Source organism: Oceanobacillus profundus, assembly GCF_003515705.1.
GTDB lineage: Bacteria > Bacillota > Bacilli > Bacillales > Amphibacillaceae > Oceanobacillus > Oceanobacillus profundus.
Window position 1 is genome coordinate 1 of sequence record NZ_QWEH01000020.1, and the last position, 57,671, is coordinate 57,671.

Here is a 57,671-nt window from a genome sequence, read left to right on the forward strand (position 1 = left end):
CCCTGCATCCTCCACCATATTTCATCTTAATACTTTATTTCATACCGCGGGGTGGAGCAGTCTGGTAGCTCGTTGGGCTCATAACCCAAAGGTCGTAGGTTCAAATCCTGCCCCCGCAACCAAAAATATAAAATTAAATTAACTTGAAATAAGCTAAAGCTAGAAATACTGGATAAATGTATCCGCTAGTTTTAACATATATTATTATTATTGGTCCGGTAGTTCAGTTGGTTAGAATGCCTGCCTGTCACGCAGGAGGTCGCGGGTTCGAGTCCCGTCCGGACCGCCAGATGCCGGCCTAGCTCAATTGGTAGAGCAACTGACTTGTAATCAGTAGGTTGGGGGTTCAAGTCCTCTGGCCGGCACCATTTATTACAGTAGGAGCCATTAGCTCAGTTGGTAGAGCATTTGACTTTTAATCAAAGGGTCGAAGGTTCGAATCCTTCATGGCTCATCTCATATGCGGGTGTGGCGGAATTGGCAGACGCGCTAGACTTAGGATCTAGTGTCTTCGGACGTGGGGGTTCAAGTCCCTTCACCCGCATTTTATTACTTGTCAAGCGTATAAGTAATTCAGCGGTAGAGCATTATCTTGCCGTTTCAATTTTCTTACTCAGCACTATAGGCGCCCGTAGCTCAATTGGATAGAGCGTTTGACTACGGATCAAGAGGTTAGGGGTTCGACTCCTCTCGGGCGCGTTATTCCGGGAACTTTAGCTTGGTAGAGCTCTTGGTTCAGGACCAAGGTATTGCAGTTTGAACCTTGTTTTCCCGATTATCTTTCTACATGGGGCCTTAGCTCAGCTGGGAGAGCGCCTGCCTTGCACGCAGGAGGTCAGCGGTTCGATCCCGCTAGGCTCCATTTGAATATTGGCGGCGTAGCTCAGCTGGCGAGAGCGTACGGTTCATACCCGTGAGGTCGTGGGTTCGATCCCCTCCGCCGCTACCATTCAAAATTAAATAATTGCATAATGGCGGTCGTGGCGAAGTGGTTAACGCACCGGATTGTGGCTCCGGCATACGTGGGTTCAATCCCCACCGGTCGCCCCATTATATTATGAAGAAAATATTAGGACCCTTAGCTCAGTTGGTTAGAGCTATCGGCTCATAACCGATCGGTCGCAGGTTCGAATCCTGCAGGGTCCATTATAAGTTCACCGTAATGTGGAGGTATACCCAAGTCTGGCTGAAGGGATCGGTCTTGAAAACCGACAGGCGGGTCAAACCGCGCGGGGGTTCGAATCCCTCTACCTCCTCCATAAATAAATAGTTAATTAAATAATTGGCTCGGTAGCTCAGTCGGTAGAGCAACGGACTGAAAATCCGTGTGTCGGCGGTTCGATTCCGTCCCGAGCCACCATTATAATGTGGAGGGATAGCGAAGTTGGCCAAACGCGGCGGACTGTAAATCCGCTCCCATCGGGTTCGTAGGTTCGAGTCCTACTCCCTCCACCATATTATATATTACAATGCGGGTGTAGTTTAGTGGTAAAACCTCAGCCTTCCAAGCTGATGATGAGGGTTCGATTCCCTTCACCCGCTCCAATTACCCTTTTCTTTGGGCCTGTAGCTCAGCTGGTTAGAGCGCACGCCTGATAAGCGTGAGGTCGGTGGTTCGAGTCCACTCAGGCCCATTCCTATACATTCTTACATTGGATTAAATTCCATACAATTGTATGTTATTATATACTTTTACATTTGCGCCCTTAGCTCAGTAGGATAGAGCAACAGCCTTCTAAGCTGTGGGTCAGAGGTTCGAATCCTCTAGGGCGCGTATAAACTATTCCACAGTAGCTCAGTGGTAGAGCAATCGGCTGTTAACCGATCGGTCGTAGGTTCGAATCCTACCTGTGGAGCCATTTGGGGAAGTACTCAAGAGGCTGAAGAGGCGCCCCTGCTAAGGGTGTAGGTCGTGTAAGCGACGCGAGGGTTCAAATCCCTCCTTCTCCGCCAGTATTTGGTTCACCAAGTGATAAGGATTTTGGTTTGTTTTTTTATCATAGGTTTAAATTCTGTTATCCCCTTAACTATATAATGAAATATCACTCCACAATTATGTAGGTCCACTACTTTTAAATCTTTTCCAAACTGATTGAAGTAATTCATACACAATTACATATAAAATGAGGAAAAGAGCATAACTCCATTCCTCATCCATCACCATTTAATCTAACTCTATTTCAACTATTTCTCCAGTATTCATATTTATTGCTATTTCATATTTTACTCCTTGGGCAGTTATAACATCCACCTCATAAACCCTTACACCTTGTTTTGTGTCTAATTCTGCCTTTACAGCTTGACCAGGTACTTGTGCAAGTGCAATATCTATTGCTTCTTGAATAGTGATTTGACGTTGAAACTGTGGGGATTGGTTGTAATTTATTTGGTCATTCCATCCTTGATTTTGCCAGTGGTGTTGAGGCTGGTTATATAGATTTTGGTAATTCCAATTTCGATGCATCATGTATCATGCTCCTTCTTTGAATTCATTCAGTCACATTTTATGCATATGTCCCGAGTCTGTGTTGATGCCCGAATAAAATAGTGAAGAAGCCTATTTTAGTTTAACCGAACTATTGCGTTACATTTGATCAATAATGGAATATATCCAGCGCTTCTCCTGTCTTTTATAATATAGTATGATAGTAATGGAGGTCGATAGCATGGATACGATTATTTTTGATGTAGATGATACATTGTACGATCAAGCAGCATCATTTAAAAATACATGTAAGAAAATGATTGATGTATCTTTTACAGATGAGGAATTAAATAATTTTTATATCATAAGTCGCAAATACAGCGATGCATTATTTGACGATCAAGTAGCTGGGAAACTAACCGTTCAGGAAATGCATATCCGCCGGATTAAGGATGCATGTACGGAGATTGGTATTGAAATGACGGAGCAACAAGCAATAGATTTTCAAGAAGCCTATGTAGCTGAACAGCGACAGATAGCGTTATTTGATGAAGTTATGGAACTGATGGATATTCTCATAGCGAATAATAAGCAAGTTGCTGTCTTAACAAATGGAGCAGAAGGGCATCAATCGATGAAAATTAAACAATTAAGGTTAGATAGGTGGATCTCTAAAGAAAATATGTTTATTTCAAGTGGCATTGGTCACGCGAAGCCATCCAAAGAAGCGTTCGAAGTTCTTGAGCATAAACTTGGGTTGGACAAGAATAGAACGGTTTATATTGGGGACTCGTTTGCAAATGATATTGTTGGTGCAAAACAAGCGGGCTGGCATGCTGTGTGGATGAACCATCGAAAGCGAGATATGCCGGAGGGTACTGTTAAACCAGATAAGGTAGTGTATAGTGCGAGAGAGTTATTGGACTTATTTTCAGATGAGTTGTTATGTAATGATGCAATAGTTAACTAAATATTTCGCTCACATCTCTAATAGAGTTTGTGGGCTTTTTTATTTGAAAACATCTATTTCTTTAAAGATTATATTCATGTACCAAAACCTTTCTATCTGCTATAGTATAAATTATATTCAGATTATATTAAATAATTAGAAAAGGGGTAATTACGTTGGACAATAGATTGCAGAGTATTCTTCAATTGCTAATTTCCTCGGATGAGCCCATGAGTAGTTCGCAACTTTCGCTTAATCTGCAAGTGAGTTCAAAAACAGTTCGAAATGATATTAAAGAATTAAATCACTTTTTGCAGAAAATTGATATGCAGATAGTCGGTTTCCGAGGAAAAGGATACAAGCTGAAGGTTGAGAATGAAGAAAAACTAAATAAATTTTTAGATGAAAACATGAGAAAAGAAGGTGAAGCAATTCCTTCTCATCCTGGAGATCGTGTGAAATATTTAGTTGAAAGTTTATTATTGAGTTCCGATTATATTAAGATAGAGGAACTTGAGCAAAAACTATTTATAAGTCGTTCAACTTTACAAGGCGACTTGAAAAACGTTCGTAAAATACTAGAAGTTTATAACTTAAAACTGATTAATCGCCCATATTATGGATTAAAAGTTATTGGTGACGAAACCAAAATCAGATATTGTAGTTCTCAATATATCTTTAATCAAAACCAAGAATTAATAGAGGAATCTCCTGCCTGGCATATAATTCTACCAGAGGAAGATTTGAAAGTTATTAAGAATAGTATCTTAAAAAATATAAGACAACACAAAATTATCATTTCGGATATTAGTTTGCACAATTTAATAATGCATGTTGCTATAGCATGCAGACGAATAAGAGAAAATCATGCGATGGAAAACTTCCTTGAAGAATCGCAGGAAATAAGGTCTAAGAAAGAATTTATAGTTGCGAAACAGATTTTAAAGCAAGTTGAAGAAATTGGGGTATGTTTTAATGAGAAGGAAATCATGTACTTAGCTATCCATCTTCTCGGGACACGAATGGAAAGTTCAGATGAAAAAGCAAAAGCTCTATCCGTTATAGACGAAGAGATCTTTGGATTATCAAAAGAAATAGTGAAACGGATTGATAAGAACTACAATTTTAATCTTTCTGAAGACCAAGATTTGCTTTTAGCATTAAGCCTCCATTTAAAACCAGTAATTAATCGTTATAAATATCAAATGAACCTTCGAAATCCATTGTTGGAAGATATAAAGACAAAGTATCCGCTATCATTTGAAGCTGCATTAGCAGCTAAGGATATTTTATATGAGAAATATGAGTTGATTATTGATGAGAATGAAATTGGTTATTTAGCTCTTCATATAGAAGCAGCTCAGGAGAGGCTTAAAAACAAGACGAGGAATGTGAGGAAATGTTTAATAGTGTGTGGATCAGGCTTAGGAAGTGCACAGTTACTGTTATACAAACTAAAAGACAAATTTAGGGACGATCTTGAAGTTATTGGAACAACGGAATATTATAATTTAAATCAACAATCACTTAAAGAAGTCGACTTTATTGTTTCAACGATTCCAATTGAGGAAGCATTAGATGTCCCGGTAATTTATGTAAATACCATATTGAGTAGGAAGGATATTAACAAAATTGAAAGTGTATTATCAAAAGATGCATCCATTATTAATAATTACCTTTTAGAGCGTTATACGTTTTTAAATGTGGATTTTGAGACACCAAAAGAAGTAATTCGGTATCTATGTGATAAATTATTAGAAGATTATAAGATAGATGAAGATTATGTTGATTCGGTTTTACAAAGGGAACGGTATGCCCCTACAAGCTTTGGGAATTTGATCGCAATTCCACATCCGCTCGAACCAAAAACAAAAAGTACATTTTGGTCGATTGCAACTTTAAATAAACCTATCTTATGGGGAGATAAGCAAGTTCAGATAGTCATTTTAATAAATATTAAAAAAGGCAATCAGGACTTATGTGAAATGTATCAAATCTTGGTTAGGTTACTGGATAATATGAAACTTCTTTTACAACTTTTGGAATGTACGTCCTTTGAACAGTTTAGGACTTTAATGGACACTGTTTAAAAACTAGGGGAACAAACGGTTCACTTTTTTTGCCTGAAATGAAACTTAGTTTTTCCACTGTCAAAGGAAAATATCCCTCTACTAATGAAGGCGTTTACCATTTAAAATAAAGTATACAGAATTGATTAAAAGAAGGGGATGAAAGGTAATGAGCCCAATTAAATTAACGGTGATTGGAGGGGGCTCTTCCTATACACCAGAGTTATTAGAAGGAATTATTAACAATCAGGTGTTACTGAATATATCGGAGGTTTGGCTAGTCGACATTCCAGAGGGTCAACAAAAATTATCTATTATAGAAAGCTTATCCAAGAGAATGGTAGACAAAGCGGAAAGCCCGATTAAGATCGTAGCGACTTTCGATCGAAGAGAAGCTATTAAAGAATCGGATTACATTATTACCCAAATACGAGTGGGTCAACTAGAGATGAGAAAAAAAGATGAATATATTTCTATTAAACATGGTGTCATTGGGCAAGAAACAACTGGTGCAGGCGGTTTTATGAAGGCATTAAGAACGATTCCAGAAATTCTAGATATATGTAGAGAGATTGAAGAACTTGCTCCTAAAGCATGGTTATTAAATTTTACAAATCCTGCTGGCATTGTTACGGAAGCCATATTAAAACACAGCAATGTAAAAGTAATTGGGCTTTGCAATAATCCGATTAATTATTATAAAAAATTCGCTAAAACTTATGGTGTGGATATACGTGATGTGAGTATTAATTTTATCGGAATAAACCATTTAATATGGATTACAGAATTGTATATAAAAGGGCAGTCAAGATTAGAAGATATTTTAACTGGAAAATCCGATGTTTATGAGGCAAAAAATATTCCATCTTTTGGCTGGGATTTAGATTTCCTTCAATCACTCGGGTCCTTACCGTGTGGTTATCATAAATATTATTATCTAACAGACCAAATTCTTGAAAAGCAGTTAGAAGAATATCAACAAAATAAAACTCGTGCAGACGAAGTACAACGAATTGAAAAGGAATTATTTGATCTATATAAAAACAAAAACCTGAAAGAAAAACCAAAAGCATTGGAGCAAAGAGGTGGTGCCTATTATTCAGAGGCAGCCATAAATCTAATCAAATCGATTCATTTGAATACGAGGGAGATTCACACTTTAAATGTGAGGAATAATGGAGCCATATCTTGTTTACCTGATGATGTGAGCGTTGAAACAAATTGTGTCGTAGAAAAACATCAAATTACACCAATTCAAATAGGGGCTGTTCCACCGCAAATACGGGGACTTCTTCAAGTTGTTAAGGCATATGAAGAACTTACGGTAGAAGCTGCAGTTACTGGTAACAAAACAATTGCATTACAAGCATTAACACTACATCCATTAATTCCATCAGCAAATCGTTCAAAAGAAATTTTACAAGAGATGTTAACTGCGAATAAACATTATTTACCCCAGTTTAGTTAGCAACTATATTGATTGAAGAAAGGATGGACTCTATGAAAATTACTTTACTATGTGCTTTAGGGATGAGTACGAGTTTATTAGTAGAAAAAATGAAAAAAGCTGCAACTGAAAAGGAGATTGAGGTGAAAATAGAAGCACATTCTGTGGATTATTTGGAAGATCATTTGAAAACTGCAGATGTTATTTTACTTGGCCCGCAAATTCGCTACAAAAAAAATGAACTTTTTCGTAAGGCTGAAGCAGCAAATGTACCAATAGGCATTATAGATATGAGAGCATATGGCACAATCAACGGAGACAAAGTATTGGAACAAGCAATGGAATTAATGAAGTAGTTTCTAAAAAAAGGGGGAAAATCAATGAATGGGTTCAATGCGTTTATGGAAAAATATTTCATGCCCGTTGCCGGAAAGTTGGCGGAACAGCGACATTTAAAGGCAATACGAGATGGAATCATTTCAACTATGCCACTATTGATTATTGGTAGTCTTTTTTTGATTATTTCTTCTCCACCAGTACCTGCATGGTCCGAGTTTATGTCACCATATGCCCCTGCATTAAATATTCCAGTAAATGCAACATTCGGGTTATTAGGGCTCGTAGCAGTATTTTCAATCGCATATAGTCTTGCAAAAAGTTACGGAATGGATGAGCTGTCTTCAGGTGTACTTAGTTTAGCTGCCTTCTTTGTTGCCACTCCACTTACAGAAGACGGTAATATTCCATTAAGCTTAATGGGAAGTCAGGGATTGTTTATTGCTATTCTTATCGCATTATTTACAGTGGAAGTCTATCGTTTCTTTGAAGTAAGAAATATTATTATACGAATGCCAGAGGGGGTTCCGCCATCTGTATGGCGTGCTTTTTCTGCTCTTATACCGGGGGCTGCGATAATTTCCATTGTCTGGGGCCTCGATCTTCTATTGAAATCTACGTCTGATCTATCGTTACATGGTGTGGTTGGTGCTGTACTAAGGGAACCTTTAGAAATGGTGGGTAGTAGCATATGGGGAGCGATTATTGCTATTTTACTCATTCATTTATTGTGGGCTTTTGGTATACATGGTATATCCGTTGTTGCTAGTATTATGGCTCCAATCTGGTACAGTCTAACGGAACAAAACGTGGCAGCACAACAAGCTGGCGAAGAACTACCCTACATTATTGGTCAGCCATTTATGGCAATTTGGTGGGCTGTTGGTGGTTGTGGTATGGTGCTTTCTCTAACGATATTGTTTGTATGGCGTGCACGCTCTAAACATCTGAAAAGCTTAGGAAAAGGTTCTATTTGGTCAAGTGTTTTTAATATTAGTGAACCCGTCGTATTCGGTGCGCCAATTGTAATGAACCCAATTCTTGTGATTCCTTTTATTCTAGCTCCATTAGTTGTTGGTCTCTTAACGTATTTTGCAATGTCGATAGGACTTGTTGGTAAGCCCTATATTATTGTGCCATGGACCACACCACCTCCTATTTCTGGAATCCTTACAACAGGTGATTGGCGTGGTGGAGTATTAATGCTTGTCAATATTATAGTGGCTTTGTTTATTTATTATCCGTTCTTTCGATTATATGATAAACAGCTGTTACAGGAAGAATCTACTTTAGACGTAGCTGCTGCTACAAAAGAAGAAGCAGGAAACAAGAAATAATGAAGAAATCTTTGATATTAAATGCCGACGATTTTGGTCTTACTCCAGGAGTTACCGCAGGAATTCTTTATGCATATCAACATGGTATTCTTACAAGTACAACCGTAATGGTAAATACTGAATTTGCTAAAGAGAGTTTAGCAGAGGCAAAGCATTTTCCGAATCTTGGTATTGGCCTACATTTTGTTTTAGATTTTGGTAAACCTATTTCTGCTAACGTAAATAGTTTGGTCGATCAAAATGGTGACTTTTTAAAAGGAGAAGAACTTATACAATCTGCAAAAAGACAAGATATTAAAAAGGAACTTCAGGCACAGCTTGATTTGCTTTATAAATGGAATGGCCAGGTGACGCATATTGACAGTCATCATCACATGCATCTTCATATCCCTGAAGCTTGGGAAGCAGTAATGGAAATTGGACAAAAGTACAAATTACCTGTTCGGACATTTACTGAGAAGGAACTACCGGGGAGTAAGGTAACTACTAGTGATTATTTTCATTATGATTTTTACGGAGAGGAACATGTTTCATTGAAATATATGATGGAAATTATTTCTGAAATGAAGCTCGGTGTTACTGAAGTTATGTGTCACCCTGCATTCTTGGATCCATGGCTAATGAAAACAAGTAGCTACAATCTTACTAGAATGAAAGAATTGGGGATACTTGTTGATAACAGATTAAAACAGTGTTTACAGAAGCATGCCATTGCATTAATCAATTATGGGGGGCTGCAAAATGAAAATTGAAGAATTTTCTATGTATATTATCTTACACGCGGGTGATGCCAAATCACTTATGCATGAGGCATTACAGAATGCAAGAAATGGAGCATTTGAGCAAACGGAATCAAAAATGAATCAAGCCACCTTAGAACTACTGAAAGCTCATAAATTCCAAACAAAATTTATCCATGAGGATGCCAAATTTAATCTAGAGCGTTTGCCTGTCTTATTGATACATGCACAGGACCATTTGATGACGGTAATGGCAGAAAAAAATCTTATAGAAGAGTTAATCATGATGTATCGGAAACAACATCAATTAGAAGAAAAAATAGAGCTTGTCGTGGAAAAGATCGGAGGCTTATAGAACAAACTCAATTTTAAAAATAAAGGGGTGTTTCTGATGAAGAATATTAAAAGTTTTATTACAGTTGTTGCATTTATGTTAGTTACGACATCCTTGATAACTATATCTAGCGCAGAGGAAAATAATAATGTTACAAAAAAGAAATCGAGAGTGACGCCTGGAATTGAAATTTTTTTAGAAGATCATATCAATTGGGTCAAAGATAAAAAGGTTGGATTAATAACAAATCCGACTGGAGTTGATCGTAATCTTGTAAGTGATATTGACCTATTGTATAACCATTCAGAGATTAATTTAACTGCATTGTTCGGACCAGAGCATGGAATACGTGGTGACCAAGAAGCTGGGGAGTATGTTGATTCCTATGTTGATGAGAAGACGGGGCTGCCAGTTTATAGTTTATATGGTCCAACATGGAAACCTACGGAAGAGATGCTAGAAAACGTTGACGTATTGTTGTTTGACATTCAGGATATTGGTTCCAATGTGTACACCTATATTTATACACTAGGCTTTGCAATGGAAGCAGCAGCAGAATTTGATAAAGAACTCATCGTTCTTGATCGTCCAAATCCAATTGGTGGAGAAAAGGTCGAAGGGCCACTACGATCTGAATCCACGGTAAGTTTTATGGGAAGGTTTCTCTTACCGGTTAGACATGGAATGACTGTTGGTGAACTAGCTACAATGTGGAATCATGAATACAGCATGGGCCTGAACTTAAAAGTAGCCAAAATGAAGGGGTGGAAACGGTCGATGCATTTTGAGGATACTGGTCTACCGTGGGTTATGACATCCCCTAATATTCCCACAAAGGAAACCGCATATCTTTATACAGGAACAGAATTATTGGATGATACTTCTTTGTCAACGGGACTTGGCACTACGAAACCCTTTGAGTTGGTGGGAGCACCATGGATCAATGGTGAAGCATTGGCAGAAGAAATGTATAGTAGAGGCCTTGCCGGGGTTACCTTCAGACCAGCCTACTTTACTCCGATGTTTGGAAAATATGAAGGTGAACTAGTAGGTGGTGTGCAAATTCATATAGATGAACCTTCAGCAATTAATCTCGTATCTCTGGGACTGAATTTAGTAGACGCTATGCGCGACCAGAACCCGGAGGAATTTGAAATGACTCCCAGTTATGCAAATCTAATTGGTGACCCAGATGTTCCTGAAATGATTTTGGATAATGAACCAGTTAATCGTATTATAAGTTCCTGGGAGGACGAACTCAATAATTGGATTGTAGATGTCCGCAACAACTATTTATTGTATAATCCATACCCAGAGGATGCAGAGCCATATAAAGAGCGGGAAGCTCTAGGCATTTTTCCATTGGATTTGGCAGCTTCACCAGGCGAAATGGTAGAATTAACAATAAAAGGATTTGATAAAAATGGCGAAAGGCTGGATATTAAACCAAAAGATATTGAATGGGAAGTCACAAATGATATTGGATATGTAGAAGATGGAAATTTTTACGCTACATCTGGAGGTATAGGTGAGGTAGTGGCTACCTATGATGATTTTACTGCATCACGCACGGTAGAAGTATCGGCTACACGTGTTGAAAATATTCGGTATGGTATTCATTCAAATTATTCTCGAATTGTTGTCGATTTAAATAAAACTGTTAATCATTATGAAGTAGAGGAAGTCACCGGTAAATTACTTTTAAAGATCCCTTATGCAGAGATCGGTAAGGAATTGAATGATGAAGGTGGAACTATTTTAGTAGAAAATAGCCCAGTGATTAACCATATTGATTATTATTTGAAGGACGGAATGTTTATTAGTGAATTTAATCTAAAGGTTGACAAAGTTGACTATGAACGACCTGGTTATGCAGGGAGAATTGTATTTGATTTAAGGCATTAACATCTTGAAAAGTTTTAATTATAAAAACTTAGTAGCCTTGACTAATAAGGCTACTTTTTTGCAATTAAATAATATGTATAGAGAGCTTAGAGAATGCAGAGTTTCCAATTGTGATAGAGTAGACAAACTGGAGCTAAGGATATTGGATACCCCCTCTTCCGCTTGCGAAATAAAACTAAAACGTTTACAATATAAATATACGAAATTTAGTATATTGTGTGTTGAAAAACAATCTAAAAGTCTACCAAACAGAGGAGGATTTAAATGCACTTGCGAGATATCATAACTGATAAAGAACGTCTTTTTATAGATAAAGACGTGCCTGAAGTATACAAAACGGATTTCTCTTATAAAGAAGTTGCAGCTGTACATGCGGTTGCGCTCCCAAATACAACACAAGAAGTAATCGACTTAGTCAAGTTTGCTAATAAGGAAAATATCCCAATTATTGCTCGTGGAGCTGGTACAGGTGTAGCAGGCTCTCAAGTTCCAATAAGCGGAGGAGAATTAATTATTGATGTTCATCAAATGAATCGTATTCTAGCACTAGATGAAGAGACGATGACATTAACTGTAGAACCAGGGGTTCAGTTAAATGAAATTCAAGCATTTGTTGAAAATAGAGGTTATTTTTACCCACCAGATCCGGGCTCAAAAAACTCTACTATTGGAGGTAATATTGCTACAAACGCAGGCGGTATGCGAGCAGTAAAATATGGTACAACGAAAGACTATGTTCGTGAATTGGAAGTTGTCTTGCCAGAAGGAGAAAAGGTTACACTGGGAAGTTTAAACATAAAAAGTAGTTCTGGATACGATTTGAAGAACTTATTTATAGGTTCAGAGGGGACATTAGGAATAACAACGAAAATCAAATTAAAAGTGTTACCGCTGCCAAAATATAAAGAATCGGTTCTATTGGCTTTTCATACATTAAAAGATGCGACAAATGGTGTATTAACTATTCTTCAAAATGGCATCGAGCCAACAGCATTAGAATTATTTGAAAGAGGAACGATTGAATATAGTGAAAAATATACAAAGGTTTTATTACAAAGTCAAAAGGGTGAAGCATATGTCTTAATGACAATCGATAGTAATGAACAGGAGACTGTATTTCGCAAGATTAATACTGTGAATAATATTTTAAAAGGTCAAGCAGCAGAAATTATTCCTTTACTTACCCAAGAAGAAGAGGAAAAGGCTTGGTTACTTCGGGATAATATATTGGTTGCGCTTATGCAGTTTACAGAATATGAAATGCTAGATGAAGTTGTGCCGATTAATAAATTTAGTGAGATGATTGATTATACAAAAGAATTACAAACAAAGCATGGCTTGAAAGTAATCAATTTTGGGCATGCGGGGGATGGAAATATCCATACTGTTTTAATGAAGGAAGGTTTAGATGAAGCAACTTGGCAAGTAAGACGACAAGCTCTATTAGAAGATCTTTATAAAAAAGTTAATGAGTTGGGTGGATTACCTTCAGCTGAACATGGGATAGGCATTATAAAGAAACCTTATCTAGAAAAAATGCGTAATCCTGTAGAATTGGATTTGATGCGTAAAATTAAAAATGCGATTGATCCAAATACCAGATTAAATCCAGGGAAGTTATTTTAATATAGGAACTTTTTAATTCGATAACCCCATTGATTTACCTGTTGTAAACGCTTATAATTATAATATACAAAAAATAGTATATTGATTTGAGGTAATGATATGTGGGAAAAATTATATTCAAAAAATGGGTTAACGGCCAAAAATATTGCAAAAGAATTATTAGACGTGGAGATTGGTAATAAGATTCCTAGAGTTACTGACTATAGTGTGAAGTTATCCATCGGTAGAGGAACCGTACAAATTGCGCTAGGTTTATTAGAAGAATTAAAAGCAATTCGACTGGAGGCAAGAGGGCATCTAGGAACATATCTAGTAGATAAAGATATAGAGCTATTGCAGGAAATCGCTGGTATAGCACCATTGATTGGTTCCATGCCGCTGCCATATTCAAGAAAATATGAAGGGCTCGCCACTGGCATGGTGGAAGCCTTTGAATTATCTGGCAAAAGAATTAATTTATCTTACATGCGTGGAGGTTTAAACCGTATTGAATCTATCCGCACAAAGCGAAGTGATTTTTCAATTGTTTCGAAAATGACAGCAGTTAATAGCTTATCGAATTATCCCAACTTAAAAATCATGAAGGAATTTGGCATTAATAGCTATGTATCAGCACATAAAATCTTTTTGGCTGATCAACATGAAAATTCGATTCAAAATGGAATGCGAGTAGGAGTCGATATGGATTCACCTGACCAGAAAGAATTAACGTTCAATGAATTCAAGGGGCTGGACGTAGAGTATGTGCATATTAATTATATGCAACTTTTAGATATGCTAGATTCGAAGCAATTAGATGCTGCTATCTGGAGTATAGATGACAAACGAATAACAAAATCTTTTAAAGCAATAGATTTCCAATTGCCGGAAGCCAAGAAAATAGCAGAAGAAACATCAGAAGCAGTTATTATAATCGATGGTGATAGAGAGCAAGAAATTGCTGAAAAGTGGGGGACTGTTGAAATAAAAAGCATTTTAGAAATTCAAAAGCAAGTTGAGTCAGGGGATAAAATTCCACGGTATTAACAATGTGCAGACAGGAACAGAGAAATCAGGAATCTATCCCCTGTCCCACTTAAGGGAGAGTGATCCAGTTGTTAGTAGATGGAATTACCTATATGCACGAGCATACAACGATTGATCTATCGGAAATTAAAAATAATGAAGATTGTCAGCTGGATGTATTTTCGGAAACAGTTCGAGAATATACGAAGCTATATGATAAAGGTGTTCGTAACATTATTGATGTAACGAACTTTGGAATGGGGAGAAATATTCCCTATGTCCAAAAAGTAGCCGAAGAAAGTGGTATAAATATAATTTCTTCAACTGGCTTTTACCAGGAGAAGTTTTATCCGATTCAAGTATTCAGGGAAACAAGGGAAGAGCTTGCGTTAAGAATGATTAAAGACATAAATGAGGGTATAAAAGGAACGTCTGTAAAGGCTGAAATCATTGGAGAAATTGGCACGAGCCATCATAAATGGACGGAGACAGAAAAAAAGGTATTTGAAGCGGTTGTTATTGCACATAAAGAAACAGGAAAGCCGATTACAACGCATACGACTTTAGGAACACTAGGTCATGAACAGGTAGCATTTTTCAAAGAAAATGGGATTGATTTAAGCAGAGTTATTATCGGACATGTCGATTTAACCGGGGATAGAGACTATATTCTCCACATGTTGCGAGAAGGAGCATATGTTGAATTTGATACAATCGGCAAAGAGAATTATATGCCGGATCAAGTGCGAGCAGATATATTAAAGGAAATACAAGAAAGAGGCTACATGGATCAAGTCGTTTTATCAATGGATATAACAAGAAAGTCACATTTAGAGTATCAAGGTGGACTTGGCTATGCATATTTATTAGATGCATTTATTCCGATGCTGGAACGTTCTGGAATTACAGAAGCTTCCATTGATAAATTGCTGGTAAAAAATCCAATCACGTTTATGAAAGGCTAAGGTGATTTTAATGCAAACAAGTCCACTAAAAAGTATTTCCTTAGAGGAAGCACAGCAAAGACAATTTTTATTAATCGATGTGATTACAAAGCACTTTAGAGGTGACGAGATACTTTCGCTTGGTGATTTGGGTGTGGTAAAGGGCTTGAATAAACCGACTTATACCAAAAAGGTAGAGGAAGTATTAGCAGCGTTCTTTGGTGTTGAGCGGGCGAAACTAGTACGTGGAGCTGGAACCGGTGCATTACGCTATGGTTTTATGAGTTTCTTAAAACCGAATGATAAAATTTTAGTGCATGACGCTCCTATCTATCCAACTAGTAAAACAACCTTAGAATCAATGGGGATAATTCCGATTGCAGTTGATTTCCATAAACATGAGGAAATCAAAGCAGGGATTGCTGCACATCCTGATCTAAAAGGTGTACTGATCCAACACACGCGTCAGCAAATAAATGATCATTATGATTTTGCCGAAATAATTGAAGTTATTCAATCGGTTGAGCCATCTCTGACTATTATTACGGATGATAACTATGCTGCGATGAAAGTTGGTCAGATTGGAGCACAAATCGGAGCTGATTTATCTACCTTTTCTCTGTTTAAGTTATTAGGGCCAGAAGGTGTAGGTCTAATCGCAGGGAAAGCAGATTTGATCGAAAAGATAGAAGCATTTAACTATTCTGGTGGAAGTCAAATTCAAGGATATGAAGCATTAGAAGCATTAAGAGGTCTTATTTATGCACCTGTCATGTTAGCAATTCAAGCTGGAGTTAATGAGCAATTAGTCAAACAGCTTAACCATGGAGCTATCCCTGGTGTGAAAAGCGCCTTTCTCGCAAATGCTCAATCGAAGGTACTACTGGTGGAATTCGACGAACCAATTGCAGATCAAGTACTTCATCATGCTAATGAACTTGGGGCTGCACCGAATCCAGTAGGAGCAGAATCGAAATATGAATTTGTACCAATGTTCTATAAGGTGTCTGGTACGTTTTTAGCTTCTGATCCATCATTAGAGAAAACGATGATTCGGATAAATCCTTTACGAAGTGGAGTTGATACCGTTCTTAGAATCCTTACCTTATCCATTGAGCAAGCAAAGCAGCGAAGTAAATAGGGAGGAATTAGCTTGAAGAAAAGAGTTATAATAATCATCCTAGATAGCTTAGGTGTTGGGTATATGGAGGACGCCAAATACTACCACCCACAGGATATAGGAGCGAATACATTCTATCATATTATGGATGCGGTTCCATCCATACAAATCCCTGCCCTGGAGAAACTAGGGATTAACAAGATTGTGAATCATCCAGCCTTAAAGATAGGTGAGAATCAACTTGCCAGCTATGGTTGCTTAAATTTGATGCATAACGGAGCGGATAGCTTTGAGGGTCATAATGAAATCATGGGCTCTAAACCGAAGAAAACATATTTAGCACCCTTTATTGACAATATGGAAGAGGTAAAGCGAGCATTGGAAAAAGAAGGATATAATGTGAGAATACCAGATGCTAATCTAGCTTATTTATTAGTAGATGATTTAGTTATTGTTGCGGACAATATCGAAACGGACTTTGGTCAAATTTATAATGTAACCGCACCACTTGATTATATATCCTTTGAAGAGGTATTAAGAATTGGCCAATGTGTACGTAAACAGGTGAAGGTTAATCGTGTTATTGCACTCGGTGGAGAAAATGTAACACCCCAGCATTTACGAAAATCAGTAGAGAGAAGAGAAGATGGCCTAGTAGGAGTAAACTCACCAAAATCAAATGTCTATAAACAAGGGTATCAGGTACGTCATTTAGGATACGGTATATCACCTGAATATCAACTACCTACTCTGGCAAAAAAAGCTGGTCTGGATGTATCGCTAGTTGGGAAAATGCAGGATGTCATTTATTGTGAAGGTGCTACAAAATTACCCGGAGTTGATACAGAACAAGTCATGAAGGAAATTATAAACGAAATGGACCATGTGCAGCATGGTGTAATTGCAGCCACGATTCAGGAAACAGATTTAGCAGGGCATGCTCAAAACCCTGAACGGTATGCAGATCGGATTGAGTTAGTCGATCGCTATTTACCAGAAATTATCGAAAAAATGACGGAACAAGATCTTTTAATATTGAGTGCTGATCATGGAAATGACCCAACGATTGGCCATAATCAGCATACCCGAGAAAAAACGTATTTATTAGCGTATCAGAAGCAAAAGGAGTCTAAATATCTTGGGGAAAGAGAGACATTATCTGATATTGCAGCTACAGGTGCAGCCTATTTAGGGTTGGATAGGACAGAAAATGGTACGTCATTTCTTCCTTTAATAAAGTAGAGAGGAGGTTTCCGTATGTTCTTAGATGCAACATTAAAACAGAATAGAAAATTAATTGAAACAGCGATTGAGTTTCATCAGCAAGGACTAATTTCGCCGAACACATATGTACTGGACTTAGATATGGTGAAGCATAATGTTCAACTGTTGTCCAAAGAAGCCAAAAAACAGGATATTGAATTATTGTTTATGACAAAACAGTTTGGCAGAAATGAATTAGTTGCTAACGCTATTGTTGAAGCTGGTATTAAGAAAGCGGTAGCAGTAGATCCTTGGGAAGCAATTACATTAAATCAATATGGCATTAAAATTGGCCATGTTGGACATTTGGTGCAAATTCCAAAGGGGATGATTCGTACAATCTTGCAATTAGAACCAGAATTTGTAACCGTTTTTAGTTATGAAAATGCATGTCAGATTAGTGAAGTTGCGGTACAAATGAATAAAAAGCAGAAAATATATTTACGAATTGCCGATACAGAGGATTTTTTGTATAACGGACAAAATGGAGGATTTACATTATCCCAACTGCATCATGATGTGGAAAATTTAATGCGATTAACAGGTATCGAAATCGCAGGATTAACGAGTTTCCCATGTATATTAATTAAGGATAATTCACCACAGGTAACACAAAACGTTTTAACGATGCAACAAGCAAAGAAATTGTTAGCTGAAAAAGGTATCCATGACTTAGAGATGAATATGCCAAGTGCCACCTCTACAGCTACGATAAAACTATTAAAAGAAAATGGCGCTACACAAGGGGAGCCGGGTCATGCTATGACTGGCACAACTCCTTTACATGCCTCGGGTGACCTGCCTGAAAAACCATCGATGGTTTATGTAACCGAGGTATCTCATATATATAATCACCAGGCATATGTGTTTGGAGGTGGCTTCTATCCACGATCACGTATGGAGGGTGCTTTAGTTGCAACGGATAAAAGGAATTTGCAAAGAGTTTCAGTGATTGAAAATGACCCAGCAAATATTGATTATTATGGAACATTGGAAACCGAGGATGTACATGTTGGCGATACCGTTATTTATGCATTTCGTACACAGGTTTTTGTAACAAATGCCCAGATAGCAATCGTTGAAAATATAAATGATGATCCAAAGCTTATAGGGATTTATGATTCAGTAGGACATGTCATTCCAACTAATAATATAGACGAATAAATGATGGCTTTTGAAATCTATAAATGAAAGGAATGGTAAGTATTACAACAATAACCTGTTATGAAGAAAATATGGAGGGAGCTATCATGCCAGGCCTGATAGATAAAATCCAGCTAGCAAAAGGAGAAATAGGCAGATCTGTAATTGCAGTTAATCCAATGATAGTGAATGAAATAAGGGATAAAAATAGGAATATGCTCTATTTCGGAATAAAGAATACGAGTCAAATTCCGGAAAACATAATCCGGCGGGTTCGGACACATACGAATTTTGCTTGGCTAACAATTGATAAATCTGCTGATAAGGGGAGGGCGATAGATACGGATTTAATAAACCCATTAACGTATCGCGCTATGACCGGTTCAACTAGTGGTGGACCTATCAATATTTTAAAAGGAATCAACGATTTTGTTATAGGTACAGACGGTGGTGGTTCTGTGCTTGCTCCTGCAATGAGCTGCCAGCTTCCATCCATAATTGGTGCAGGAACTGGGCTGTTTGTAAAAAATAAAAAGCTGTCCACTGACCAATATGAATTTACAGGGAGTATAGGTGTCATTGCAAAGCGTATTTCGATGTTAAAAGAAGTAATGGAATGCATGCTTGAACAAAAGTTAACGCCATCTTCAGAGAAAAGGTTAAAAATTGTAATTCCTAAAAAGGGATCTATAATCGGTCCCGATCAGATAGATATGCATGATAAAGTAATGGAACACTTAGCTTCTATTCAATTGAGCAACTATCAAATCGAAGAGATTGATATGAATGGAATTGATGAGAGAAAGACAGCTATTGACGTCATTCGTTATTGTTTGCAAGAGAGACAAGCGGATATGATTCTTACCTGTGAAGGACCTGTTGACGTATATGGATATGGGGAAACCATCCCACAGCATTTTGGAGAAGCAGGTATAAATTTAACCAAAAACCATGGTAAATACCTTATTCGAGCTGCTAATATGTGTCAAACGACAGCTATTACTGTTCCTACAAGTACGTTGGCTAGTGGCATCACGATAATTGCCAAAAGCGGAATTGCTCATTGTGGATACGCTTTTGATTTAGCCCAGCAGTTGGAGGGAGCTATTCATTTGCCGGAGATTTGGAGAAGATACTACCTGGAAAATGATCAGCACGTTTCGCGGTTAGATTTTTGGTAGTGGTTATTCATCATACAATTAGAAGAATTGGAGGTGTTTTTATGAATTTACAGGCTTATAAGGAAAGGCTACAACTTTTGCTCGAGCAAAAGGTAATTTCTAATACTGCACATGAAGTTGCCTTACAGGCATTCACGCAAATCATGGGGGTTGTTAATAAAACGGATATTGACCAAGCTGAGATGCTCTTTACCCACCTGCCAATGGCACTTACAAGAATTGATGCAGGAGAGGAAGTAGAAGAACCAGCAGGGGAAATAATGCGTGAAGTGGAACAATCAGAACATTTTGGATTAGCCAAAGAGCAAGTCGCAATGATTGAGGATAAGTGGAGTCAACCTTTACCACAGGGAGAAAAGAAATTTCTTTATATGCATTATGTAACAGTATTAAATACGAATTTATATAAGGAGGAGTTACGATGAAAATTGTTATTGGTGGGCAAGTGGAGAAAAAAGAGATTGAAAGATTAATAAAGGAGTTGGATCCTACAATTGAAACCGTTGTCAAATCTGACTTAGAAGCGGCAATGGAAATGAAAACAGGTAAAGCAGATTACTACTTTGGTGCTTGCCATACAGGTGGTGGTGGAGCATTAGCTATGGCGATTGCAATGCTTGGAAGAAAACAGTGTGAAACTGTATCAATGCCAGGGAAAAAGCCTAAAGAAGAGAATGTTATAGAAGCAGTCAAGAACGGAAAAAAGGCTTTTGGGTTTACAGGTGATCACGTTGAGACAGCAGTACCAATGATATTAAATGCGATTAAAACAAATTCATAGAATAGGAGGACAAATAAATGGAAACATTGTTTGTCATATTAATAGGTGCAGTGGCTGCTATTTTAGCGAATCAAAATATTGCGGTATTTAATGATGGTTTACGACCAATTGTTTCAGAACATATTGATGGAAGCTTAAAACGTAGAGAACTTGGTTTAACTGCATTTGCTATGAGTTTTGGTTTGGTAATTGGGTTTGGGATACCATTTACCTTATCAGCAAGTATTATTTTAATCCACAGTATTTTGTTAGGAACCGATATTATTGGACTAATAACACCTAAGAACAAGTGGGGTACGCCGATTGCAGCAATCATCGGTGGTCTGTATGGCTGGGGACTTCTAACTGGTCTTGAAGGATTTGTTAAATTATTTGAATACCTTCCAGTTAATTTCCTTGAGCCACTTGGGGAGGTTGGGACTCCTGTGGTTGTTACATTTATGGCTTTCCCTGCACTGGCAGTTGCGTTGCAATTCAGTATTAAAAAAGGTATTTTAACTTTTGCAGTAGCAGCTATTGTTAGACAGCTAGCCGTATTTGTAAATGAACAAGGACTACTTACAATTGGTGATAATGTGATTACATTAAACCAAGAAGGTATGGCTTTAATTGTCGGTATGATTTTCTTATTTGCTTACGCAATGAGAGAAAAAGCAGAAGAAGGGTCCTCTGTGGATTTAGCCTCTGTTTTTAGTGAAAAAGTATTACGTATTAAGAAAAATGTTGTGTACTTTATGATTATCGGTGCTTTAATTGCTGGAGCTACCAATCTATTATTGATGGCTGGTGATCCGATTTCACTTAACTTACTTGCAGAAGGCAAACAAACGGATGCTGGAATTGCTGCAGCAGCAAGAGCAATTGGATTTATTCCATTAGTTGCAAGTACGGCAATAGCAACTGGTGTTTATAGTCCAGTTGGATTTACCTTGATTTTCGTCGTTGGTTTATTTGCACCAAATGTGTGGTTAGCAGTTATTATTGGTGCCGTCGTAATTTTTGCGGAAGTAATGCTATTGAGTTATATTGCTAAATTCTTAGATAAATATCCGGGTGTCCGTAACTCTGGAGAGAACATTCGCAGTGCCATGACCAAATTACTTGAAGTTGCGTTACTAATTGGTGGTGCGAATGCTGCAAATATGATTGCACCAGGATTTGGTTTCTTCTTTATTGCTGGATTCTATCTGTTGAATGAAGCTGCTGGGCGTCCAATCGTTCGAATAGCAGTAGGGCCAGTGGGGGCAATAGCAGTAGGGATTATTGTTAATATTTTAGTATTGCTTGGAGTTATGAATATACCTCAATAAGGTAGGGAAGCGAGACAAGGTGCAATGCGCCTTGTCTTGTTTTATTCATTATGGAAATCTTATGCTAACTCTCTTTGTGCTATAAAGCTGCGTCATCCCTTTTTACCCCTCTAACAACAATCCCATTCGCGCTAGACCATTCAGCATAATAAATCTTGCTTAAATCCTTATAACCCTTTTCAGCCAATTGAGCTCGTAACCATCTTTCGTCTTTTTGGATATTTTTCAATGCTTTCTTTTCGATCCTTCCCTCATCGACAAGTAGATGAGTTAAAGTAGCCTTTTTGGGTTTAATTGATAGCATTTCGGCAGTTACTGGGGATGATAATTCATTTTTCAAGACACTTAATTGTCCGCTCGGCTCCAGAACTGCGTATTTTACTTCTTGTAAAGAAAATATACCTTGTTGCCTCAGCATTGTTCGGAGCTGCTCGGATTCTAGTTTGTTCTTTTTCAGTGTTTTTACATCCAGTTCTCCATCTTTTATGATAATAGAAGGTTCCCCTTTAATAACCGTTCGCATTCTGTCAAATCTTCGTACAATCAGTTCTATTATATAAATTAAAGCCGCCCATAATCCTATCGCATACAGTACTTGCCATACAGTTACCAGATCATCATAAATAGATTCCTCGAGCAGGCCACCAAGAACTAATAGATAGACAAGGTCAAATGGTGTTATTTGTGAGAGTTCTTTTTTTCCTAAGAGACGGACAACAAGCAGCAAAGCTAAAAGTCCGCAAATTACTTTTATGCTTATGGAAGTTTCTATGATTCATCCCGCCTTTTGAAATGCTTAGTTAGTTTAATGTTGTATTACCCTTTCTTCTGTTTCTTAATCCTGAAGTCTATTAGCTGCTTTTCATGATAGAAGCATAATCGATTTCGTTTCATATCCATTGATTCGTGATACATACATAGTAAGAAAAAGGAGGCAAACATATGACAGCAGAGGTAGCGATAATGAATAAACAAGGTATTTCGTTGGCTGCTGATAGTGCAATCACAAGTGGCAGAGACGGTGTACAAAAGGTTTATAATACAGCAAACAAATTATTCTCCTTATCAAGTGAACATCCAATCGGAATAATGGTTTATGGTGCTGCATCGTTTATGGAGGTGCCTTGGGATGTCATTATTAAATCGTATCGCGATAATCTTGGTGAACGGAAATTCGCTAATTTGACCAACTATTTGGAGGACTTTTTTAATTTTTTACGACAAGATGAGCGATTTAAAAATGAAAATGTAGAAGAAATAGTCATTTACCGCATTTTTTCTGACAATCTAAAGCGTATTGTAAAAGAAGTGGAGGACATAATCAGGCATGAAAGGAATAAAGATGGGGACATTTCCGCTGAAAAAGTAACGGAATGGTTAGTAGACTGTATAAATGAGAATATACAATCGTACCAAAAGGAGAGAAAAACCTTTTTGGAGATCAATTATGGTGCATTTAAAGAAAAATTCGGCTCTGTTATTGATGAGATTAAAGATGAGCTGATTACGTATGAAATCCCCAGTGAACTGACGGAAACATTTTACGAGCTTGCTTTTGAAGCAGCAAAGAAAGATTATTTCAGTGTAGGAAGTACTGGATTTGTAATTGCTGGATATGGCGAAGAAGAAATTTTTCCGCAATTATTAAACTACCGATTAGAAGGCTTTGTATTTGACCAATTGAAATACAAAAAGCTAAAGGAAAAAAGAATTAGCTATACGACAGATAAAATGGATGGAACAGCTGCTGTTACCGCTTTTGCGCAACGAGAAATGGTCGATTCATTCATAGGCGGAATGGAACCGAATATGGAAGATGTTATCTTTGACATTATTGCTAACGTGTTAAAAGACTATCCAGAGCAAATTCAAAAGCATGTATCGATAGATTTTACCGAGGAACAAGTTACAGAACTGCAAAGCTTGGGTAAAGAAGTGTATGAGTCGATAGAAGATGCAGTAAAGGAATACCAGCAAACAAATTATGTTGAGCCATTACTTGGTGTTGTGCGATCCTTGCCAAAAGAAGAGCTGGCCGATATGGCAGAAATGCTTATTAGTCTTACTTCCTTTAAAAGACGAGTGACAAGAGCAACAGAGTCTGTTGGTCCACCAATTGATGTAGCTGTCATTACAAAAGGTGATGGGTTTGTATGGATGAAACGGAAAAACTATGTGAATTCTGAAATTAATGCTCGATTTTAAAATCAGAAAGGAATGAGCTTATGGTTTCCAAAGAAAAGAAGTCATCAAAGGATTCGTTTTTTAGTTTGCCGACAGAGGATCGCCTCGACTTTGAATTGGAAGATAAAGAAAAAGAGGAAAAAGAAACAGCAACAGAAAAAGTATTTGATAAATTGAATGGGAAAAATAAAAAGAAGTAGATTTTACACTTCGCCACTAAGAGGTAGCGCATGAAATATATTACAATCGGAATACAAACCTATTAAAAACTATTTTTCATGTTTACGTAATTTCTATCGTGGAACACAATTAATGTACGAGCAAGACTATCAACTATTGAAAGGAGCTGTTAGAAAATGGCTAGAAACAATAATGGTAAGATGTCTCGTGAACAAGCAGGAAAAAAAGGTGGAAACGTAACCTCAAGAAATCATGACCAAGAGTTCTATGAGGAAATCGGCCAAAAAGGCGGAAAGGCCACTGCTCAAAATCATGACCAGGACTTTTATGAGGAAATCGGTCAAAAAGGTGGAGAAGCAACCGCCAAAAATCATGATCAAGAGTTTTATGAAGAGATTGGTCAAAAAGGTGGAGAAGCAACTTCAAAAAGCCATGACCAAGAGTTTTATGAAGAAATTGGTGAAAAAGGCGGTAATGCCCGTGCACGCCAACGGAGAAATAACAGCAACAACTCATAATAAAACTTAATAGAAAAATATAGAAGCTGAGTGAGCAAGTATGCATAAGATTCTTGCTCACTCAGCTTTTTGTTGAGGATAATATCTATGCCGTTTACAAATTCGATTATTTTGCTTGTTACCGTTAACCATCATGGATGACGACCTTCCGTAAAATAATTTGACCTCATCATCATTCTGGGCAAACTAAGCTTCTGCTTGTGTCATCCTTTTTCTTTTGATAATTTGAGTGGCAATGACAATTGCGAATAAAACGATACCGATAGCATCAGACAACATCCCCGGTATTACCAATACGACAGCAGCTATTGCTGAAATCACCCTTAATACCCAATTTAAATTTTCCAGCAAGTATCCTTCTAGTGCGATAGCTAATGCCATAACCCCAATAATTGCTGTAATCGCAATCAATAGGATACTTAAAGCGTCAGCATCTTGCATCAGCATCTCAGGCGAATAAACGAATACATAGGGTACGAGAATCCCAGCAGCTGCGAGTTTCAGTGATATGAATCCAGTTTTATTTGGTTCTCCACCTGCCAGTCCTGCGCCGGCAAATGCTGCTAGGGCTACAGGAGGGGTTAAGTTTGCCAAAATACCGAAATAAAAAACAAACATATGTGATACAAAAGGCTCGACACCGAACTGTACCAACGCTGGTGCTGCCATGGAGGACGTAATAATGTACGTAGGTATAGAAGGTAGCCCCATTCCCAGAATGATGGACGCAATCATCGTAAAGAATAATGTCAAAATAAGTGTGTCGTTACCAAGAATAAGAATTGCCGAGGTCATTTTTAAGCCAAATCCTGTTAAAGAGGCTACACCTACAATAATTCCGACCATCGCACAGGCCATCGCAACACCAAGTGCACTGCGTGTTCCATCTTCCAGCGCTCGAAAAAGGCCTTTCAGATTCATTCGCGTTGTTGCTCTTAGTAAAGAAATGACTACAGTCGAAATGATTGCCCATGCTGCAGCGTAAATGGGTGTAAACCCACCAAATAACATATAAATGAGGATAATAAGTGGAATGAGCAAATGTCCTCGTTCTTTTAAAACATCTTTCATTCTCGGAAGCTCTTTTCGGGATAATCCTTTTAAGCCAAGTTTTTTGGCGCGTAAATGAACAACTGTAAGAACGCCCATGTAATATAAGATCCCAGGGATAATGGCTGCGATAGCAATTTGTGCGTATGGCATCCCTAACGTTTCTGCCATAATAAAGGCAGTCGCTCCCATTACCGGTGGAAGTATCTGACCACCAACAGAGGCTGCTGCCTCCACAGCTCCTGCAAAATTTTTGGAATATCCGGTTTTCTTCATTAGTGGGATCGTAAACGAACCTGTCGTTACGACATTCGCAATGGCAGAACCATTAATAGAACCAAGAAAACCACTTGAAACAACGGCAACCTTCGCGGGACCTCCGGCAGTATGTCCAGAAATAGCCATTGCGGAATCATTAAATAATTGTCCCATTCCGGTGCGATTTAAAAATGCTCCAAACAAGATAAATAAGAAAATATAGGTAGCAGAAACACCTATTGCAGTCCCGAATATACCTTCTGTTGTTAAATACAAGTAAGAAGCAATGTCGTCTATTTGGTATCCGCGATGGGCAACTACTCTAGGGAGATATGGACCGAAATAGGCATACAAGAGGAACAAGGTGCAAAGAACGGTCAGTCCATTCCCAACTACTCGCCGTCCACCTTCAAGGACAAGCAGAACCATTAGTAAACTGAAGATAATATCGTTTTGGCTTGGCAATCCAGCTCGATTTACAATCCCCATATAATCGGTGAAAATATAAACGATGGTTGCAATCGATAGGATAGCAAGCAAAAAGTCAATGATTGTTGCACGAGTCTGTGGTGCATTTTTACGTGAGGGATACAGTAAAAATACAAGAGCCATTACTACTCCCGTATGTAATGCGCGGTGTTGTAGTGTAACTAAGGGTCCTGTAAATGAAGTAATCAAGTGGAATAGGGCCAAGGAAACTGAGATAATCATAACAAGCCTGGCCATCCAAGGTATATTCAATTTTCGGAACCTGGCTTCTGAATCGTATTTTTCAACAATCTTTTGTTTTTCTTCTTCTGATAATTCTTCACGAATGATTCCTTGCACGTCCTTTTCCGCAAGCTCTTCTAGTGACTTTTCATTTTTTTTAATGGAATTACTCACCTGAGGGATACCTCCTTATTGAATATCCTTAACAGTAGCCATTTATAGACTTGTATTTGTTCATAGTGGATTTGGATATTTATGTCTTCCGGAACGTAGTCGGATAACGGATACCTTTGTTCATTGTTTTCGAGATAATAGTTTGAAATCGCGACATAGAACAGGGAATAATGGGGTATAACCCGATCTATTCCAGTAACTTGGATAAATCCATTCGGAAGAAATTCTACTTTACCATCTGTATCTGGAGTCCCTGCCCCATAAGACTTGTACAATGTAGACTCAAGACTTAGATTTCCATTTTCGATTATTCGATATGTTTCCTTCCAAGGTGTCAATTCAACAGAATGTCTCCACCCGATTGTTAATTTATCCGAATCCCAAGGCAGAAAAAGTAATGGATTTTCTTCTCCATCCGTTAATAAAATACCTGATTGGACGGGAATCACGCTGATCCCGAATCCAACCAGCAGAATAGCAAGTATCAGCGTTATTTTTTTAATCATTTAGCCAAAACTTCCGCTTTTATTCTGTTATCCCTTGTTCTTCAAAATATTTAGCTGCACCAGGATGGAGTGGTGCTGGCAGGTTTTGTAATGCATTCTCTAATGTGATATCGTTAGCCGCATTATGTGTGTTCTGTAATTGATCAAGGTTATCAAATATAGCTTTAGCCATTGCGTAGGCCATATCATCTGAAACTTCACTATGTGTCAACAAAACATTGTTAACACCTATGGTTGATACATCTTCCTCCATATCATATATATCCTTTGGTACAGTCGTTGGAAAAAAGGAAGGATAGTCTTCTTGCATTCCGAGAATGATATCTTCAGCAATTTCTACAATTACAACATCCTGTGTTGTCTGAAGCTCGAGCACACCGGCATTTGGCAATCCAGAAGAAATAACGACTGCATCGATATTTCCATTTTGAATCCCTTCGACTCCTTCAGAAAAGGAAAGAAAATCGGCGTTGATGTCATCGTATGTCATTCCGTATGCCTCCAGCACACGTTGCGCACTGATTTCTGTTCCAGATGCAGGCGCACCAACAGCAACTCTTTTTCCAGCTAAATCTTCAACTGTTTTAATGCCAGAGCTTTCAGTCGCTACAATTTGTAAATAATTCGGATAGAGGGAGGCAAGTGTACGGATGTTTTCCTGAGCACCTATTTCTGTAGCGCTAGCAACTCCTTCATAAGCATCCTGAGCTGCATCTCCCATCGAAAATCCGATTTCTGCATTTCCTTGGTTAAGGGTTGTTGCGTTTGCTGTAGACGCTGCTGTAGATTGGCTGTTCGCATTAGCACCTAAATCTTGGAAGATATTCGCTAATGTTCCTCCTAGCGGGTAGTACACACCAGATGAACCACCTGTAAGAATCGTAATAAACTCACCGTCTAATACATCTTCAGCATTTCCGCTTTCGCCAGCAGGACCAGAATTACTAGTATTATTACACGCGGCAATTATCATAAATATGGATACGAACACGAAGATGGATAAAATTTTTTTCATTAAAATACCTCCAATGGTTAAGTAGCTTTACTTAAGAAACAATCATCGTACAACAATGTGTCTAGTAAAATATGGATACTGGAAATAGTTATACACCTCCTATGTTTAGACTCTATGCTTTCATTTGAAAAACTTTCAAATCATGTATGAATTTAAACAATAATTTTTTTACTCTAAATAAAAAGTCCAGTTCAAAGAAGACTATAAAAAGTCTTTGAACTGGATCTTATCTGTGGGAAGACTTCGGAAAGAAGAACTGACAGATTAGGCAGCTTGTATTATATATTTTGTTGATAATTATATGTTATGTTTTTCTTTCAATATTAGAACATCATGATTATGGATGGAGAGCTTAACGGGGAGACATCCAGTGTTTAAATCATTTTTGAAAATAGAAATTAAAAGAAAAGAATAAGAGTTAGCTACTGTAAATCATTTGAATGCAGGTATAGAAATGAACAGATGTAATAAGAACATTACAATTGGAATACAAGCCCATTAAAAACTGTTATTCATGTTTAGGTAATAGACTACGTGGAATACAATTACTGTACGAGCAAAAATATCAACTATTGAAAGGAGCTATTAACATGGCTAAGAACAATAATGGTAAGATGTCTCGTGAACAAGCTGGCAAAAAAGGCGGTAAAGCAACCGCAAGAAATCATGACCAGGAATTCTATGAAGAAATAGGTCAAAAAGGCGGCGAAGCAACCGCTAAGAATCATGACCAGGAATTTTTTGAAGAAATTGGAGAAAAGGGCGGCAATGCACGTGCGCGTCAACGGAACAATAACAACAGCAACAATTCATAACTAAAAACTTTAATATGTATGGTAAAGAAGGAGAGGGGATCTACCCTTTCCTTTTTGTCTATTTACGATGTAAGCTCGCATAGCAAAACAGAGACTCACAAAGTGGAGGTCGAATGACTGTCCCGGGCTTTATGAGTCTCTGATCTATAAGGGAACCGCAATAGTTGGCTGCCTTTTCTTACTCTTTACGTTTTAGTAACCTTTATTATTTTGAAGCTGAAGCTGTTTTGGCACGTGTCTTTGGAGTAGTGCCTGAACTTCTTTTTGCAGCTGTTCTTCTAGCGCTGGAAGAACCGGCTTTTGAATTAGCTTCTGTTTTCTTATTTGAACTTGCAGACGGGTTTTGTTTGTCCTTCTGCTCATCCTTTGGATTTTGTTTCTCTTTTGTTCTATTAGATTGTGATTCAGAATTGTTTTTTGGATCTTCTTCATCCGATTTAGCTTCATTGGGCGACGTATTCTTTGCAGGATTAAGCTTATCCTTTAGCTCTATTGTTTTATTGGTGGCATTTTCTTTGATAGCAGCATATTTATCCATTGCTGAATCACTGATTTCACGTGATTTATCTACTGCCTTATCTTTAGCAGAGCCTACTTGATAGGTAATATCTCCGCGCAGCTCTTTTCCGGACTTCGGAGCGAGTAATAGGGTGGTAGCAACACCGATTCCCCAACCGATAATACCACCTCTTATAACATCTTTTTTTGTATAAACTTTATCAGATTCCTTGCTATTATCTTGAGTATCCTGTTTGTTTTGTTCAGTCATGATTTATTCCTCCTAGTAAATTTTTTGATTTGCTAGCTATCGCTAGACAGTTTACCTTCCAATTTTTCCAATCGCTCGAGTAACTTTTGATTTTCCTCTTTTAATTTATCCTGTTCCTGCAACGCTGCTTGCGAGTTTAGGTATGGGTCTGTTTCCCACCAGTCCATTCCAATCTCTTTTGCTTTATCAACGGATGCGACAATTAATCTGATTTTGATGGAAAGCAGTTCCACATCTGCAATTCCTACCCGTATATCTCCCGCAATGACAACCCCTTTATCCAATACTGTTTCGAGAACGTCAACCAAATTACTGGACCCACCAGTTGTTTGTGGGGAGTTTCCATTAGCCATGTCTTACCCTCCCTGTGAAATCCTGTTTCAATCTTCATTCAACCTATAGTAAATTTCCTAATGGACCCAAATCAATGTTCAAATCTTCATCTGTAAAATTAAAAATTTCTTTTAATTCTTCCATTTTCATATCTAAATTCATTAACGCTACACCGAGTTTTTCAATTTCCTCTTCCGTCAGATTCCCTCCGTCCACGCGGCGAATTGCTTGTCTTTCCACAAGTTGACGTAATAGCTCGATGACGGTAAGGACGAGCTGGGCAAGACCTTCTTCAGCACCTTCTGGGTCAAGTTCAATTCGTCCGCTTTTTTCTGGTCGATGGTCAAGACCTGCTAGAGATGCTGGTTGATTATTAAGATTGATGGATGACACGATCCAACTCCTCCTTTTCATAATCAAATTGTTTTGATGATAATTTTTCAGCAGTTTCCTTATTCGACTCAATTAGTGTTTCAACCGATGAAATCAATACGCGCAAATCAAGATAGACTAAATCGATTCCAGCGATAGAGAGGATGAGGTCTCCTTTAATTGCTACACCTTTATCCAGAACTACATCGAGTATATCAATAAGACCAACCTCTTTATTTTCCAATTCCATGTGTATCCTCCAAACTAGCTAATTCTGGCAAAATGGTAGGATGGCCATGGTCCTGTAACCTCGAAGTACCAACCTGATTCTGCCCATTTGTCCTGTAGCTCTTTAATGCTAGATTTAAAGTTGGTTATTTCGGATTTATCCACCATATAGACACTATTCCAGCACATTTCCTCTTGACGGCCAGTTACATCCTTATTCCAATTTCTTTTCACTTCGTGGTCGACGCTTAATGCTGCTAGTTTCTCATGAATCGTTTCTGAAAAGACATGTGTTTCTTTCTCTGTCTCTTGATCAATTAGTTGATCAAGCCTTCTTTTTTCCAAGTATTGTCGACCTGGTGACATGGCAGCAATTTTTTCTTTTTTAGATTCTATTGTTTCATTATTACACGCCACTATTTCTTTTATTTTATCTCGCTCACAATAGAGTTTTAATATCCATTCTTCTTTATCAGCGATGTTATCAAGTAATTGAAGCATACGCTTTTGATGGGTATTGATTGTGTTTTTTAGACTTTCCAGACCAGAATAGATGGTACAGAATTTCATCGGTATGATGGGATATCGCTCATACAGTTTCATCAATGTTTCGTGATGATGAAATGCTTTCTGATGGAGCCAGTTTACATCATTTGTTTTTTTTTCGAGCTCCTCTTCACTGTATTCCACTGGATCTAGCTCACAGACAATTGCTTCGACATTTTCGAATGGAAGTCTATAAATCTGCGACTTCTCATCTAACCCTTTAAGAGAGGGAAGGGGAGCCGCATCTATTCCGCCAGCTGGTATAATTCCATATAGATAGATTAATTTCTCCATATTCCATCCTCACTTTTTTCGTTTTGTTAACTCATTTATTTGTTCCATTTCTCGTTTTTTAGCAATCTCATAACGTATTAACAGTTCTTTCTCTGATTGCTTGTAAGAATCCTCATCAATTTCTTCAAGCTCATACATCATCTGCAGGTGAATCAATTTCTTTTGGATATGTTCCAGATCGTATAGCTCTTTTTCCACTTCTTCTTGAACCTTTTCCCCAATTTTTACAATTAAGTTTATCGGCGAAGTGAAGATTTTTTGAATCATGTCGAGGGTTCCTCTATTTTCAATTTAATATTGATAAAGTTATACGCTGGCCATGGTCCTGTATATTTAAATTCCACTTTATCCTGCCATCTATCATGAAGTTTATTTACATGTTCATCGAATTCTGCCTCTTTATCACGGTCTATCAGGTATGCTGCATTAAGAAGCATTTTTTCACCGATTGGATCATTGATTTCATTCGCTTCAGCAAGAGGTACTAATGAATCATGTATTTCTGATTTGATTTCATTCTGCAGCAATTGAAAGAAGTTCTTCGCCATCTCCCCAAGTTGAATCCGATCAAAGTATCCGGCAGCCTCAGATTTGGAACGAACTACCTGTTTTTTCTTCATAACATCATCATTTTGCATGATGTTTTTCTCTAGCCAATCTTTCTTGCCGACAACCTTTAAACCAACCTCGATTTTCCCTTTAATTTGAGGGAAAATCTTCAACAACTGAGGGTAGAGGCTTTCAGCTAAGGCGATGACATCTTCTTCGGTTTGAAATAAATTTCCAAAACTAATTGGTACGACTGTGTCCATTGTTTCCATTACCCTTGAAAGCACTTCTTGATGCATCATTAGATTTTCTTTACTAGGATGATAGATTTTCATAGGAGCTCGTGTGACAACCATTGCTGCGTCTTTATAATGAACGGTGTAAATCTCTCTTTCTTGTCCTTCAAAATGAATGGTTCCAAACGTTGTTTCATTATTTGTCTGAATACCACAAAAAACATATATTCCTTGCTCTTCACTCATCTCATTCACCCTAACGTAATTTTTTTGCATTCTTGTACGAGTTGCCTTTTCGCCCGTTGTTTATGCTTGTCTTCCATACATGCCTGAAGAGGGAACCATGTAATGTCAAAACACAACTGATTAAACTCTTCATTTGAACCGTTAATTGGTATGTCATACCGTTTTGCTAATTCAGCTATCATGATGGATGCTCTTAATGAAGGCCCTTGAAAATCTTGACTCGTATGACAAAGTTTCCTGATTTTCATCATAAATTCAACGATTGCTTGTGCTTTTTCCCGCTCAATCTCTGTTTTATTGATTACGGCTGTAATTTCAGCTTCTTTTTCCAACGAACCAAGTGTCAGTGTTACCATCCGGTCCAGCAGAGCATCCTGGGTTTTATAGACACCAGCATATTCTACAGGATTACTAGTAAAGATAACGGAGAAATCCGGGTGAACTTTTATAAAGGATCTTTTTTGCTTGGTTCCATAGAGAGGTAAAATCTTCTCTTCCAGAATAGGTAAAAATATATTATTAATCTCTGGCTTGGAACGTGTAAATTCATCATATACAAGTGTGTAACCTTTTTTCACTGCTTCCAGTAACCGACCGTCTGACCAGGATTCGGTAACATTTTCTTCGATTTTATGAACGCTTCGAACATAATTATCCTTTAATTTTCTGCGTTTATAACCTGTAAAAGCACCAATAAAATCTTCTGTTGAGAGATCTTTATTTCCATTGATCAACATGACGGGACGTTTTCTCTGTTTCGCTATATGAAGAGCGAGTGTTGTTTTGCCAATTCCCGAAGGACCAGTGAAATGGAGGGGATAGCCGGTATCCAGATATCGTAATGACCGTTTAATAATCCCTTTGTAGTAAGCTGAATGTTCATATAAGCTAGTTTGGCTTGTCTCTGTGTCATCGGTCATGTTTAATCCTCCCGTTCACCTAAGCCTGTTCCTCTAAATCACTTCGGAACCGAAGACTGATTCTTGAAAATCCGGTAACCTCGGATTCCGTATCGAGAAAAACTTCGTATAATCCAATCATTTGGTCATTGGCATATTTTTTCATATATTCTTTTTCCTCGATGACTTCTACTAATGCCCGCCAGCTGCTCTCGCCATTTTCTTCTTGTTTTTTCACAGAAATTATTTTATGTGGAGGGGCGATATTATCGTTAAAAAACTGCTTTACTTCCTCCATTATTTTCATATGTTTCACTTCCTTATATTGTTGTTGTAAGTATGACTGGAATTAGAACATGTACGATATTCTAATTCCAGTTTGTAAGTTAAACGTTATGCTTCTTCCTCTTGATACTCCAAACTATCTCCGCGTGCAGATAAACGATCTGAGAGACCATCTTCTTCAAAGTCATCTTGCAATAAACCAACGGCCTCTGCATATCGTAACCATGTATCGACACTCGCAATAACAACTCGTGCCTCAATGGTAATTAATTCAATCCCTACTACGGAAACCCTTGCGAAAGCATCAATTACAATCCCTTTATCTAATATGCGGTCAATTACCTCTGCTAAACTTGAACTATCGGTTGACTTTTGAATAGCCATTTATAACATGCTCCTTTCTGGATGTTGAATTTACTTACGATTAAGCTTTGCATTATTTAACGTCTGCATAATGTTTAATACTTCTTGGACCTTTAATTTTCGTAGAGCTTTTAATAGATGCAGCACTTTTTATATGACTTACACCCTTGATGTGATTCACACCACGAATACTTGAGTCTGATCCTGTCCTTTTTCTTAATTTGCTCTGGAATTTCTGTCCAGTTTCTTTGGCACCAGCTACTTTTTCCTTCACCTGTAAGAGCGCATGCTGCATTTTGTTTTCTGCTTTTTCTGCATTAGCATGAATCTTTTTTGCATTTTCATCTTTCTTTTTCTTCAGCTTTTCTGCAGCTTTATGCGCTTTGGATTGAATGCCTTCTGTTAGCTTATTACGGAATTGTTCAGCCATTTCGTCTTTCATTTCTGATTTTACTGCTTGCTTGATTTCCGTCGGATCGTCTGCTCGTTTGATTATGTTTTTTACTTTTGGCATTGCAATGCGAATCCCTTTTCTTACTTTAGGGAGTAAAAAAGGTGCAGTAGTAGCTAAAAAAGTAATCCCACCAGCAATAAATGAAGCTTGTACACCGGGTTTTTCGATTATTTTCTTCGGTGTTTCCATAGAAAACCTCCTTAGCAGGGGCCAAATTGTATTGGCTTTGCAATTAAATACCCTTCCATACGTATAAGAAACTCGGTAATTTTAACTTGGTATCGGAAAATGGGAGGATTGTAACAATAGAGGTATGAAAGAATTGAAGCATACTGCTTTATATGGGAGCTAGAATTACAAAAATTACATTTGTATTAAAATTATGAAGTCCTGCAAATCTGTCCTATAAATATAAATAAATTTACATTAAATTATTATTGACTAAATATTCATTCATTAAAATGGATATGAGGGTACGAATAAATTAATGGAGGGATAAACAGAATGGTCAAGTTCTTAAATTGGTTTTATACAACTGAAATTCACTTGTTTCGTTTGTTAAACCAATACTTTGAAAGAAAGTATGTGAACACCTTTTTTCGAACGGTTACGCATTTTGGTGGTGCAAGGTTTACGATAGCCACCGTACTAATTCTAATGCTTTTCACCTCTGGAACGATTCAATTACTTGCGATTGCTAGTGCAGTAGCTTTAACACTTAGTCATCTTCCAGTTGCACTTCTAAAAAAGCTGTTTCCTCGCAAAAGACCATATGTAAGCTTAGAAAAAATACATGTTATGGAAAATCCATTACAGGATCACTCCTTTCCTTCAGGACATACAACAGCAATATTTGCAATCATAATTCCATTTATATTTTATTATCCTATAATGACCACCGTTTTACTGCCATTGGGCATTGCTGTTGGATTATCGCGGATTTATTTAGGGCTTCATTATCCTACAGATGTACTTGTAGGGTGTTTATTTGGGACAACAGTAGGCATGTTATCACTTTCTTTTATTCGTATGCTTATCTTGTCATAAAAGTCGTTTATACCTATTTACATGTTAATTTTTAAAAACTTAATGTGGGGTGGATGGGCTTGAAAATTGCTATTTTTACAGATACCTTTGCACCAGAAGTGAATGGGGTCGCTAAAACGTTAAAACGCTTAACCGAATATCTAGATGAACAAGGAATTGAATACCGCGTGTTTGCACCTAAAAGTTCGAATGAAGACTTATATTCAAGTAATGTTCATCGTTTTCTTAGTTTACCTTTTTTTCTATATCAAGAATGTCGATTAGCATTGCCGAAAATGTCAAATGTAAGAGAGGAATTACAGCTATTTCAGCCTGATATTATTCATGTTGCTACTCCATTTAATATGGGGCTTTGTGGACTGCATTACGCGAAAAAGTTAAACATCCCGGTTGTAGGATCCTACCATACCGATTTTGATAAATACTTGGCCTATTATGATATGCAATTTTTATCAAGGGTACTTTGGAAATATATGCACTGGTTTCATCGCCCGTTAAAGAAAATTTTTGTTCCTTCAACAGATACAAAAGAACAATTACAAAAGCGTGGATTTACAAATTTATCGATTTGGTCTCGCGGTGTAGATATATCAACGTATCATAGTAACTATAATGAGCAGCGTGTTAGAGATGCATATCAGATTAAAGAAAAATACATTCTGCTATATGTTGGAAGAATTTCACCAGAAAAAGATGTTAACTTACTGCCAGACATTAATAAAAAGCTGCTTCAAAAAGGAATCGATAATGTTCACTGGCTAATAGTGGGTGACGGACCATTAAAAGATGAAATGGAACAGACTGCCTCGACAAACATGACGTTTGCAGGCTATATAACTGGAGAGGATTTAGCAGAAATTTATGCAGCGGCGAATTTATTTGTTTTTCCTTCTGCCACAGAAACCTTCGGCAATGTTGTACTAGAATCGATGGCATGCGGAACACCCGTAATTGGTGTTAATGCTGGTGGCGTTCGAACCATTATTAAGGATGGCGTAACAGGAATTTTATGTGAAGAGAAGGATAATGATGCTTTTACGGAAGCGATCATTCGTATGCTTTCCAATCGGGTGGAGAGAGAAACAATGCGATTAGAGGTAAAAAAATATGCGAAAACGCAAGCTTGGGATGCGATTTTTGATGGGCTTTTAGAAGAGTATGAACAAGTGGTACAGGAAGCTGGTTATAGAGTGCTTGCTTAACAGTATAGGTAATGTGCCCAGTTTTTGTATTAAAACGAAATACTGGATCAGAGGCTGAATTCATACATGATGAGTTTAGCCTCTTTTTTCTTTTCATGAGATAAACGCTCAGAAGCTGACAGTTGTTCAGAACCAATTTAAACTGCCACCCTTGACATTCGAATTGAACCATACTAGAGTAGTAGGTTAATTGTTTTAATTGGGGTGATCAATTCGTCGTCTCTTGATAAATGAAAATTAGAATGTGAAACATCATGGGTTAAGGAGTATTGGTATGTGTGGAAATTTCAGTTTTATATGAGGATAATCATCTGTTGCTTGTAGAAAAGCCAGTAAATATCCCGGTGCAAGCAGATAGAACAGGGGATAATGACTTCTTGTCGATGCTGAAACAGGACCTAAAAATTAGATATCAAAAACCAGGAAATGTTTTTCTTGGATTAGTGCATCGTTTGGATCGCCCAGTTGGTGGAACGATGGTTTTCGCTAAAACCTCCAAAGCAGCTTCACGAATGTCGGATTTAGTTCGGAGACAAGCAATCGAACGAAAATATATGGCTGTTGTAAGAGGGGTGCCGATACAAGCAGAGACAAAATTGGAGCATTATCTCTTCAAAAACACTCGTAAAAACAAAGTTTATACGGTAACAGCCAATCACGAAAAGGCTAAGAAAGCGGTGCTTGATTATAAAATGATCGCAAGGACAGAAGATTTAAGTTTGTTGTCCGTTCAGCTCCATACAGGAAGGCCGCATCAAATACGTGTTCAGCTATCTGCTAATGGAACCCCAATATTTGGTGATCAAAAATATGGACAAAAGGTTAACCGACCTGGACAGCAAATCGCGCTATGGGCAAATTTATTACGATTCGAGCATCCGGTAAAAAAAGAAATGATAGAGGTTCATTGCCCTCCGCCAGAAGAGCGTTATCCGTGGAGTGTTTGGAAAGATATTCATAAAGGAAAGGGTAATTTGAATTTAGCAATCTACTAAAACACAATAATCGCGCTGGAATAGATTCCAGCGCATGATAAAATACTTATTTTGCACAAAAAAGTTAGACTTTTATTCACACCTCAATCTTACTCTTACTTCAATTCTTAATAATTGCATCTGTAATTTCAGCCGTATTATGAGTCCTGGCAAGGTCAAATGCAAATCGAATGATTCGCTCGCATCCTTTTTTAGTAAAGAGTGCAGTTTGAATGGCGACGTCATTACTTCCTTCTCTGCCTGAGAAGTTTCTGCCGCCAATACCCGAATACTCTCCTTCGGAATCACTTCCTCTTCCTTGGCATTTTTTGTTGCTATTTCGATAGCGAGACCATCTAAAATTTCGATAATTTGATAAATTCCCTTGACCTCTTCCTTAACAATAAGACTCGTTCGCCTCAACCATCTATATCTTCTTTTTTTCAGCACGGAAATCGTGCATGATATCTAAATTCATATTATACCTTTGGGAAATTAGATACCATATCTTAAATTAGTGGCAATGCATTTTATACCTAAATTAGGAAGTGTTATGAATATATACATTCCTGCAAAAAAAAACATTTACCGGTATAGCATTAAGTTTATTCACCTCGAGTTTTGGACATAATTATGGAAAAAAGTATAAAACACATCCACATTGACGTTGTGTGCAGATAAGAAAGAAACTTTCTTAATCTTTATCATGAAGGGAACTTGCCGTAAAGACTATCAATCTGAGATAAGAATATGGTGTAGCTCTAAATATGTTGGATTTACTTATTCTTTATATATTAGGAGGGGTTATGGTGACGGAAAAGGAGAACAATCAAATAACAAAACAAGCAAATACAAATAGTACAAGACGTGCCTTTTTAAAAAATTCAGGATTAACAGTTGGTGGGATTGCAATTGGTGCGACATTTGGTGGCTTACTTGGCAATTTAAGGGGTGGGGAGGTGCAAACAGAACAAACTCCGCCGCCGGTCGCTGAAGTTGCTAACCCAAATGTTGCCTTAATGTTTTTTACCCCGGATGAATATCAAACAACAAATGCAGCGGTCGAACGTATTTTTCCAGAGGGTGAGAATGGCCCTGGTGCTATGGAATTGAATGCTGCGATATATATTGATCATCAACTTGCTAGTCAATGGGGAGTAAATGCAAAGGATTATCGGCTGGGTCCATTTTATAAACCTGAACCAACACAAGGTGAACAAATCAAACTATTACGCCAAGATTTATTCCGCTTAGGTTTAAAAAGACTGGATAATTACAGCAACGAAAATTATGAAAGGCAGTTTCTAGACTTAGAGGCAGGAGAGCAAGACGACGTTTTAGCTGCTTTTGAGGAAGGCAAAGCAGGTTCGATTTCTGGTGTTTCTACAACTGAGTTTTTCAAATTGCTCAGACAGTTAACGCTGGAGGGTGTTTATGCAGATCCGATGTATGGTGGCAATAAAGAGATGCTGGGGTGGGAAATGCGAAAGTATCCTGGTACGAGAATGGGTTATATCAATGAAATCCAAAAAAAGGATTTTGTTGAACTGGAACCAAACAGCCTCCAGAGTCATATGGGACATTCATAAGAAATAGGTTGTTCAAAAATAGAAAGGGTTGAGAAACATGGCTACAAAATTACCAAAAGAACCTGTTGTTGTCATTGGGATGGGTTGGGCAGGGGGGATTATTGCCTCTGAACTAACAAAGGCTGGAATCAAAGTCGTCGGACTCGAGCGAGGGAAAGAGAGGAAGATGAGTGATTATCTTATGGTCCATGACGAACTCCGCTTCCAGCATCGAGAAGAATTAATGCAAGACTTATCCAAAGAAACCGTTACACATCGTAATAACAGCAAGATGAGAGCACTCCCAATGCGCCAATATGGTACGTTTATTGTTGGGGATGGCCTTGGAGGCGCAGGTAGTCATTGGAATGGACAAACATATCGTTTTCTTCCATACGATTTTGAGATTAAAACGATGACGGAAGAAAGATACGGGAAAAACAAAATCAAAGCTGATTATCCACTTCAGGATTGGGGCATTACATATGACGAGTTAGAACCATATTACGATACCTTTGAAAAAATGTCCGGTATTTCAGGTGAGACGGTTGAATTATATGGTCACCGTTCAAATCCTTATCCAACCAAACCAATGCTAAAAACACCCGTACTAGAGGAATTTGAAAAGGCAGCCAAAAAACTTGGTTACAAACCTTATATGATGCCTTCTGCGAATTTATCCGAGAATTACGAAAACCCAGATGGAATTGCACGTGCAGCTTGTCAATACTGTGCGTACTGCGAAAACTTTGGTTGTGAGTATGGCGCAAAAGCGGACCCGGTTGTAACTGTTCTGCCTGTTGCACAAGAAACGGGTAACCTTGACCTGCGTACACATGCTAATGTAACGCGAATTTTAAATGATGGGACGAAAGCTACTGGTGTTATTTATGTGGATGCACTTACCGGGGAGGAATTTGAACAGCCTGCAGAAGTAGTGGTCGTCGCAAGCTATGTATTTAATAATGCAAGACTTCTGCTTAATTCTGGACTCGGTAAACCGTATAATCCAGCAGACGGGACAGGTGTTATTGGCAAAAACTATTGTTACCAAGTAAGTTCCGGGTACTCTACTTTATTTTATAATGATAGAGAATTTAATCTATATGCTGGTGCTGGGGCATTGGGGATTGAAATTCCCGAATTCACAGGTGATAATTTCGACCATGCGAATGAGAACTTTATTCACGGAGCAGGAATCCGTTCTACACAATACGGGAACCGGCCAATTGCCAATAATAACGTGCCAATTGGAACGCCTTCGTGGGGAAAAGAATTTAAGGAACAATCGATTAAGTACACAAATAGCATCCTCCAGGTCAAATCACAAGGTGCCAGTATGCCTCACCGGCAAAATTATATTGATTTGGATCCTACTTATAAAGATGCATACGGCATGCCGTTATTGCGCATAACGTATGATTATACAGAACAAGACAAAGCGTTAGTGAAGTACATGGCAAAAGTTACAAGATCGATCGCTGAAGAGATGGGTCCAGATCATATAGATACAGTTGGTGAACAAGCACCCTTCAACGTAAACGTCGATACGAACACCCATAATACTGGGGGCGTTATTATGGGTGCTGAACCTGAAACGTCAGCAATTAACTCTTATCAACAGATGTGGGATGCTGAAAATGTATTTGTCGTCGGGGCTTCAGCATTTCCTCATAATAGTTGTTTCAATCCGACTGGTACATTAGGTGCTTTATCTTATAGAGCTGCAGAAGGAATTGAAACGTACCTTAAGCAAGGCGGCTCTCTTGTTTAAGTTTTTTAATCCGTGGTTTCTTTCATTGCTATTGATTATTTGTTAGTTGACCTCACCTAAGTAAGCTCTCATATTTAGGTAGGAGTATTCCTCTCCATTATATAAAGAGATTAAAATACCTGCCTTCTATTGTGGAGCAGGTATTTTCCTTTAAAACAACAATATCATCAAATAAATGGATGAATGATTCAAGACTATGATTGTCATTTTAGGGACATATTAATGTTAACTAAAAGGACTTTTTGAACAACCTCTAAAAAATGAAAAGTAAGGTGGTACATATAATGAGAGTCAATTGGAAAGTTTTAATCTTTTCTAGTTTGGTTTCGTTAAGTTTATTATCAGCTTGTACCGTTGATAATAACGATTCGAATGAGCAGCAGAATGATGTAAAGAATAACCCAACCCATTATGAAAATGATGCGAACCTGGAGGATAAAGAGAATCAAGAAAACAAATCCTTTATCCATGATGAAGATCCTGATCAAACAGATCAAGAGTTACAAAAGGGAGAGGATCTAGAATTCGACAGTGACAGAGGTGCGGAGTAAAGCTTTGGGAGTAGATAAAAGTTATCTTGTAGGAGAAACAGCTGATAGGATTTATTCAATATACCTTCACAATTCCATTCATTTTAGAAATCTGTGGAAATGTGAAGGTAGCGTTTATTTTAGGGGGGGAATTGTGGGTTTTCATTTGTTTCATTTAATTCAGTACGAATTTCGCCTACTTAGCTCAATTTCAGTATTTTTTTGATCTGCACAGGTAAAGCCTTTTTTCCTCTCCTTCGGTAGTAGTTATATAGGATATCCATTTCTTTTAAAAGGGTTCAATTTTATATTTCAACAATATTTAAATCTAAAAAACTGTACTAGTTTAACTGCAAAAAATAAGTGGAATATCCATTAATAGGTAGTCACCATTAAATTGCAAGGAGGCTCGTTATGATGAAAAAACATCAACTTTATATTGAAGGTAAGTATACAGACTCTACAGGGAACGAATGGCTGGATATTATCAATCCGGCTACAGAAGAGGTAATCTCTCAAGCTCCCAGAGGTACAGATAAAGATGTGGATAGAGCTGTCCAAGCAGCTTTTGATGCCCAAAAATCCTGGGAATTAAAACCAAACATTGAACGCGGGAAAATCGTACGTAAATTAGGTGACGCGATTCAGGAGAAACGTGATACCTTTATTGATTTGCTTCAGGAGGAACAAGGTAAAAATTACGACCTTGCGCAAGGTGAAGTAGATCTGGCGATTGACTATTTTCACTATATGTCGGAATGGGCACGTCGGATAGAGGGCGACATTGTTCCGAGCGATCGTCCAAATGAAAATATCTATATTTATAAGAAGCCGATCGGTGTTGTAGCTGGTATTGTACCATGGAATTTCCCGGTATTCATTCTTGCCAGAAAAGTGGCATCAGCACTTGTCACTGGCTGTACGCTTGTTCTAAAGCCAAGTCAGAAAACACCAAATACAACAATGGAATTTACGAAGATAGTTGATAAAATGAAGGAAATCCCTAAAGGTGTGTACAATGTTGTGACTGGTACTGGTTCAGAGGTTGGGAATGCATTGGCAAGCCATGAAAAAGTTGCGATGATATCCATGACCGGCAGCATTGCAGCGGGGACAAAGGTAATGGAAGCAGCTGCATCCAATATTACGAAAGTAAATCTAGAATTAGGTGGCAAAGCACCTGCTATTGTCACGAAACATGCAGATCTGGACGTAGCTGCTGAAAATATTACGACATCCCGCCTTGCCAACAATGGCCAAGCCTGTACAAACGCGGAACGCATCTATGTTCAGGAAGATATTGCGGACACCTTTATAAATAAATTGAAGGAAAGGTTTGAAAGTCAGACAATTGATAATCCACGGCAAAACAAGGAAGCTGATATTGGTCCGCTAATTAGCGGTGACCGGCTTAAAACAGTGGATGATATGGTGCAAAAAGCGAAAGAGAACGGTGCTGAAGTAGTTATTGGCGGTGAACGTGCAAATCAGGACAATGGGTATTTTTATAAGCCGACAATCTTAACGAATGTGACACATGAATCCGATATTATGCAGGAGGAAATTTTTGGACCTGTTATCCCAATTGATACCTTTCAAACACTTGATGAAGCAATCGAAAAAGGTAATGATACGGTTTATGGTCTTTCTTCTTCTGTCTATACAGAAGATATGAATGAAGCCATGCGTGTAATTAATGAGCTGAAATTCGGTGAAACATATGTCAATCGTGAAAACTTTGAGGCGGTACAGGGGTATCATGCAGGAATGAGAAAATCTGGCCTGGGCGGAACAGACGGAAAACATGGTATTGAAGATTTTCTTGTCACCCATGTAGTTTACATGCAATATAACAAGGATAAACAGTAGGAATACACTCGGACAATTTTATTCTGTTTTGAGAATGCATAATGGATAAATGGCAATGGCATACGAAATGACGTATGCCATTTTTGTTGTTATATCAATGTTAAATTGTCTTTCAGGGTTGCTTAGACATCAAAATTTTTAAAAGGTTTTACATATGTTAATCGTTATTGTTCAATAAAATATCTATCAAATGGAGGTGTTAAAAGCGTCGTTAAATCTCTCCTAATACAGCAGTTAACGAGGTTGTTTGGTTAACAAAAATAGATGTGACAACAATATATTAGAATATCATTCTGTTACCATATTACTTCAATTTCCTGGATTATTTTTTATACTTCAAGTCTAAAAAATAATCTGGTCTAAACGTTTTAAATAAAAGTGGTTGATATTAAAGGATTTTAGTTGTAAAATAAAATAGACGAGTGGTACAGAAGGTGATATAATGAATCCGCGAAAAAAACAAATAACCGATGCAGCACATCGATTGTTTTCCGAAAATGGATTTGCCCAAACATCGATCCAGGACATTCTGGATGAAGCGCAAATTGCGAAAGGGACGTTTTACAATTATTTTGCTTCAAAAAATGAATGTTTGATTGCCATATTAGAAACAGTTAACGAAAAAGCAGAGCGAAGACGGATTGAACTTGCGCAAGGCGAAAATAAAGCAGACGAAAATGTTCTCGTATCACAAATTGCTGTTCGGTTAGATATGAACCGTTACCACAATTTGCTGGCTATTTTTGGTTCAGTTGCATGTTCAGATGATAATGACTTAAAAGCATTCTTTAAAAAGAACCAAACAAAGGAATTGAACTGGATTGCTAAAAGACTGGTTGATGTTTTTGGTGAAGAAGAGGCGCGCCACGCGGTAGATCATGCTGTCATGTTAACTGGCTGCATTCATCAGATCATACGTGTTTGGAATTTGGGTGCGAATACAGAAATGGCCACCGAAACGGTTGTTCAGTTTGCGCTTGATCAATTGAAACCTGTCATTCGTGAGGGAAATAAAAAAGCTTTTTTTCCAAAAAATTGGCTGGATTTAACGATTGACAGTTTATCAACGGATTATATGGAGATGAAGCAACAATTAATTATTAGATTAAGTAACCTTACTAAGAAGCTGGAAAAGGAAGAAAAAGCGAAAAATAATGAGTATGTTCAGTTTTTGCTTAAGGAGTTCCAGTCAGAAAATCCGCGTCTTTTTTTGCTGGAAAGTGTATTATTATCACTGAAGCATGTTTTTGAAGGCTCAAGTTATGAGCTTGAAATAAGTCAAATCGTTAAAATGGCATGGCAAGTACTAGACAGTTTATAGAATAAACAAAAATGGTTGGATTCTATAGTTTAAAAGAATCCGACCTTTTATCTTTATGAATTCATGGTGCTTAAAAATGAGTGATATTCATAAACTATACGTTAGTTCCTATTCGCCGTTACATGTTAAAGCGGTTGTTCTATAAATTTCGTACCCTATCCCATTTTTTGTAAATTAAATATTCGTTTAAATAAGAAAGAAGGTTTTAATACTATGGTTAAAAATCAGTCCGGCGCACAACCGGATGAACCTGTATTCAATAAAGCTCCACTTATTGCTGTATTGCTTTCTGGAGCTTTTGTTGCGATTCTGAATCAGACACTTTTAGCTACAGCTTTACCCCATATTATGGCGGATTTACAGCTGGATGCGAATACCGCTCAGTGGCTGCAATCTGTTTTTATGCTTGTAAACGGAATTATGATCCCAATTACAGCGTTTTTAATTGAGCGTTTTACAACCCGAGCATTATTTCTCACTGCAATGACTATCTTTGGTTTAGGTACATTAATGTGTGCTATTGCTCCGGTTTTCTCTATTTTAATGGCCGGGCGCGTTCTCCAGGCTGCTGGTGCAGGAATTATAATGCCATTAATGCAAACAATCATGTTCATGATTTTTCCAATTGAAAAACGTGGATCAGCAATGGGTATGTTCGGCCTGGTTATTGCATTTGCCCCAGCGATTGGCCCAACTTTATCCGGTTTGATTGTCGATCATTTCCCGTGGAGAAGTTTATTCTATGTAATTCTTCCGATTGTCATTTTAGATATCATTTTTGCTTATCTTTTGCTTAAAAATGTTACCAATAGGACATTCCCTAAGCTTGATATCTTATCCATTATTTTATCAACTTTAGGGTTTGGTGGTTTGTTATATGGATTTAGCGCCGCTGGTAATAGTGGGTGGACAAGTATGCAGGTAGTCTTATCGCTTCTCATTGGTGCACTTGCTCTCGTGTGGTTTATTTTCAGACAGTTGAAGTTAGAACAACCAATTCTGGAATTCCGGGTATTTAAATATAGTGTATTTACAATAACGACAGTCCTTGGTATGGTGCTATTTATTGCCATGATCGGTGCTGCTGTTATATTGCCGTTAATGATGCAAAATATGCTCGGTTTTTCTGCGTTAGAGTCTGGATTAGCATTGTTGCCGGGCGCTCTGTTAATGGGGATTATGAGCCCTATTACGGGACGTTTATTTGATAAATTTGGAGCAAGATGGCTATCCATTATAGGGGTGACCATTCTCGTCATTACAACATTTATGTTTGCGATTTTTACAGAAGAGACAACATTCACGTATATCGCAGCTGTTAACGCGATAAGGATGTTTGGTATTTCTATGGTTATGATGCCGGTGACGACGGCTGGATTGAACCAGCTTCCAACCAAGTTAATTCCGCATGGAACAGCAATGAACAATACCATGCGACAGGTTGCAGGATCTGTTGGTACCGCCCTTCTTGTAACGGTAATGACAAGTAATAGCATTCCAGATCAGGGGGTTGCTGGAATGTTGCATGGTGTTAATATCTCCTTTATCGTTGCAGCAATTTTTGCTGTTATTGCATTAATCATGGCATTCTTTATTAAAAACTCACGTCCAGAGAATCCTGATGATATTAGGCCGAGATAAAAAATAATCTATTGCCATCCAAAAACACTGAGAGGTAAGAAAAAATAACTGGTTTTCGATTCAACCATGAAAATAAAAGACGCATGAAATCAGGATTTTAAATCAGATTTCATGCGTCTTATTTATTTTAAAAGCAGAACAAATAGGGAAACCTTCCTCGCTATGTTTTGCAAACTGGTGAGAGGGAACATTTTAAACAGATATCATTATAAAGGAGAGGTTATAATATGAACGTACTCGTTATTGGAGCGAATGGACAAGTTGGCAGGAAGATTGTGAAAGAACTGGCTGATTCAAATCATAAGGCTACGGCAATGGTACGCAAAGAAGAACAGGTAGATAAATTAAAAGAAATCGGAGCAGACAATGTCGTGCTTGCCAACCTTGAAGAAGACTTCAGTTCTGCATTTGACGATGTGGATGCAGTGATCTTTGCAGCAGGTTCCGGCGGTTCAACTGGTGCAGATAAAACAATGACTGTTGATTTATATGGTTCGATAAAAGCAGTAGATTATGCTATGGATAAAGGAGTCAAGCGCTTTGTTCAGTTAAGTTCAGTTGGCTCTGCCAATCCAGATGAACAAGAAGATAAAATCAAACATTATATGGTTGCCAAGGGAGTTGCGGATCGCCATCTCCAGCAAACGGATCTTGATTATACAATTGTTCGTCCTGGTCCTTTATCTAACGATGAAGCAAAAGGGGAAATTAAGATTTCACATGAATTCCCCGACATTGGTGATGGCTCCATTCCAAGAGCTGATGTAGCACATATTCTTGTCGATGTGCTTGATCGCAACAACACGTACAGGAAAACATTTGAGGTAATAGAAGGTGAGAAAGAGGTCGGAGAAGTATTAGAGACTGTATAAGCGGTAGTTCAAGTAGAACTGAAAAAGCTCCGTGCTATTCCTTCATATTTTAAAAGGGATACGGGATTCATAAGTTGAATACTTGGTCTTATCTGGATATAGTAGAAAGGAAGGTAATGAATATTACTTTCCTTAAATACACGAATCTAGTTCCACAAACAATTCATGCAGATGACGGGAATGATCAAATTGTTTATAGAGAAAAAGGAACCTTATTATATTCAGTTTTATCGTATGATCAGACAAATGATTTTTGATGGGAAATTTCAACCAGGGGAACACATCAACGAAACCCAGTTAGCAAAAGAGTACAATGTCAGTAAGAGTCCTATTAGGGAAGCAGTACGGATTCTTGAAAAAGAAGGACTGCTAGTTGCTGATAAATCTAAAATGCTCGTTTATAAGCCAACCATTACAGATGTGGAGGAAATTTATTATTGCCGTATGGCGCTAGAATCCTTCGCTGTTAATCTGACAACGAAACTTGCGACAGATGACGAGCTTTCAAAAATAGAAGCCACATTAGCTGAAACCGAAGCTGCTATTAGTAAAAAGATGGAAGCCAATTCGATTATCTTCCTTAATGAACAATTTCATCAATTAATTCTTACCTTTACGAAAAACAACCGCTTGCAAAAACAAGTATATGATTTAAAGGGGTTAATTAATTATTATCGGATATTAAACTTCCAGGGTAATGAGCGGGCCGTGGAAATCTTGGAACAACATCGTCGAATCTTCTATTATATGAAAGAAAGAGATGAAACGAACGCCTCTGCCGAGATGGTCAACCATTTAGAACGTGATTTGAAACATTTACTTCAAATTATGATGGATTCAACTAGAAATCTATGAGTAGAATTTAACTTATATAAGCCAATGAAGCTGTGCCCTAATAGGGTACAGTTTTTATTTTGGTGAATATAATCCATGATTGCTAAAAGACAGACTTTATTATATAGTTAAAATAAATTCAAAGAGTCGACCGACGACTTTTGAGAAATTAAATGTAGGAGGCTGCGAAAATGAAGAAATTTAAGATTGCATCGATTCCAGGAGATGGAATTGGTACAGAAGTTGTTCCTGCTGCTACAGCTGTTTTGAAAACGGTATCAGAGATTCATGGTGGATTATCATTCGAGTTCACGGAGTTTCCATATAGCTGTGAGTATTATTTGGAGCATGGCGTGATGATGCCTGAAGATGGATTAGAAAGATTAAAAGACTTTGATTCCATTTTCTTAGGGGCTGTCGGTAATAGTAAGCTCGTGTCAGACCATACTTCATTGTGGGGGCTTTTGATCAAGATTCGCCGCGAGTTTGAGCAACAAATTAACATTAGACCAGCAAAGGTTCTGCGTGGTATCAAATCTCCACTCGTTAACCCTAAGGACTTTGATTTAATTGTTGTCCGAGAAAATAGTGAGGGAGAGTACAGTGAGGTTGGTGGGAGAATTCTTCGTGGAGAAGATGAAATCTCTATCCAGAACAATATTTTTTCCCGAAAAGGAACCGAACGTGCAATGCGCTATGCATTTGATTTGGCGTCAAAAAGGAATAAACATGTGACGAGTGCGACAAAATCAAATGGGATTGTCCATACGATGCCGTTCTGGGATGAAGTGTTTAACGATGTTGCTACAGATTATGCAGATATCCAAACGGACTCTCAGCACATCGATGCTTTGGCAGCTTTCTTTGTTACGCGTCCAAATAAATTTGATGTTATTGTTGCCAGTAATTTATTTGGCGATATTTTGACTGATATTGGTGCAGCGATCATGGGGAGTGTCGGAATTGCACCTGCTGCAAATATCAATGTGAATGGAAAATACCCATCCATGTTTGAACCAGTTCATGGGTCAGCTCCAGATATTATTGGAAAAGGCATCGCCAATCCAATTGGGCAAATCTGGACAGCTAAAATGATGCTCGACCACATGGGTGAGGAGGAGATTGGAACCGTTCTCTTAGATGTGGTTGAAAGTGTTACGAATGACGGAATCGTCACACCGGATATCGGTGGAAAACATACGACCACAGAAGTTACGGAGGAAATTATTAGTCGGTTAAAAGCTAGAGCTTAATATCTTGAAGAACACATTAGTTTAGGAATCTATTGAATGATAAAGATAGGTTCCTATTTCTAATTATGTGTAAATGTTCTCTATAAGGTGGAACAGAAGCGGATATTAGAAAACATCATGCTAATTTTCGTTATGGAGTAAGAAAAGCATTTGTGGAATGAGTTTCCCTTTTTAACCTTATTTTATCTGGACAAATCCATATAGAACTTCCCTATAAGTAAACAAAGAAATACTTATAACCCCGTCTATTGTAGCAATTATAATAAGATGCTATACTTAATTCAATTTATTAATCCGGGTAAGTTAATTGGTATACTGACATATACTTAGAACGAAAAAAGGAACAGCGAATAAAGTATTATTCATGGCAGGTTGGTGGATGCATAGTAAAGAGCACCACAGGTGACTTTTGATGACCCAACGAAGGAAAGGACAAAAAAGTTATTCAAGAATTTTCATAGAAATACTGGCATGAATAAGGAGACATGTTTCCAGCAGCGTGATGAGAATAGTTCTGCAATAGGAAGCTAAAATATGGGGGAGAAAGTAATGTCATATAAATTAGGGATACTTGATCAAAGCCCAATTTTTTCAGGGAAGTCGGCTGAAGATGCATTAGAAAGCACGATTCAATTCGTGCAAAAGGCAGAAGAATGGGGATATGAACGCTTTTGGGTTTCTGAACATCATCAGACACTTGACCTTGCGGGTACATCACCTGAAGTACTTATTTCTCATTTATTAGCAAAAACGACTACGATCAAAATTGGCTCAGGTGGTGTGATGTTGCAGCATTATAGCCCTTATAAAGTAGTAGAAAACTTCCAGCTTTTATCATCACTTACTCCAGGAAGAGTGGAGCTAGGGGTAGGAAAAGCACCGGGTGGTTTTTCTTTATCAACGAAGGCTTTGCGTTACGGGGCAGCGGGTAGTGATATCGATTTTGATGAACGTTTTACCATACTTAATCAATTCATTCATGATGCATTGCCCGAAGATCATGCATTATATGGTGCAAAGGCTTTGCCAAAGCCAAAGAGGAAGGTGCCTGTTTTCCTTTTAGGAGCAAGTTCAAACAGTGCTAGACTTGCTGCAGAGCAGGGTGCAAATTTTGTATTTGCGCGTTTTTTAAATGGGAATGATGACATTCTTCGGGAAGCTGTACAGGAGTACAGGAATATTTATCCAGAAGGAAAGTTTATTGTTGCAATTGCATCTTTCGCTGCGGTAACGCAAGAAGAAGCAGAGGAAGAGGCACGACATTATAAAATTTATAAAATCCATCTTGAAAGTGGTCGCTCACTATCGGTTCAGTCGCTTGAACAAGTGGAATTATTCCGGGAACAAACGAGGGAATCCTTTGAAGTTAAAGAGCAAGAAGTGGATATGATTGCAGGAAGTCCTGCATTTGTAAAAGGGGAGTTAGATCAATTAGCAGCTGCTTATGCGATTGATGAGTTTATTCTGCATACACCCATTCAGCATGAACAAAAGCGCTTGAAATCATTTGAATTATTAAGTCAGTTGGCGGTTCCGCTATTGAATAAAAACTAAACGTAATTTGGTATTTGTATAAATAAGGGCAGGGCTAGTGTTTTAAATTATGCTGTAATTGGATGTAGGAAGTAGTTCAATTACAAGGCTGGTATAACAGTGTAACTGTACCAAGTTTTAAGTTATTCATGATCAAGGGGAGAAGAATAAATGAAAAAATTAGTGATATTCTTGTCAGCTGTGTTCCTATTTTTTGCTGCGGGGTGTGGAGAAAGTTCCAGTAGTGAAGGTTCAACTGAAGATAAAGTCATTACAGTTGGAGCTGTACCTGATGGTTACCCACATACTTTTAAGGAAGATGAAGAATTTAAAGGCTTTGTTGTCGATGTGTTCAACGCTATTTTTAAAGATATGGGTTATGAAGTGGAATGGGTTATAACGGATTGGAATGGGGTACTGGCAAATTTACAATCTGGAAAAGTCGATACAGCTATTAATTTTGCAGCAACAGAAGAGAGAGCGAAAACATATAATTTCACAGATCCTTATTACAGTTCGAAAGCAGTAATTGCTACAGCGAAAGATGGGGCTAACATTCAGTCATTAGATGATTTAGAAGGGAAAAAACTAGCTAGTATTATGGGAACTAACTTTGAAAATGTATTAAAAGAAAATTACCCAGAAGAAAATTATGAACTGGTCATTTATGAATCAGTTGATGTGGTTTATACAGATGTAGCTACAGGAAAAGTAGATGGATTTATATACGGCAGGGAGCAATTGATGGCACAAATTAGTGAAAGAGACATTCCATTACAAATTGTAGGTGAACCATTTGGGGACCAACCGGTTGCTTTACCATTTCAAAAAACTGAGGAAAATGATGCTTTAATTTCAGAGATTAACCAAACAATCGAGAAACTAAAAGAGAATGGAGCATTTTCCGAGATATCTTTAAAATGGTTTGATATCGATTTACTAGAAGAATAAGAAAAGGAAGTGGAAAGATGACTAGCAAAAATATGAAACTTGGAATATTAATACAAGGTCCCGGTGGCCATATGAATTCTTGGAAATCTGAGGATGTGCCGGCAGATGGAAGTATTAATTTAAATCATTATATAGCAGTGACGCATAAAGCAGAGCAAGCTGGATTTGACTTTGTATTTATTGCGGATGGACTACACATTAATGAAAAATCGATTCCTCATTTTCTAAATCGATTTGAGCCGTTGACATTGTTATCGACACTTGCAGCGGTCACAAAACATATTGGATTAGTTGGGACGATTTCGACAACGTATAGTGAGCCATTTAATGTTGCACGTCAATTTGCTTCCTTAGATATAATTTCAGGCGGGCGTGCTGGTTGGAATGTTGTTACATCACCCTTGGAAGGAACTGCATCGAATTTTAATAAAGGGAACCACCCAGAACATCGGCTACGATATCAAATGGCAGATGAGTATTTAGAAGTTACGAAAGGATTATGGGATTCTTGGGAAGATGCTGCATTTGTAAGAAATCGTGAAACAGGGCAATTTTTTGACAAGGATAAGATGCACCGTTTGAATCATAATGGTGAATTTTTTACGGCACAAGGTCCATTAAATATTGAACGTTCTAAACAAGGGCAGCCAGTTATTTTCCAAGCGGGATCATCAAAGACTGGAATTGCATTTGCTGCCAAACATGGGGAAGCTATTTTTACGAATAAATCGACATTGGAAAGTGCGCAGGAATATTATCGTACATTAAAAAACCAGGCGGCAGAATATGGTAGAAAGCGAGAAGCGATTGCTGTTTTACCACAATTGTCTCCAATTATTGGTGCAACGGAAGAAGAAGCAGAAGAGCAATACAATGCGATTAAGCATTTAATTGGTATTGAGGAAGCTTTGCATTATTTAGGGCGTTTCTTTGACCATTTTAATTTCAGTCAGTTTCCACTTGATGAGGCATTCCCGGACATTGGTGATGTCGGGAAAAACAGTTTTCAATCGACAACAGATGAGATTAAAAAAATGGCAAAAGATGAGAACTTAACGTTAAGAGAGGTAGCATTACGTGTAGCAACTCCTAAAAATGAATTTTTCGGTACGTATGAACAAGTAGCGAACAAAATGATCGAATGGGTTGATCAGGATGCGGCAGATGGCTTTGTATTGAGCATGTATGTACTTGGAAAGCAGTATGAAGATTTTCTCGAGCATGTTGTTCCAATTTTAGTGGAAAAAGGTTACTATAATCGCGGTTATGAAAGTGATACATTACGAGGAAATTTAGGGCTGCCTTTTATTGAAAATCGCTATAAAAAAGAACATATCAAAACGAAGTGAGGGATAAAGTATGCCAAACAATCAATCTATCGTAGTCTGGTCTAAACAGGGTTGTAGTTATTGTAATGAGGTAAAAACGTATTTAGAGGAAAAAGGGTTACCTTATCAAACGATCGATGTCACAGAAAATGATGATCGAAGAGATATTTTAGAAGCAAAATATGGGATACGCCATGTTCCAGTTGTGGAAATCGGCCAAGGAAATGCATATGAAGCAGTGACAGAAGTTGGTATTGAACATTTAGAGAAGACATTAGCGAGTAATTAAACGAAGTACCCATATTTGTTGATAGGGTTACTGTTTAAGAGAGGGGGATGGTTGTGCGTAATATGAATATTGTAATTGTTTCGGGAAGTCCTTCATCGCTGTCGAGATCAGAGCGAATTCTTTACTATCTAGGCGAGCTTGCCGAGCAAGAAGGTTTTTCCGTTAAACATATTTCTGTAAAGGATGTCGATGCGGAGGACTTACTTTTTGCAAACTTCAACAGCACTAAAATCAAGGAAATCGCCAATGATTTGGAAAATGCAGACGGTGTAATTGTTGGATCCCCGGTATACAAAGCTTCATACTCTGGCGTATTAAAAGCATTGTTCGATATGCTGCCACAGGATATTTTACAGGATACCCATGTACTACCTGTGATGACCGGGGGGAGCTTATCCCATTTATTGGCCCTGGAGTATGCTTTGAAACCGTTGCTGGCCACTGTGAAAGGTCATAATTTAAAGGGCCTTTACTTTCAAGACAGTGAGATAGATAAAACAAGTGATAATCCGATTTTAGATGTGGATATGTTGAATCGAACGAAAAAACAGCTTGATTATTTTTTGGGGAAAGTGAAGCGGAAGGAACATGCTTAGTTAGAGGAGGTCTACTTTTTAGTAGATCTTTTTTTGTTGGAGAGGGAAAGAGTAAAAGCAGGATAAAAAAAGCATCTTGCAATTTCACAAAGACATAAAAAAGTTCCCCTGCCCGAATGACAAGCAGGAGAACGGTTTGTTATCTATTTTTCAACGCTTCCTCAATATATTGCACACCTATTTCCGTAATCGCTTCATACTGGTTTTCTTGACCAATTTCCACGACAGGTACGTGTCGAACACCGTATTTTACTTCTAGAATGTCACGTCTGTCATCATGATCGGTTACATCAATGTCTTTGTATGTAATGCCTTTTTCATTTAAATATTGCTTTACCTCCGCACAGTAACTGCAACCTTGTTTGGACCAAACGACTACGTTTAAATCTTTAATTGCCATTTTAATTCTTCCTTTCTTTTATTGAATTTTTTCATATATCAATTTTTAACAAACGTTTTGCATTTTCATAGAAAATCTTTGCTGAAAGTTCAGGTGCTAATTCATAGCTTTGATAATGCTTTATCGCATAAGCATAAGGAACATTTGGATAACAGCTTGCAAATAAAAGTTGATTTTCCAATCCTGACTTTGCAGCTTCTATGTATTGATTGCCTCCAGGGAAGGTGAGGTAAAAGTCGGGACATAAGTAAATGTTTGGAAAATGTGTCGCAACTGCGATAGATTCTTGAACAAATGGCCATGCTGCATGCGAGATAATAATTTTTAAGTCTGGATATTTCTTTGCTACACGAATAAGCTGCTTTGGATGGATATAATCATAATCAGGTGCTTCGCTTGTCAGCGAGATGAGCAAGCTTAATGTTATACAATAAGGGAAGTCGTATTCTAAACAAGCTTCAAAAATGGGATCTAAGCTTTCATCGCCTATCGGGGTTAATGGTTTGATTTTTGATGGAATTGCTGCAACCCCATGAAAAACACCAGTTTTCCCATATCGGTGAATGGTAGCTACAGCTTCATCGACTGTCATATCTTCAATCCCAATAAAGCCGAAGAATCGTTCCCCTTGAGGGCTTGTTAAGAAAGCTTGCAATTCTTCATTTGAGCTTCCTTGTTCATTATTTCTACCGAGAATTACCGAATAACTAATTCCCTGCTCATCCATCTCATTTAGTACATCTGTAACAGTAGAAGACTTTGTTGGTGCAAGGTTTTCCAATTGATGAAAAACGCCGTGTAATGCTGTCTTGCCGTTTTCAAACATTGCTTCCCACTTTGGAATCGGTGCTTTCATTTTAAAATCAATCACCATAGGCTTGTATCCTCCTTTCTTATCTTGCGGTCAAACCACCATCAATGACGCATTCAGCCCCAGTTGTATAACTGGATTCATCAGAGGCGAGATAAAGAACGAGATTGGATACCTCTTCTTTTGTTAGCACCCTGTTCAACGGGCGGTCAGTTGCCACTGCGTCTCCACCGGCTTGTTCGGAAAACATGCCTGTATTTACTAGGCTGGGATGAATGGAATTCACACGAATCTGATACTGTCCCAGCTCCAATGCCGCTACCTTTGTCATTCCAGTCACAGCGAATTTAGAAGCTCCATAAGCAATGCCTGCTGTTCTTCCTCTTAAGCCACCAATGGAGGAAATATTTATAATGGAACCATGCTTTGCTTTTTTCATTGAAGGGACGACAGCTTTCATTCCTAAGAAAACAGCTGTTTGGTTAACATCAATAACCTTTCGATAGGCTTCTTCAGGGAAGTTTTCTAGATGTTCGCTATAATTAATTCCGGCATTGTTTACTAGAATATTCACTGGGCCAAATGTTTTCTCTGTCTTTGCAACGACCTGCTCCCAACGTGCAGCATCTGTTACATCGTGCTGTAAAAACAATACCCCCTCTCCAAGCTCAGCTTGTAATGCTTTTCCTTCCCCAGTGGCGACATCGGTGAAAACTACTTTCGCACCTTCTGTCATGAGCTTTCTGACATGGGAGGCACCCATGCCGGATGCCCCGCCTGTTACTATTGCTACCTTACCGCTTACTCTCCCCATGCAAAATCCCCCAAGTAATTATTGTTCGTCTTGACTGATCGTTACATCCTCACCAAACCATTCCATCGATAAATCTCGAAATGTACCATCAGCTTTTAATGTTTCTACTGCTTCATTAATTTCAGCAATAAGCGCTTCATTTTCATCTGTCTTGGCAAATGGAAGGGAGACTAGTTTCTCTCCAAATGCTTCCCCAACCACCTGCAATGGGATTCCTTTATCTTTTATTTGTGCTAACAGGATTTCTCTTCCAGTTACAAATGCATCCACTTTTCCTGATGCAACATCCTGATGAATAACATCTGGTGTTTCATAATTGATAATTTCTATTTCATCATTTGGATCCTGCTCTTTTAATACATTTTGATAATTGGATCCCGTTACATTTCCAACTTGCTTACCTTTAACATCCTCTAGGGACTGTATCGTGTCGTTATCTTGTGCTACTCCAAGAGCAGCTCTGGAATAGTAGTAGGGTTCTGTAAAGGAATACTTTTCTTCTCTTTCTGGTGTTTGTGCAAAGTTCGCAACCGTATCAATTTTCCCGGTTTCTAAGGAAGCGAGCACACCAGTCCAGTCCGTAACGACCCATTCAACCTCATACCCGATTTCAGCGAAAATAGCTTCTATCATATCAACGCTAAAGCCCTCTAATTTTTCATTTTCATAGAAATATTGTGGATAGCCATCGGGTGTTGCGCCCACCTTGATTACAGTATCATCTCCTGCTGACCCGTTATCTGTGTTTTGTCCACATGCGCTTAAAAAGAGTAATATTAGGACGGAAATTAAAATCATTCGTTTTTTCATGTTCATGTATCCTCCAACAACTTAAGTTTCTCTTACGTAAGGTTTACTAATACGGTTTTCATACCAGGATTGTAAGCCGCTATATACAACGGTTAGTCCCCAATAAATAAGTGCAACTGCCATATAAGCTTCAAAGAAATTAAGCGTAGCTGTTGCAAGTAGCTTTCCTTGGGCGAGTAATTCTGTTACACCAATGGTAAATGCGAGTGAGGAATTTTTTAATAAACCGAGAAATGTATTTCCTGTTGCAGGAATCGCATTTCGTGCGGCTTGTGGCAAGATAATTCCTCGTAATGCTTGGGGGTACGTCATACCTACCGTTAATGCAGCTTCTGCTTGCCCTTTATCTACAGA

61 protein-coding genes and 18 tRNA genes (1 of these 79 running past the window's edge) are annotated in these 57,671 nt (G+C 38.0%); 57 read left to right on the plus strand and 22 right to left on the minus strand.

The window, feature by feature from the left end:
• Positions 1-45: 45 nt before the first annotated feature.
• The 18 genes from D1B32_RS20225 (at position 46) to D1B32_RS20310 (ending at position 1,953) form a co-directional block, all read left to right on the plus strand.
• Positions 46-122: transfer RNA gene (locus D1B32_RS20225), tRNA-Met, on the plus strand.
• A gap of 90 nt (positions 123-212) precedes the next feature.
• Positions 213-289, plus strand: a tRNA-Asp gene (locus tag D1B32_RS20230).
• A 3-nt stretch (positions 290-292) separates the two neighbouring features.
• Positions 293-368 (plus strand) — tRNA-Thr (locus D1B32_RS20235).
• A gap of 13 nt (positions 369-381) precedes the next feature.
• Positions 382-454, plus strand: a tRNA-Lys gene (locus D1B32_RS20240).
• A gap of 8 nt (positions 455-462) precedes the next feature.
• Positions 463-544: transfer RNA gene (locus D1B32_RS20245), tRNA-Leu, on the plus strand.
• Between the two features lie 81 nt (positions 545-625).
• Positions 626-699 (plus strand) — tRNA-Arg (locus tag D1B32_RS20250).
• 90 nt (positions 700-789) lie between these two features.
• Positions 790-862: transfer RNA gene (locus D1B32_RS20255), tRNA-Ala, on the plus strand.
• A 10-nt stretch (positions 863-872) separates the two neighbouring features.
• Positions 873-949: transfer RNA gene (locus D1B32_RS20260), tRNA-Met, on the plus strand.
• A 25-nt stretch (positions 950-974) separates the two neighbouring features.
• A tRNA-His gene (locus D1B32_RS20265) sits at positions 975-1,050 on the plus strand.
• Positions 1,051-1,072: 22 nt separating this feature from the next.
• Positions 1,073-1,146 (plus strand) — tRNA-Ile (locus tag D1B32_RS20270).
• Between the two features lie 20 nt (positions 1,147-1,166).
• Positions 1,167-1,259 (plus strand) — tRNA-Ser (locus D1B32_RS20275).
• 25 nt (positions 1,260-1,284) lie between these two features.
• Positions 1,285-1,360 (plus strand) — tRNA-Phe (locus D1B32_RS20280).
• Positions 1,361-1,369: 9 nt separating this feature from the next.
• A tRNA-Tyr gene (locus D1B32_RS20285) sits at positions 1,370-1,455 on the plus strand.
• 16 nt (positions 1,456-1,471) lie between these two features.
• Positions 1,472-1,545: transfer RNA gene (locus tag D1B32_RS20290), tRNA-Gly, on the plus strand.
• A 15-nt stretch (positions 1,546-1,560) separates the two neighbouring features.
• Positions 1,561-1,634 (plus strand) — tRNA-Ile (locus D1B32_RS20295).
• Between the two features lie 66 nt (positions 1,635-1,700).
• A tRNA-Arg gene (locus D1B32_RS20300) sits at positions 1,701-1,774 on the plus strand.
• Between the two features lie 10 nt (positions 1,775-1,784).
• Positions 1,785-1,859: transfer RNA gene (locus tag D1B32_RS20305), tRNA-Asn, on the plus strand.
• Between the two features lie 3 nt (positions 1,860-1,862).
• Positions 1,863-1,953: transfer RNA gene (locus D1B32_RS20310), tRNA-Ser, on the plus strand.
• Between the two features lie 211 nt (positions 1,954-2,164).
• Here the strand turns inward: D1B32_RS20310 and D1B32_RS20315 are convergent.
• A complete protein-coding gene (locus D1B32_RS20315) occupies positions 2,165-2,467 on the minus strand; it encodes a PepSY domain-containing protein (RefSeq protein WP_205126996.1) in 303 nt (100 codons plus the stop codon).
• 199 nt (positions 2,468-2,666) lie between these two features.
• On the opposite strand from D1B32_RS20315, the gene D1B32_RS20320 reads away from it, so the two are divergent.
• The 18 genes from D1B32_RS20320 (at position 2,667) to D1B32_RS20405 (ending at position 21,915) form a co-directional block, all read left to right on the plus strand.
• Positions 2,667-3,395: an HAD family hydrolase gene (locus tag D1B32_RS20320; protein WP_118890295.1), complete on the plus strand. Its 729-nt coding sequence runs from the start codon at positions 2,667-2,669 to the stop codon at positions 3,393-3,395.
• A gap of 167 nt (positions 3,396-3,562) precedes the next feature.
• The gene (locus D1B32_RS20325; RefSeq protein ID WP_275669474.1) at positions 3,563-5,464 is read left to right on the plus strand and encodes a BglG family transcription antiterminator; all 1,902 of its coding nucleotides are present in this window, start codon (positions 3,563-3,565) and stop codon (positions 5,462-5,464) included.
• 148 nt (positions 5,465-5,612) lie between these two features.
• Positions 5,613-6,911, plus strand: coding sequence for a 6-phospho-beta-glucosidase (locus D1B32_RS20330; RefSeq protein WP_095313357.1), 1,299 nt, complete (start codon positions 5,613-5,615; stop codon positions 6,909-6,911).
• A 32-nt stretch (positions 6,912-6,943) separates the two neighbouring features.
• Positions 6,944-7,246 (plus strand): PTS sugar transporter subunit IIB, encoded by a 303-nt coding sequence (locus D1B32_RS20335; RefSeq protein WP_118890297.1) that lies wholly within the window; start codon positions 6,944-6,946, stop codon positions 7,244-7,246.
• A gap of 24 nt (positions 7,247-7,270) precedes the next feature.
• Complete coding sequence (gene celB / locus D1B32_RS20340; RefSeq protein ID WP_118890298.1) at positions 7,271-8,563, plus strand: PTS cellobiose transporter subunit IIC; 1,293 nt, start codon at positions 7,271-7,273, stop codon at positions 8,561-8,563.
• Positions 8,563-9,315, plus strand: coding sequence for a carbohydrate deacetylase (locus D1B32_RS20345; RefSeq protein ID WP_118890299.1), 753 nt, complete (start codon positions 8,563-8,565; stop codon positions 9,313-9,315). The genes celB and D1B32_RS20345 overlap by 1 nt, the downstream gene beginning before the upstream one ends.
• Positions 9,305-9,658, plus strand: a complete 354-nt coding sequence (locus D1B32_RS20350; RefSeq protein WP_118890300.1) for a PTS lactose/cellobiose transporter subunit IIA — start codon at positions 9,305-9,307, stop codon at positions 9,656-9,658. The genes D1B32_RS20345 and D1B32_RS20350 overlap by 11 nt, the downstream gene beginning before the upstream one ends.
• A 36-nt stretch (positions 9,659-9,694) precedes the next feature.
• The gene (locus D1B32_RS20355; RefSeq protein WP_118890301.1) at positions 9,695-11,542 is read left to right on the plus strand and encodes an exo-beta-N-acetylmuramidase NamZ family protein; all 1,848 of its coding nucleotides are present in this window, start codon (positions 9,695-9,697) and stop codon (positions 11,540-11,542) included.
• A 264-nt stretch (positions 11,543-11,806) separates the two neighbouring features.
• Positions 11,807-13,168 (plus strand): FAD-binding oxidoreductase, encoded by a 1,362-nt coding sequence (locus D1B32_RS20360; protein WP_118890302.1) that lies wholly within the window; start codon positions 11,807-11,809, stop codon positions 13,166-13,168.
• A gap of 99 nt (positions 13,169-13,267) precedes the next feature.
• Positions 13,268-14,194: a GntR family transcriptional regulator YhfZ gene (gene yhfZ / locus D1B32_RS20365; RefSeq protein ID WP_118890303.1), complete on the plus strand. Its 927-nt coding sequence runs from the start codon at positions 13,268-13,270 to the stop codon at positions 14,192-14,194.
• A gap of 68 nt (positions 14,195-14,262) precedes the next feature.
• A complete protein-coding gene (locus tag D1B32_RS20370; RefSeq protein ID WP_095313343.1) occupies positions 14,263-15,138 on the plus strand; it encodes a phosphotriesterase family protein in 876 nt (291 codons plus the stop codon).
• A 10-nt stretch (positions 15,139-15,148) separates the two neighbouring features.
• Positions 15,149-16,258: an aminotransferase class V-fold PLP-dependent enzyme gene (locus D1B32_RS20375; protein ID WP_187393184.1), complete on the plus strand. Its 1,110-nt coding sequence runs from the start codon at positions 15,149-15,151 to the stop codon at positions 16,256-16,258.
• A gap of 12 nt (positions 16,259-16,270) precedes the next feature.
• Positions 16,271-17,479: a phosphopentomutase gene (locus tag D1B32_RS20380; RefSeq protein ID WP_118890304.1), complete on the plus strand. Its 1,209-nt coding sequence runs from the start codon at positions 16,271-16,273 to the stop codon at positions 17,477-17,479.
• A gap of 15 nt (positions 17,480-17,494) precedes the next feature.
• A complete protein-coding gene (locus tag D1B32_RS20385) occupies positions 17,495-18,664 on the plus strand; it encodes a YhfX family PLP-dependent enzyme (RefSeq protein WP_118890305.1) in 1,170 nt (389 codons plus the stop codon).
• Between the two features lie 86 nt (positions 18,665-18,750).
• Positions 18,751-19,824: an amidase gene (locus tag D1B32_RS20390; RefSeq protein WP_118890306.1), complete on the plus strand. Its 1,074-nt coding sequence runs from the start codon at positions 18,751-18,753 to the stop codon at positions 19,822-19,824.
• 41 nt (positions 19,825-19,865) lie between these two features.
• Complete coding sequence (locus D1B32_RS20395) at positions 19,866-20,249, plus strand: PRD domain-containing protein (RefSeq protein ID WP_095313337.1); 384 nt, start codon at positions 19,866-19,868, stop codon at positions 20,247-20,249.
• On the plus strand, positions 20,246-20,605 hold the full coding sequence (locus tag D1B32_RS20400) for a DUF2620 domain-containing protein (RefSeq protein WP_118890307.1): 360 nt from the start codon (positions 20,246-20,248) through the stop codon (positions 20,603-20,605). The genes D1B32_RS20395 and D1B32_RS20400 overlap by 4 nt, the downstream gene beginning before the upstream one ends.
• Positions 20,606-20,622: 17 nt before the next feature.
• The gene (locus D1B32_RS20405) at positions 20,623-21,915 is read left to right on the plus strand and encodes a YhfT family protein (protein ID WP_118890308.1); all 1,293 of its coding nucleotides are present in this window, start codon (positions 20,623-20,625) and stop codon (positions 21,913-21,915) included.
• Between the two features lie 79 nt (positions 21,916-21,994).
• Here D1B32_RS20405 and D1B32_RS20410 read toward each other — a convergent pair whose 3' ends face one another.
• Positions 21,995-22,690: a DUF421 domain-containing protein gene (locus D1B32_RS20410; protein ID WP_338045040.1), complete on the minus strand. Its 696-nt coding sequence runs from the start codon at positions 22,688-22,690 to the stop codon at positions 21,995-21,997.
• Between the two features lie 167 nt (positions 22,691-22,857).
• On the opposite strand from D1B32_RS20410, the gene D1B32_RS20415 reads away from it, so the two are divergent.
• The 3 genes from D1B32_RS20415 to D1B32_RS20420 all read left to right on the plus strand — a co-directional run bounded on the left by D1B32_RS20415 (position 22,858) and on the right by D1B32_RS20420 (position 24,797).
• The gene (locus D1B32_RS20415) at positions 22,858-24,120 is read left to right on the plus strand and encodes a hypothetical protein (RefSeq protein WP_118890310.1); all 1,263 of its coding nucleotides are present in this window, start codon (positions 22,858-22,860) and stop codon (positions 24,118-24,120) included.
• Between the two features lie 20 nt (positions 24,121-24,140).
• Entirely contained in the window at positions 24,141-24,299 is a 159-nt protein-coding gene (locus D1B32_RS23905) for a hypothetical protein (protein WP_158586302.1), read from the plus strand.
• Between the two features lie 156 nt (positions 24,300-24,455).
• Entirely contained in the window at positions 24,456-24,797 is a 342-nt protein-coding gene (locus tag D1B32_RS20420) for a KGG domain-containing protein (RefSeq protein ID WP_095313330.1), read from the plus strand.
• A 186-nt stretch (positions 24,798-24,983) separates the two neighbouring features.
• On the opposite strand, the gene D1B32_RS20425 is transcribed toward D1B32_RS20420, so the two are convergent.
• From D1B32_RS20425 to D1B32_RS20435, 3 genes are read right to left on the minus strand one after another with little or no spacing between them, the layout of a single operon-like run.
• Positions 24,984-26,990 carry a TRAP transporter permease gene (locus D1B32_RS20425; protein ID WP_240033860.1) on the minus strand — a complete coding sequence of 669 codons (2,007 nt, stop codon included), beginning with the start codon at positions 26,988-26,990 and terminating at the stop codon, positions 24,984-24,986.
• Positions 26,987-27,496: a DUF1850 domain-containing protein gene (locus D1B32_RS20430; RefSeq protein WP_095313328.1), complete on the minus strand. Its 510-nt coding sequence runs from the start codon at positions 27,494-27,496 to the stop codon at positions 26,987-26,989. The genes D1B32_RS20425 and D1B32_RS20430 overlap by 4 nt, the downstream gene beginning before the upstream one ends.
• 19 nt (positions 27,497-27,515) lie before the next feature.
• A complete protein-coding gene (locus D1B32_RS20435) occupies positions 27,516-28,511 on the minus strand; it encodes a TAXI family TRAP transporter solute-binding subunit (protein ID WP_118890311.1) in 996 nt (331 codons plus the stop codon).
• A gap of 590 nt (positions 28,512-29,101) precedes the next feature.
• Between D1B32_RS20435 and D1B32_RS20440 the strand changes: the two genes are divergently transcribed.
• The gene (locus D1B32_RS20440) at positions 29,102-29,326 is read left to right on the plus strand and encodes a KGG domain-containing protein (RefSeq protein WP_118890312.1); all 225 of its coding nucleotides are present in this window, start codon (positions 29,102-29,104) and stop codon (positions 29,324-29,326) included.
• A 205-nt stretch (positions 29,327-29,531) separates the two neighbouring features.
• Here the strand turns inward: D1B32_RS20440 and D1B32_RS20445 are convergent, their stop codons facing one another.
• The 11 genes from D1B32_RS20445 to gvpQ all read right to left on the minus strand — a co-directional run bounded on the left by D1B32_RS20445 (position 29,532) and on the right by gvpQ (position 35,089).
• On the minus strand, positions 29,532-30,095 hold the full coding sequence (locus D1B32_RS20445; RefSeq protein WP_118890313.1) for a YtxH domain-containing protein: 564 nt from the start codon (positions 30,093-30,095) through the stop codon (positions 29,532-29,534).
• 32 nt (positions 30,096-30,127) lie between these two features.
• Entirely contained in the window at positions 30,128-30,448 is a 321-nt protein-coding gene (locus D1B32_RS20450; protein WP_118890314.1) for a gas vesicle protein, read from the minus strand.
• Between the two features lie 43 nt (positions 30,449-30,491).
• Positions 30,492-30,812, minus strand: a complete 321-nt coding sequence (locus D1B32_RS20455) for a gas vesicle protein K (protein ID WP_240033863.1) — start codon at positions 30,810-30,812, stop codon at positions 30,492-30,494.
• A complete protein-coding gene (locus D1B32_RS20460) occupies positions 30,802-31,050 on the minus strand; it encodes a gas vesicle protein (RefSeq protein WP_095313319.1) in 249 nt (82 codons plus the stop codon). The genes D1B32_RS20455 and D1B32_RS20460 overlap by 11 nt, the downstream gene beginning before the upstream one ends.
• A 14-nt stretch (positions 31,051-31,064) precedes the next feature.
• Entirely contained in the window at positions 31,065-31,868 is an 804-nt protein-coding gene (locus D1B32_RS20465; RefSeq protein ID WP_118890315.1) for a GvpL/GvpF family gas vesicle protein, read from the minus strand.
• Positions 31,869-31,877: 9 nt separating this feature from the next.
• Positions 31,878-32,135, minus strand: a complete 258-nt coding sequence (locus D1B32_RS20470; RefSeq protein ID WP_095313316.1) for a gas vesicle protein GvpG — start codon at positions 32,133-32,135, stop codon at positions 31,878-31,880.
• Positions 32,132-32,899, minus strand: a complete 768-nt coding sequence (locus D1B32_RS20475) for a GvpL/GvpF family gas vesicle protein (RefSeq protein ID WP_118890316.1) — start codon at positions 32,897-32,899, stop codon at positions 32,132-32,134. The genes D1B32_RS20470 and D1B32_RS20475 overlap by 4 nt, the downstream gene beginning before the upstream one ends.
• A gap of 5 nt (positions 32,900-32,904) precedes the next feature.
• Positions 32,905-33,819 carry a gas vesicle protein GvpN gene (gene gvpN / locus D1B32_RS20480; protein WP_118890317.1) on the minus strand — a complete coding sequence of 305 codons (915 nt, stop codon included), beginning with the start codon at positions 33,817-33,819 and terminating at the stop codon, positions 32,905-32,907.
• A 19-nt stretch (positions 33,820-33,838) separates the two neighbouring features.
• On the minus strand, positions 33,839-34,114 hold the full coding sequence (gvpO, locus tag D1B32_RS20485) for a gas vesicle protein GvpO (protein WP_095313311.1): 276 nt from the start codon (positions 34,112-34,114) through the stop codon (positions 33,839-33,841).
• A 77-nt stretch (positions 34,115-34,191) separates the two neighbouring features.
• A complete protein-coding gene (gvpA, locus tag D1B32_RS20490) occupies positions 34,192-34,467 on the minus strand; it encodes a gas vesicle structural protein GvpA (RefSeq protein WP_095313309.1) in 276 nt (91 codons plus the stop codon).
• A gap of 52 nt (positions 34,468-34,519) precedes the next feature.
• Complete coding sequence (gene gvpQ, locus D1B32_RS20495) at positions 34,520-35,089, minus strand: gas vesicle protein GvpQ (protein WP_118890318.1); 570 nt, start codon at positions 35,087-35,089, stop codon at positions 34,520-34,522.
• A 315-nt stretch (positions 35,090-35,404) separates the two neighbouring features.
• Between gvpQ and D1B32_RS20500 the strand changes: the two genes are divergently transcribed.
• From D1B32_RS20500 to D1B32_RS20510, 3 genes are all read left to right on the plus strand, one after another.
• On the plus strand, positions 35,405-35,947 hold the full coding sequence (locus D1B32_RS20500) for a phosphatase PAP2 family protein (RefSeq protein WP_095313306.1): 543 nt from the start codon (positions 35,405-35,407) through the stop codon (positions 35,945-35,947).
• A gap of 59 nt (positions 35,948-36,006) precedes the next feature.
• Positions 36,007-37,149 carry a glycosyltransferase family 4 protein gene (locus tag D1B32_RS20505; protein ID WP_118890319.1) on the plus strand — a complete coding sequence of 381 codons (1,143 nt, stop codon included), beginning with the start codon at positions 36,007-36,009 and terminating at the stop codon, positions 37,147-37,149.
• Positions 37,150-37,427: 278 nt separating this feature from the next.
• Positions 37,428-38,144, plus strand: a complete 717-nt coding sequence (locus D1B32_RS20510) for an RluA family pseudouridine synthase (RefSeq protein WP_118890320.1) — start codon at positions 37,428-37,430, stop codon at positions 38,142-38,144.
• Positions 38,145-38,216: 72 nt separating this feature from the next.
• Here the strand turns inward: D1B32_RS20510 and D1B32_RS24530 are convergent, their stop codons facing one another.
• A complete protein-coding gene (locus D1B32_RS24530; protein WP_316246670.1) occupies positions 38,217-38,546 on the minus strand; it encodes a hypothetical protein in 330 nt (109 codons plus the stop codon).
• Positions 38,547-38,932: 386 nt separating this feature from the next.
• Between D1B32_RS24530 and D1B32_RS20520 the strand changes: the two genes are divergently transcribed.
• The 14 genes from D1B32_RS20520 (at position 38,933) to ssuE (ending at position 54,482) form a co-directional block, all read left to right on the plus strand.
• Complete coding sequence (locus D1B32_RS20520; RefSeq protein WP_392391131.1) at positions 38,933-39,712, plus strand: gluconate 2-dehydrogenase subunit 3 family protein; 780 nt, start codon at positions 38,933-38,935, stop codon at positions 39,710-39,712.
• A 37-nt stretch (positions 39,713-39,749) separates the two neighbouring features.
• Positions 39,750-41,465 (plus strand): GMC family oxidoreductase, encoded by a 1,716-nt coding sequence (locus D1B32_RS20525; RefSeq protein ID WP_118890322.1) that lies wholly within the window; start codon positions 39,750-39,752, stop codon positions 41,463-41,465.
• A gap of 284 nt (positions 41,466-41,749) precedes the next feature.
• On the plus strand, positions 41,750-42,016 hold the full coding sequence (locus tag D1B32_RS20530) for a hypothetical protein (protein WP_095313295.1): 267 nt from the start codon (positions 41,750-41,752) through the stop codon (positions 42,014-42,016).
• A 396-nt stretch (positions 42,017-42,412) separates the two neighbouring features.
• The gene (gene aldA / locus D1B32_RS20535) at positions 42,413-43,864 is read left to right on the plus strand and encodes an aldehyde dehydrogenase (protein WP_118890332.1); all 1,452 of its coding nucleotides are present in this window, start codon (positions 42,413-42,415) and stop codon (positions 43,862-43,864) included.
• Positions 43,865-44,306: 442 nt separating this feature from the next.
• On the plus strand, positions 44,307-45,185 hold the full coding sequence (locus D1B32_RS20540; protein WP_118890323.1) for a TetR/AcrR family transcriptional regulator: 879 nt from the start codon (positions 44,307-44,309) through the stop codon (positions 45,183-45,185).
• A 213-nt stretch (positions 45,186-45,398) separates the two neighbouring features.
• Positions 45,399-46,826, plus strand: a complete 1,428-nt coding sequence (locus D1B32_RS20545; RefSeq protein WP_118890324.1) for an MDR family MFS transporter — start codon at positions 45,399-45,401, stop codon at positions 46,824-46,826.
• A 227-nt stretch (positions 46,827-47,053) separates the two neighbouring features.
• A complete protein-coding gene (locus D1B32_RS20550; protein WP_118890325.1) occupies positions 47,054-47,698 on the plus strand; it encodes an SDR family oxidoreductase in 645 nt (214 codons plus the stop codon).
• A 180-nt stretch (positions 47,699-47,878) separates the two neighbouring features.
• Entirely contained in the window at positions 47,879-48,553 is a 675-nt protein-coding gene (locus D1B32_RS20555) for a GntR family transcriptional regulator (RefSeq protein WP_118890326.1), read from the plus strand.
• 170 nt (positions 48,554-48,723) lie between these two features.
• A complete protein-coding gene (locus D1B32_RS20560; protein ID WP_095313282.1) occupies positions 48,724-49,785 on the plus strand; it encodes a tartrate dehydrogenase in 1,062 nt (353 codons plus the stop codon).
• Positions 49,786-50,334: 549 nt separating this feature from the next.
• A complete protein-coding gene (locus D1B32_RS20565; protein ID WP_118890333.1) occupies positions 50,335-51,339 on the plus strand; it encodes an LLM class flavin-dependent oxidoreductase in 1,005 nt (334 codons plus the stop codon).
• A gap of 150 nt (positions 51,340-51,489) precedes the next feature.
• Positions 51,490-52,269: a transporter substrate-binding domain-containing protein gene (locus tag D1B32_RS20570; protein WP_118890327.1), complete on the plus strand. Its 780-nt coding sequence runs from the start codon at positions 51,490-51,492 to the stop codon at positions 52,267-52,269.
• Positions 52,270-52,286: 17 nt separating this feature from the next.
• Complete coding sequence (locus tag D1B32_RS20575) at positions 52,287-53,618, plus strand: LLM class flavin-dependent oxidoreductase (RefSeq protein WP_118890328.1); 1,332 nt, start codon at positions 52,287-52,289, stop codon at positions 53,616-53,618.
• 10 nt (positions 53,619-53,628) lie between these two features.
• Positions 53,629-53,886, plus strand: coding sequence for a glutaredoxin family protein (locus D1B32_RS20580; protein WP_095313277.1), 258 nt, complete (start codon positions 53,629-53,631; stop codon positions 53,884-53,886).
• 62 nt (positions 53,887-53,948) lie between these two features.
• The gene (gene ssuE / locus D1B32_RS20585) at positions 53,949-54,482 is read left to right on the plus strand and encodes an NADPH-dependent FMN reductase (protein ID WP_118890334.1); all 534 of its coding nucleotides are present in this window, start codon (positions 53,949-53,951) and stop codon (positions 54,480-54,482) included.
• Positions 54,483-54,621: 139 nt separating this feature from the next.
• Here the strand turns inward: ssuE and D1B32_RS20590 are convergent, their stop codons facing one another.
• The 5 genes in view from D1B32_RS20590 to D1B32_RS20610 are tightly spaced (at most 31 nt apart) and all read right to left on the minus strand, a layout consistent with a single transcriptional unit that may run on beyond the window.
• Entirely contained in the window at positions 54,622-54,882 is a 261-nt protein-coding gene (locus D1B32_RS20590) for a glutaredoxin family protein (protein ID WP_095313275.1), read from the minus strand.
• A 31-nt stretch (positions 54,883-54,913) separates the two neighbouring features.
• Positions 54,914-55,756 (minus strand): amidohydrolase family protein, encoded by an 843-nt coding sequence (locus tag D1B32_RS20595; RefSeq protein WP_118890329.1) that lies wholly within the window; start codon positions 55,754-55,756, stop codon positions 54,914-54,916.
• Between the two features lie 19 nt (positions 55,757-55,775).
• A complete protein-coding gene (locus tag D1B32_RS20600) occupies positions 55,776-56,507 on the minus strand; it encodes a glucose 1-dehydrogenase (RefSeq protein ID WP_095313271.1) in 732 nt (243 codons plus the stop codon).
• An 18-nt stretch (positions 56,508-56,525) separates the two neighbouring features.
• The gene (locus D1B32_RS20605) at positions 56,526-57,317 is read right to left on the minus strand and encodes a transporter substrate-binding domain-containing protein (protein ID WP_095313269.1); all 792 of its coding nucleotides are present in this window, start codon (positions 57,315-57,317) and stop codon (positions 56,526-56,528) included.
• A 21-nt stretch (positions 57,318-57,338) separates the two neighbouring features.
• Positions 57,339-57,671 carry the final stretch of an amino acid ABC transporter permease gene (locus tag D1B32_RS20610; protein WP_118890330.1) on the minus strand. The gene runs 345 nt beyond the window's last position, so 333 of the gene's 678 nt are visible here — the last part of the coding sequence; its start codon lies beyond the right edge, outside the window — the gene reads right to left on this strand; it ends in the stop codon at positions 57,339-57,341.

Coding starts and splice junctions, on each gene's coding strand:
- D1B32_RS20345 (WP_118890299.1), top strand. CDS start 8,563: ATGAAGAAATCTTTGATATTAAATGCCGACGATTTTGGTCTTACTCCA.
- D1B32_RS20335 (WP_118890297.1), top strand. CDS start 6,944: ATGAAAATTACTTTACTATGTGCTTTAGGGATGAGTACGAGTTTATTA.
- D1B32_RS20445 (WP_118890313.1), bottom strand. CDS start 30,095: ATGACTGAACAAAACAAACAGGATACTCAAGATAATAGCAAGGAATCT.
- D1B32_RS20530 (WP_095313295.1), top strand. CDS start 41,750: ATGAGAGTCAATTGGAAAGTTTTAATCTTTTCTAGTTTGGTTTCGTTA.
- ssuE (WP_118890334.1), top strand. CDS start 53,949: ATGAATATTGTAATTGTTTCGGGAAGTCCTTCATCGCTGTCGAGATCA.
- D1B32_RS20600 (WP_095313271.1), bottom strand. CDS start 56,507: ATGGGGAGAGTAAGCGGTAAGGTAGCAATAGTAACAGGCGGGGCATCC.
- D1B32_RS20440 (WP_118890312.1), top strand. CDS start 29,102: ATGGCTAAGAACAATAATGGTAAGATGTCTCGTGAACAAGCTGGCAAA.
- D1B32_RS20360 (WP_118890302.1), top strand. CDS start 11,807: ATGCACTTGCGAGATATCATAACTGATAAAGAACGTCTTTTTATAGAT.
- D1B32_RS20315 (WP_205126996.1), bottom strand. CDS start 2,467: ATGATGCATCGAAATTGGAATTACCAAAATCTATATAACCAGCCTCAA.
- D1B32_RS20525 (WP_118890322.1), top strand. CDS start 39,750: ATGGCTACAAAATTACCAAAAGAACCTGTTGTTGTCATTGGGATGGGT.
- D1B32_RS20330 (WP_095313357.1), top strand. CDS start 5,613: ATGAGCCCAATTAAATTAACGGTGATTGGAGGGGGCTCTTCCTATACA.
- D1B32_RS20580 (WP_095313277.1), top strand. CDS start 53,629: ATGCCAAACAATCAATCTATCGTAGTCTGGTCTAAACAGGGTTGTAGT.
- D1B32_RS20590 (WP_095313275.1), bottom strand. CDS start 54,882: ATGGCAATTAAAGATTTAAACGTAGTCGTTTGGTCCAAACAAGGTTGC.
- D1B32_RS20540 (WP_118890323.1), top strand. CDS start 44,307: ATGAATCCGCGAAAAAAACAAATAACCGATGCAGCACATCGATTGTTT.
- D1B32_RS20470 (WP_095313316.1), bottom strand. CDS start 32,135: ATGATTCAAAAAATCTTCACTTCGCCGATAAACTTAATTGTAAAAATT.
- yhfZ (WP_118890303.1), top strand. CDS start 13,268: ATGTGGGAAAAATTATATTCAAAAAATGGGTTAACGGCCAAAAATATT.
- D1B32_RS20400 (WP_118890307.1), top strand. CDS start 20,246: ATGAAAATTGTTATTGGTGGGCAAGTGGAGAAAAAAGAGATTGAAAGA.
- D1B32_RS20405 (WP_118890308.1), top strand. CDS start 20,623: ATGGAAACATTGTTTGTCATATTAATAGGTGCAGTGGCTGCTATTTTA.
- D1B32_RS20390 (WP_118890306.1), top strand. CDS start 18,751: ATGCCAGGCCTGATAGATAAAATCCAGCTAGCAAAAGGAGAAATAGGC.
- D1B32_RS23905 (WP_158586302.1), top strand. CDS start 24,141: ATGGTTTCCAAAGAAAAGAAGTCATCAAAGGATTCGTTTTTTAGTTTG.
- D1B32_RS20375 (WP_187393184.1), top strand. CDS start 15,149: ATGCAAACAAGTCCACTAAAAAGTATTTCCTTAGAGGAAGCACAGCAA.
- gvpQ (WP_118890318.1), bottom strand. CDS start 35,089: ATGGAAACACCGAAGAAAATAATCGAAAAACCCGGTGTACAAGCTTCA.
- D1B32_RS20395 (WP_095313337.1), top strand. CDS start 19,866: ATGAATTTACAGGCTTATAAGGAAAGGCTACAACTTTTGCTCGAGCAA.
- D1B32_RS20460 (WP_095313319.1), bottom strand. CDS start 31,050: ATGGAATTGGAAAATAAAGAGGTTGGTCTTATTGATATACTCGATGTA.
- D1B32_RS20555 (WP_118890326.1), top strand. CDS start 47,879: ATGATCAAATTGTTTATAGAGAAAAAGGAACCTTATTATATTCAGTTT.
- D1B32_RS20320 (WP_118890295.1), top strand. CDS start 2,667: ATGGATACGATTATTTTTGATGTAGATGATACATTGTACGATCAAGCA.
- D1B32_RS20595 (WP_118890329.1), bottom strand. CDS start 55,756: ATGGTGATTGATTTTAAAATGAAAGCACCGATTCCAAAGTGGGAAGCA.
- D1B32_RS20570 (WP_118890327.1), top strand. CDS start 51,490: ATGAAAAAATTAGTGATATTCTTGTCAGCTGTGTTCCTATTTTTTGCT.
- D1B32_RS20545 (WP_118890324.1), top strand. CDS start 45,399: ATGGTTAAAAATCAGTCCGGCGCACAACCGGATGAACCTGTATTCAAT.
- D1B32_RS20420 (WP_095313330.1), top strand. CDS start 24,456: ATGGCTAGAAACAATAATGGTAAGATGTCTCGTGAACAAGCAGGAAAA.
- D1B32_RS20550 (WP_118890325.1), top strand. CDS start 47,054: ATGAACGTACTCGTTATTGGAGCGAATGGACAAGTTGGCAGGAAGATT.
- D1B32_RS20385 (WP_118890305.1), top strand. CDS start 17,495: ATGTTCTTAGATGCAACATTAAAACAGAATAGAAAATTAATTGAAACA.
- D1B32_RS20500 (WP_095313306.1), top strand. CDS start 35,405: ATGGTCAAGTTCTTAAATTGGTTTTATACAACTGAAATTCACTTGTTT.
- D1B32_RS20605 (WP_095313269.1), bottom strand. CDS start 57,317: ATGAAAAAACGAATGATTTTAATTTCCGTCCTAATATTACTCTTTTTA.
- celB (WP_118890298.1), top strand. CDS start 7,271: ATGAATGGGTTCAATGCGTTTATGGAAAAATATTTCATGCCCGTTGCC.
- D1B32_RS20575 (WP_118890328.1), top strand. CDS start 52,287: ATGACTAGCAAAAATATGAAACTTGGAATATTAATACAAGGTCCCGGT.
- D1B32_RS20430 (WP_095313328.1), bottom strand. CDS start 27,496: ATGATTAAAAAAATAACGCTGATACTTGCTATTCTGCTGGTTGGATTC.
- D1B32_RS20560 (WP_095313282.1), top strand. CDS start 48,724: ATGAAGAAATTTAAGATTGCATCGATTCCAGGAGATGGAATTGGTACA.
- aldA (WP_118890332.1), top strand. CDS start 42,413: ATGAAAAAACATCAACTTTATATTGAAGGTAAGTATACAGACTCTACA.
- D1B32_RS20355 (WP_118890301.1), top strand. CDS start 9,695: ATGAAGAATATTAAAAGTTTTATTACAGTTGTTGCATTTATGTTAGTT.
- D1B32_RS20435 (WP_118890311.1), bottom strand. CDS start 28,511: ATGAAAAAAATTTTATCCATCTTCGTGTTCGTATCCATATTTATGATA.
- gvpN (WP_118890317.1), bottom strand. CDS start 33,819: ATGACCGATGACACAGAGACAAGCCAAACTAGCTTATATGAACATTCA.
- D1B32_RS20350 (WP_118890300.1), top strand. CDS start 9,305: ATGAAAATTGAAGAATTTTCTATGTATATTATCTTACACGCGGGTGAT.
- D1B32_RS20415 (WP_118890310.1), top strand. CDS start 22,858: ATGACAGCAGAGGTAGCGATAATGAATAAACAAGGTATTTCGTTGGCT.
- D1B32_RS20465 (WP_118890315.1), bottom strand. CDS start 31,868: ATGGAGAAATTAATCTATCTATATGGAATTATACCAGCTGGCGGAATA.
- D1B32_RS20450 (WP_118890314.1), bottom strand. CDS start 30,448: ATGGCTAATGGAAACTCCCCACAAACAACTGGTGGGTCCAGTAATTTG.
- gvpA (WP_095313309.1), bottom strand. CDS start 34,467: ATGGCTATTCAAAAGTCAACCGATAGTTCAAGTTTAGCAGAGGTAATT.
- D1B32_RS20565 (WP_118890333.1), top strand. CDS start 50,335: ATGTCATATAAATTAGGGATACTTGATCAAAGCCCAATTTTTTCAGGG.
- D1B32_RS20475 (WP_118890316.1), bottom strand. CDS start 32,899: ATGAGTGAAGAGCAAGGAATATATGTTTTTTGTGGTATTCAGACAAAT.